General features: G+C 67.3%; 48 protein-coding genes and 1 pseudogene (1 of these 49 only partly in view). 26 read left to right on the top strand and 23 right to left on the bottom strand.

Features of this window, described 5'->3' with window-relative positions:
* Nucleotides 1–1008, top strand: the 3' portion of a protein-coding gene (locus tag FHR94_RS03610; protein ID WP_183324261.1) for a nicotinate phosphoribosyltransferase. Its footprint begins 339 nt before the window's first position; 1008 of the gene's 1347 nt are visible here — the last part of the coding sequence; its start codon lies beyond the left edge, outside the window; its stop codon occupies nt 1006–1008.
* Between the two features lie 253 nt (nt 1009–1261).
* On the opposite strand, the gene FHR94_RS03605 is transcribed toward FHR94_RS03610, so the two are convergent.
* Complete coding sequence (locus FHR94_RS03605) at nt 1262–1822, bottom strand: DJ-1/PfpI family protein (protein WP_183324260.1); 561 nt, start codon at nt 1820–1822, stop codon at nt 1262–1264.
* Nucleotides 1823–1996: 174 nt separating this feature from the next.
* Here FHR94_RS03605 and FHR94_RS03600 point away from each other — a divergent pair, with 174 nt between their 5' ends.
* The 4 genes and pseudogenes from FHR94_RS03600 (at nt 1997) to FHR94_RS03585 (ending at nt 5217) form a co-directional block, all read left to right on the top strand.
* Nucleotides 1997–2674 carry a hypothetical protein gene (locus tag FHR94_RS03600; RefSeq protein ID WP_183324259.1) on the top strand — a complete coding sequence of 226 codons (678 nt, stop codon included), beginning with the start codon at nt 1997–1999 and terminating at the stop codon, nt 2672–2674.
* 57 nt (nt 2675–2731) lie between these two features.
* A pseudogene (locus FHR94_RS03595) lies at nt 2732–2995 on the top strand (LysO family transporter); the annotation flags it as partial.
* Nucleotides 2996–3070: 75 nt separating this feature from the next.
* Nucleotides 3071–4510: an ATP-binding protein gene (locus tag FHR94_RS03590; RefSeq protein ID WP_183324258.1), complete on the top strand. Its 1440-nt coding sequence runs from the start codon at nt 3071–3073 to the stop codon at nt 4508–4510.
* Nucleotides 4507–5217, top strand: coding sequence for a response regulator (locus tag FHR94_RS03585; RefSeq protein ID WP_183324257.1), 711 nt, complete (start codon nt 4507–4509; stop codon nt 5215–5217). The genes FHR94_RS03590 and FHR94_RS03585 overlap by 4 nt, the downstream gene beginning before the upstream one ends.
* A gap of 70 nt (nt 5218–5287) precedes the next feature.
* On the opposite strand, the gene FHR94_RS03580 is transcribed toward FHR94_RS03585, so the two are convergent.
* Nucleotides 5288–6658 (bottom strand): ArgE/DapE family deacylase, encoded by a 1371-nt coding sequence (locus FHR94_RS03580; RefSeq protein ID WP_183324256.1) that lies wholly within the window; start codon nt 6656–6658, stop codon nt 5288–5290.
* A gap of 289 nt (nt 6659–6947) precedes the next feature.
* On the opposite strand from FHR94_RS03580, the gene FHR94_RS03575 reads away from it, so the two are divergent.
* The 4 genes from FHR94_RS03575 to FHR94_RS03560 all read left to right on the top strand — a co-directional run bounded on the left by FHR94_RS03575 (nt 6948) and on the right by FHR94_RS03560 (nt 12708).
* Nucleotides 6948–7580 (top strand): hypothetical protein, encoded by a 633-nt coding sequence (locus tag FHR94_RS03575; protein WP_183324255.1) that lies wholly within the window; start codon nt 6948–6950, stop codon nt 7578–7580.
* 223 nt (nt 7581–7803) lie between these two features.
* A complete protein-coding gene (gene betT / locus FHR94_RS03570; RefSeq protein WP_183324254.1) occupies nt 7804–9855 on the top strand; it encodes a choline BCCT transporter BetT in 2052 nt (683 codons plus the stop codon).
* A gap of 146 nt (nt 9856–10001) precedes the next feature.
* Nucleotides 10002–10943 carry a carbon-nitrogen hydrolase family protein gene (locus FHR94_RS03565; protein WP_183324253.1) on the top strand — a complete coding sequence of 314 codons (942 nt, stop codon included), beginning with the start codon at nt 10002–10004 and terminating at the stop codon, nt 10941–10943.
* 442 nt (nt 10944–11385) lie between these two features.
* A complete protein-coding gene (locus tag FHR94_RS03560) occupies nt 11386–12708 on the top strand; it encodes a tetratricopeptide repeat protein (RefSeq protein WP_183324252.1) in 1323 nt (440 codons plus the stop codon).
* 237 nt (nt 12709–12945) lie between these two features.
* Here the strand turns inward: FHR94_RS03560 and FHR94_RS03555 are convergent, their stop codons facing one another.
* A complete protein-coding gene (locus FHR94_RS03555) occupies nt 12946–14448 on the bottom strand; it encodes a carbohydrate porin (RefSeq protein WP_183324251.1) in 1503 nt (500 codons plus the stop codon).
* 472 nt (nt 14449–14920) lie between these two features.
* Between FHR94_RS03555 and FHR94_RS03550 the strand changes: the two genes are divergently transcribed.
* The 12 genes from FHR94_RS03550 (at nt 14921) to FHR94_RS03495 (ending at nt 28164) form a co-directional block, all read left to right on the top strand.
* Nucleotides 14921–16192 carry an ABC transporter substrate-binding protein gene (locus tag FHR94_RS03550; RefSeq protein WP_183324250.1) on the top strand — a complete coding sequence of 424 codons (1272 nt, stop codon included), beginning with the start codon at nt 14921–14923 and terminating at the stop codon, nt 16190–16192.
* A 15-nt stretch (nt 16193–16207) separates the two neighbouring features.
* Nucleotides 16208–17194, top strand: coding sequence for a carbohydrate ABC transporter permease (locus tag FHR94_RS03545; RefSeq protein WP_183324249.1), 987 nt, complete (start codon nt 16208–16210; stop codon nt 17192–17194).
* A complete protein-coding gene (locus tag FHR94_RS03540) occupies nt 17191–18033 on the top strand; it encodes a carbohydrate ABC transporter permease (protein WP_183324248.1) in 843 nt (280 codons plus the stop codon). Before FHR94_RS03545 ends, FHR94_RS03540 begins: the two co-directional genes overlap by 4 nt.
* 29 nt (nt 18034–18062) lie before the next feature.
* Nucleotides 18063–19685, top strand: coding sequence for an alpha-glucosidase (locus FHR94_RS03535; protein ID WP_183324247.1), 1623 nt, complete (start codon nt 18063–18065; stop codon nt 19683–19685).
* Between the two features lie 46 nt (nt 19686–19731).
* Nucleotides 19732–20838, top strand: a complete 1107-nt coding sequence (locus tag FHR94_RS03530) for an ABC transporter ATP-binding protein (RefSeq protein ID WP_183324246.1) — start codon at nt 19732–19734, stop codon at nt 20836–20838.
* A gap of 83 nt (nt 20839–20921) precedes the next feature.
* Nucleotides 20922–22595, top strand: a complete 1674-nt coding sequence (locus FHR94_RS03525; protein WP_183324245.1) for an alpha-amylase family glycosyl hydrolase — start codon at nt 20922–20924, stop codon at nt 22593–22595.
* Between the two features lie 100 nt (nt 22596–22695).
* Nucleotides 22696–23979 (top strand): ABC transporter substrate-binding protein, encoded by a 1284-nt coding sequence (locus tag FHR94_RS03520; RefSeq protein WP_183324244.1) that lies wholly within the window; start codon nt 22696–22698, stop codon nt 23977–23979.
* 74 nt (nt 23980–24053) lie between these two features.
* Entirely contained in the window at nt 24054–25700 is a 1647-nt protein-coding gene (locus FHR94_RS03515; protein WP_183324243.1) for an alpha-amylase family glycosyl hydrolase, read from the top strand.
* Between the two features lie 146 nt (nt 25701–25846).
* A complete protein-coding gene (locus FHR94_RS03510) occupies nt 25847–26896 on the top strand; it encodes a substrate-binding domain-containing protein (protein ID WP_183324242.1) in 1050 nt (349 codons plus the stop codon).
* Between the two features lie 71 nt (nt 26897–26967).
* Nucleotides 26968–27333, top strand: coding sequence for a DOPA 4,5-dioxygenase family protein (locus tag FHR94_RS03505; protein ID WP_183324241.1), 366 nt, complete (start codon nt 26968–26970; stop codon nt 27331–27333).
* A gap of 20 nt (nt 27334–27353) precedes the next feature.
* Nucleotides 27354–27827, top strand: a complete 474-nt coding sequence (locus tag FHR94_RS03500) for a CreA family protein (RefSeq protein WP_183324240.1) — start codon at nt 27354–27356, stop codon at nt 27825–27827.
* A 97-nt stretch (nt 27828–27924) separates the two neighbouring features.
* On the top strand, nt 27925–28164 hold the full coding sequence (locus FHR94_RS03495) for a hypothetical protein (protein WP_183324239.1): 240 nt from the start codon (nt 27925–27927) through the stop codon (nt 28162–28164).
* Between the two features lie 108 nt (nt 28165–28272).
* On the opposite strand, the gene adhP is transcribed toward FHR94_RS03495, so the two are convergent.
* Together adhP and exaC are read right to left on the bottom strand one after the other, a co-directional pair.
* Nucleotides 28273–29298 (bottom strand): alcohol dehydrogenase AdhP, encoded by a 1026-nt coding sequence (adhP, locus tag FHR94_RS03490; RefSeq protein ID WP_183324238.1) that lies wholly within the window; start codon nt 29296–29298, stop codon nt 28273–28275.
* A gap of 136 nt (nt 29299–29434) precedes the next feature.
* On the bottom strand, nt 29435–30955 hold the full coding sequence (exaC, locus tag FHR94_RS03485) for an acetaldehyde dehydrogenase ExaC (RefSeq protein ID WP_183324237.1): 1521 nt from the start codon (nt 30953–30955) through the stop codon (nt 29435–29437).
* A gap of 140 nt (nt 30956–31095) precedes the next feature.
* Between exaC and FHR94_RS03480 the strand changes: the two genes are divergently transcribed.
* A complete protein-coding gene (locus FHR94_RS03480) occupies nt 31096–31776 on the top strand; it encodes a response regulator (protein ID WP_183324236.1) in 681 nt (226 codons plus the stop codon).
* On the opposite strand, the gene FHR94_RS03475 is transcribed toward FHR94_RS03480, so the two are convergent.
* Both FHR94_RS03475 and nosP read right to left on the bottom strand, forming a co-directional pair.
* On the bottom strand, nt 31768–33132 hold the full coding sequence (locus FHR94_RS03475) for an ATP-binding response regulator (RefSeq protein WP_246389816.1): 1365 nt from the start codon (nt 33130–33132) through the stop codon (nt 31768–31770). The genes FHR94_RS03480 and FHR94_RS03475 overlap by 9 nt on opposite strands.
* Complete coding sequence (gene nosP, locus FHR94_RS03470; RefSeq protein ID WP_246389815.1) at nt 33101–34300, bottom strand: nitric oxide-sensing protein NosP; 1200 nt, start codon at nt 34298–34300, stop codon at nt 33101–33103. The genes FHR94_RS03475 and nosP overlap by 32 nt, the downstream gene beginning before the upstream one ends.
* Before the next feature lie 243 nt (nt 34301–34543).
* Between nosP and FHR94_RS03465 the strand changes: the two genes are divergently transcribed.
* Nucleotides 34544–35041, top strand: a complete 498-nt coding sequence (locus FHR94_RS03465; protein ID WP_183324234.1) for a hypothetical protein — start codon at nt 34544–34546, stop codon at nt 35039–35041.
* Between the two features lie 166 nt (nt 35042–35207).
* On the opposite strand, the gene FHR94_RS03460 is transcribed toward FHR94_RS03465, so the two are convergent.
* From FHR94_RS03460 to ptsP, 3 genes are read right to left on the bottom strand one after another with little or no spacing between them, the layout of a single operon-like run.
* On the bottom strand, nt 35208–36956 hold the full coding sequence (locus FHR94_RS03460; protein WP_183324233.1) for a PTS fructose-like transporter subunit IIB: 1749 nt from the start codon (nt 36954–36956) through the stop codon (nt 35208–35210).
* Nucleotides 36953–37927, bottom strand: a complete 975-nt coding sequence (pfkB, locus tag FHR94_RS03455; protein WP_183324232.1) for a 1-phosphofructokinase — start codon at nt 37925–37927, stop codon at nt 36953–36955. The genes FHR94_RS03460 and pfkB overlap by 4 nt, the downstream gene beginning before the upstream one ends.
* A complete protein-coding gene (gene ptsP / locus FHR94_RS03450; RefSeq protein ID WP_183324231.1) occupies nt 37927–40791 on the bottom strand; it encodes a phosphoenolpyruvate--protein phosphotransferase in 2865 nt (954 codons plus the stop codon). The genes pfkB and ptsP overlap by 1 nt, the downstream gene beginning before the upstream one ends.
* A 215-nt stretch (nt 40792–41006) precedes the next feature.
* Here ptsP and cra point away from each other — a divergent pair, with 215 nt between their 5' ends.
* Nucleotides 41007–42026: a catabolite repressor/activator gene (gene cra, locus FHR94_RS03445; protein WP_183324230.1), complete on the top strand. Its 1020-nt coding sequence runs from the start codon at nt 41007–41009 to the stop codon at nt 42024–42026.
* A gap of 6 nt (nt 42027–42032) precedes the next feature.
* On the opposite strand, the gene FHR94_RS03440 is transcribed toward cra, so the two are convergent.
* The 6 genes from FHR94_RS03440 to FHR94_RS03415 all read right to left on the bottom strand — a co-directional run bounded on the left by FHR94_RS03440 (nt 42033) and on the right by FHR94_RS03415 (nt 50097).
* A complete protein-coding gene (locus FHR94_RS03440; protein ID WP_343064626.1) occupies nt 42033–44198 on the bottom strand; it encodes an ATP-binding protein in 2166 nt (721 codons plus the stop codon).
* Between the two features lie 21 nt (nt 44199–44219).
* Complete coding sequence (locus FHR94_RS03435; RefSeq protein WP_183324229.1) at nt 44220–44735, bottom strand: putative pterin-binding protein; 516 nt, start codon at nt 44733–44735, stop codon at nt 44220–44222.
* A gap of 134 nt (nt 44736–44869) precedes the next feature.
* Entirely contained in the window at nt 44870–45685 is an 816-nt protein-coding gene (locus FHR94_RS03430) for a DUF2189 domain-containing protein (RefSeq protein ID WP_183324228.1), read from the bottom strand.
* 258 nt (nt 45686–45943) lie between these two features.
* Nucleotides 45944–46372: a universal stress protein gene (locus FHR94_RS03425; RefSeq protein ID WP_183324227.1), complete on the bottom strand. Its 429-nt coding sequence runs from the start codon at nt 46370–46372 to the stop codon at nt 45944–45946.
* Between the two features lie 13 nt (nt 46373–46385).
* Entirely contained in the window at nt 46386–48980 is a 2595-nt protein-coding gene (locus FHR94_RS03420) for a TRAP transporter permease (RefSeq protein WP_183324463.1), read from the bottom strand.
* 139 nt (nt 48981–49119) lie between these two features.
* Complete coding sequence (locus tag FHR94_RS03415; RefSeq protein WP_183324226.1) at nt 49120–50097, bottom strand: TAXI family TRAP transporter solute-binding subunit; 978 nt, start codon at nt 50095–50097, stop codon at nt 49120–49122.
* A 385-nt stretch (nt 50098–50482) separates the two neighbouring features.
* Here FHR94_RS03415 and FHR94_RS03410 point away from each other — a divergent pair, with 385 nt between their 5' ends.
* Nucleotides 50483–51343: a carbon-nitrogen hydrolase family protein gene (locus FHR94_RS03410; RefSeq protein WP_183324225.1), complete on the top strand. Its 861-nt coding sequence runs from the start codon at nt 50483–50485 to the stop codon at nt 51341–51343.
* 56 nt (nt 51344–51399) lie between these two features.
* Entirely contained in the window at nt 51400–51945 is a 546-nt protein-coding gene (locus FHR94_RS03405) for a macro domain-containing protein (protein ID WP_183324224.1), read from the top strand.
* A 126-nt stretch (nt 51946–52071) separates the two neighbouring features.
* On the opposite strand, the gene FHR94_RS03400 is transcribed toward FHR94_RS03405, so the two are convergent.
* The 7 genes from FHR94_RS03400 to FHR94_RS19950 all read right to left on the bottom strand — a co-directional run.
* Nucleotides 52072–53082, bottom strand: coding sequence for a DctP family TRAP transporter solute-binding subunit (locus FHR94_RS03400; RefSeq protein WP_183324223.1), 1011 nt, complete (start codon nt 53080–53082; stop codon nt 52072–52074).
* A 173-nt stretch (nt 53083–53255) separates the two neighbouring features.
* Nucleotides 53256–53783: a DUF192 domain-containing protein gene (locus tag FHR94_RS03395; RefSeq protein WP_343064625.1), complete on the bottom strand. Its 528-nt coding sequence runs from the start codon at nt 53781–53783 to the stop codon at nt 53256–53258.
* Nucleotides 53780–54943, bottom strand: a complete 1164-nt coding sequence (locus FHR94_RS03390; RefSeq protein WP_221188366.1) for an ATP-binding cassette domain-containing protein — start codon at nt 54941–54943, stop codon at nt 53780–53782. The genes FHR94_RS03395 and FHR94_RS03390 overlap by 4 nt, the downstream gene beginning before the upstream one ends.
* Complete coding sequence (modB, locus tag FHR94_RS03385) at nt 54933–55604, bottom strand: molybdate ABC transporter permease subunit (protein WP_183324222.1); 672 nt, start codon at nt 55602–55604, stop codon at nt 54933–54935. The genes FHR94_RS03390 and modB overlap by 11 nt, the downstream gene beginning before the upstream one ends.
* The gene (modA, locus tag FHR94_RS03380; protein ID WP_183324221.1) at nt 55604–56404 is read right to left on the bottom strand and encodes a molybdate ABC transporter substrate-binding protein; all 801 of its coding nucleotides are present in this window, start codon (nt 56402–56404) and stop codon (nt 55604–55606) included. The genes modB and modA overlap by 1 nt, the downstream gene beginning before the upstream one ends.
* Nucleotides 56405–56504: 100 nt before the next feature.
* Nucleotides 56505–57248 carry a GntR family transcriptional regulator gene (locus FHR94_RS03375; protein WP_183324220.1) on the bottom strand — a complete coding sequence of 248 codons (744 nt, stop codon included), beginning with the start codon at nt 57246–57248 and terminating at the stop codon, nt 56505–56507.
* A 97-nt stretch (nt 57249–57345) separates the two neighbouring features.
* Nucleotides 57346–57480, bottom strand: a 135-nt coding sequence (locus FHR94_RS19950; RefSeq protein WP_343064633.1) for a pyruvate kinase alpha/beta domain-containing protein, incomplete at its 5' end; no start/stop codon positions are given.

Genomic DNA, 57480 nt, shown 5'->3' with positions numbered 1-57480 from the left:
AACGAGCCGCTGCTGGAAGTGGATGCCCCCATCAGCCAGGCCCAGTTGCTGGAGAGCCTGGTCATGAACTTGGTGCAGGTCGAGACGGTACTTGCCTCCAAGGCGGTGCGTCTGGTGATGGCGGCCCGAGGCCGGCCAGTGGTGGACTTCGGCATGCGCCGCATGCACGGCGTGGATGCCGCGGTACGCGGGGTGCGCGCCTACCGCACCGCCGGCCTCGCCGGCACCAGCAACGTGCTGGGCGGCCTGCGCCACGACTTGGCTCTCAACGGCACCATGGCCCACAGCTACATCCTGGCCCATGATGACGAAGACGACGCCTTCCGCGCCTTTGCCCGTCACTACCCGGGTACCACGCTGCTGGTGGATACCCACGACACCCTGGACGGGGTTCGCAAGGTGATCGACCTGATGCACAAGGCGCCCGAACTCGGCGTCAAGGCCATTCGGCTGGACTCCGGCGACCTCGGCGAGTTGGCGAAGGGGGCCCGCGCCCTGCTCGACGAGGCCGGGCTCGAGGAGATCACGATCGTTGCCAGCAGCGGTCTCGACGAAGTCCAGATCGATGCCCTACTCGAGGACGGTGCGCCCATCGACGCCTTCGGCGTGGGCACCCAGATGGGGGTGTCGGCGGACGCCCCGGTGATCGACCTCTCCTACAAGCTGGTGGAGTACGCCGGCGAGCCGCGGGTCAAGCACTCGCCGGGCAAGATCAACCTGCCCTGCCGCAAGCAGCTCTATCGTCGTCTCGACGACCAGGGCCAGTATGCCGGCGACGTGATCGCCCTGCGCGACGAATCCATCGAGGACGGCGAGGCGCTGCTGCGCCCGCTGGTGCAGGCGGGGCAGCTGAACGACGACGAGATGGCCCGGGCCAGTGAGGCCCGGGAGCGGGTGGCGGACGCACTGGCCCGTTTCCCCGACGATGTCAGACACCTCGAGGAGGGCGAGAGCGACTACCCGGTCGAGCTCGGCCCGGGCCTCGAGCGCCTGCAGTCCTCCTTCTGACTCTTGCCCCGGCCTGTCACCGCTTGTCCTGGGGGCGGGTCTCGAAGTCGCTGGCCGCATGGCGTTCATGCGGCTGATGCGAGGCTGGCTCCCAGGTGCGGCTGACTGTGCGTTCGAGCCTGACCGCCGGACGCCCAGCGTCTAATCGCGGCCCTCGAGAAACGGGTAGTCGGTGTAGCCGTGTTCGTCGCCGCCGTAGCAGGTGGCGTAGTCCGGCGCGTTGAGGGCAGCCCCGCGGCGTAGCCGCTATGGTTCACTCGAGCAGTGCATGGAAGCGCCTGAGCCAGTCGGGATGCGCCGGCCAGGCAGGGGCGGTGACCAGCTTGCCGCTGGCGATGGCCTGGTCGACCTCGATCTCGGCATAGTCCCCACCGGCCAGGTGGACCTCCGGGGCACAGGCGGGGTAGGCCGAGACGCGATACCCTTCCAGGGAGACCGCGGCGGCCAGCAGTTGAGCGCCGTGACAGATGGCGGCCACCGGCTTCTCGTGATCGAAGAAGTGACGCACCAGTTCCAGGACACGCTCGTCGAGGCGCAGATACTCCGGAGCCCGTCCCCCCGGGATCACCAGGCCGTCGTAGTCGGCGACCTCGACCTCGGCGAAGGTGGCGTTCAGGGTGAAATCGTGGCCCGGTTTCTCGCTGTAGGTCTGGTCGCCCTCGAAGTCGTGGATGGCGGTACGGACCTGGTCGCCTTCCCGCTTGTCGGGGCACACGGCCTCGACGACATGGCCCATGGCCTGGAGGGCCTGGAAGGGCACCATGACCTCGTAATCCTCGACATAGTCACCGGCAATCAGCAAGAGTCTCGCCATGGGAACCTCCCAGGTGGTATAGGCAATGGGAGCAGAGACGTCCGCCCCCTGCAGGCCAGCCTAGCCGCTGCCCGGCTGCCCGGCCATGAGCGCGGCGCAAACTGGACCGCTGCGGAACCTGAGCCCTCCCTGAGGCTCCCAGTCCTGTCCACCCCAGTCCCCACGGAGTGCGTCATGCCCTCATCCTGTCGCTACCTGCTCGGCGCCTTCGCGTTGCTCCTGCTGATCGCGGACGGCGTCCAGGCGGCGGAGCCCACGCCGTTCAGCGCCCGCTATCACCTCGAGGTTGCGGGCTGGCCGGATGCCGTGATCACCCACCGCCTGAGCCGGCAGGCCGGACAGTGGCAAAGCGAGATGCGTGCCGACATCAATATCGCCAGCGGCCTTGAGCGGGGGCGGTTCCGCCTCGGCGACCGAGGACTCGTGGCACTACACTATGCCTCACGCTACCAGCTGCTCGGCTTCGGTCGCAGCTACGAGCTGAAGGCCGACGAGCTGGCCCGGTTCCCCGACCGCCAGACCGCCCTGGTCGCGCTCTCGCAACGCGCGACCCAGGCATGCCCCGGGACCTGCCGACTGCACTACGTCGACCACCGTGGACGGCCGAAGGTCGTGGAGTATCGGCTCTTGGCCCGGGAAACGCTGCCCCTGCGCATCGGCGAAGTCGAGGCGTTGCAGGTGGAAGTGCGGGAACCGGACCATCCTGACCGCCGCCTGGAGATCGCCTTTCACTCCCGTGTGCCGGGCCTGCTGCTGGCGATGAGCTACCACCGCGACGGCACCCGCCGCAGTCGTCTGACCCTCATCGACATGGACCTGACCGAGCTGGCCCAAAGCGGCGATCCGCGCTGAGCCTGCCTTTTCCCGGGGAACAGAAATCCCTAGAGTAGGCCGCTTTCGGTCGTCGCCGGCGACCCCCTGGGGCCCGTGCTGGGCGGTATCGCCTTCCTCAATGACCTGACCCGGGAGCTCGTGGCCTTCGTGCTGATCCCGCTGGTGATCCGGCGCCATGCGGCTCTGGCCATCGGCTACGGGGGCGCCACCGCCATGGACTTCACCCTGCCGGTCATCCAGCAGCACGGTGGCGTGGCCTGCGTGCCCATCGCCGTGGTCAGCGGCTTTCTCCTGTCACTGCTGTCACCGCCGCTGATCCTCTTCCTGCTGTCGCTGTGAGCGCCCTGCACACTTCCTGCACGCCCGTCGGCGATCATGGAGGCCCCACCGCCCTCGACCCGGAGCCATCCACCCATGCCCAGGAAGCCCTTCTTTCGCCCGGCCGTCTCGCGACTCGGCATCAAGCTCTTCGCGATCATCCTGGTGGTCAACGTGGCCATCGCCGGCCTGGTGTTCCTGGCCGTGTCACGCAGCCTCGACCAGGGCTTCATCGAGTACCTCGACCAGACCCAGACCCGGCGCGCCGAGACCCTGGCCAAGGGCCTGGCCGAGGAGTGGTCCCGACGCGGCGACTGGCAGTGGCTGCGCTCGTCGCCGCGCGCCTGGCACCGACTGGTGCGCCGGCAGCTGTGGCCCGGCGATACGATGCCGCCGGAAGGCATCGAACGGCGCCTCGGCGACCCGCGGGACTTCGTGCTCCACGATGCCCGCGGCCTGCCGGTGATCGGCCTGCCGCTGGACAACGACCAGGAGGCCGCGGAGCTGCGCTGGCTACCGATCGTCAGCGACGGCACCCGGGTCGGCACCCTGGGCTATCGTCCCCCGCAGCAGCTGATGGCGCGCATGGATCATATTTTCCTCTCCCGCCAGCGTCGCAACCTCGGCATCATCGTCGCCGCCCTGGGACTGGCCTCGCTGCTGCTGGCCGGCGGGCTGTCCTGGTGGCTGGGCCGACGCACCCGGGGCATGGCGCTGGCCACGCGCCGGCTCACCGAGGGCGACTACAGTATCCGTCTCGCCGAGCGCGGCCAGGACGAACTTTCCAGCCTGGCCCGAGACTTCAACGTGCTGGCCGCCACCCTGGAGGCCAGTCGCGAGGCGCGCAGTCGCTGGGTGTCGGACATCGCCCATGAGCTGCGCACCCCACTCGCCGTGCTGCGCGGCGAGATCGAGGCCATGCAGGACGGCATCCGTCCCCTGGACCAGGACAACCTGCACTCGCTGGCCCAGGAGGTGGGGCAACTCGAGCGCCTGGTCGCCGACCTGCGGCTGCTGTCCCAGAGCGATGCCGGCGCCCTGGAGGTCCAGCTGGCGCCGCTGGATCTGGCCGAGAGCCTGGCCGCGCGGCTCGAGGAGGCCGCCGGCTGGCTGGCCGACAGCGGGATCACCCCGACCCAGGAGATCATCGGCCCGGCCATGGTCCGCGGCGATACCCAGCGGTTGCGCCAGCTGTGGAACAATCTGCTCGACAACACCTGCGCCTACACCCGGGCACCGGGCCGGCTGCGGGTCCGTCTGGAGCGCCAGGCCGACGAAGTACGAGTGCGCTGGGAAGACAGCGCCCCCGGCGTGCCCGAGAGTGAGCTGCCCCGGCTCACCGAGCGGCTGTACCGGGTCGAGGGCTCACGCAGCCGGGCCAGCGGCGGCAGTGGCCTGGGGCTGTCCATCGCCACGGCCCTGGCCCGCGCCCACGGCGCCCGCATGGAGGCCAGCCACTCACCGCTCGGCGGGCTATGCTGGACCCTGACCTTTCCCGCCATCGCCGAACCCCCACTCAGGGAGGAGACTGCATGAATCACCGCGACACCGTTCAGGACCAGATCCTGATCGTCGAGGATGAGCCCAAGATCGCCCGCCTGGTCGCGGACTACCTGCAAGGTGGCGGCTTTGCTTCTTACCATCTCGACCACGGCGACGCCGTCATACCCTGGCTGACCCGCCAGGATGCCCTGCCCGAGCTGGTGCTGCTCGACCTGATGCTGCCGGGCACCGACGGTCTGACCCTGTGTCGGGAGATCCGCCAGCGCTGGCCGCGCCTGGCCATCATCATGCTCACCGCTCGGGTCGAGGAGGTGGATCGCCTGCTGGGCCTGGAACTGGGCGCCGACGACTACATCTGCAAGCCCTTCAGCCCCCGCGAAGTCGTCGCGCGCATCCGCGCCGTGCTGCGCCGCAGCCGGGCGGTCGGGCAACCGGAGCATACCGACGGCAGCGACCTGATCCTCGACGAGGAAGGCTGGCGAGCCCTGGCCGACGGCCACGACCTGGGCCTCACGGCGGTCGAGTTCCAGCTGCTGCGGGTGATGATGCACTCGCCCGGGCGCATCTTCACCCGCGAGCAGCTGATGGATCACATGTACCGCGACCACCGCATCGTCTCCGAACGCACCGTGGACAGCCACGTCAAGAAACTGCGCCGCAAGATCGCCGAGGCCTGGCCGGAACGCGAGGTGATCCGTTCGGTCTACGGTGTGGGCTATAAGTACCAGCCTGAGGAGTGAAAGCGTAGGGATACGGGGCCAAGGAGGCGATCAGGGGCGATCCTCGCTCAGGATCGCGGCCCCTTAAGACTCATCGGTCGCCGCCTTGATCCGAAGGGCGACAGTCGGAATCGTCCCGGCCTTCGCCCGAGGTTCCGGCGGACGAGGCCTCGCCGTCAGGGTGCAGCCGAAGTTCAGCCACATCCGTTTCCAGCAGCCGTTCGGTGGCCTTCACCAGGGTGCGTGCCACCCGATACGTCGCCTCCAGCGACACGGATTCGTTGGGGGCATGCGCCAGTTCGATCTCGCCGGGTCCGTACACCACCGTGGGCACCCCCGCCAGCCGCACCCAACCGGCCATGTCGCAGCCATAGGGCATCCCGGTAATGGGGGCCGTCTGCCGGAACTCCTCCTCTGTGGCCTCGGCCAAGGACGTCACCAGCGGATGGTCCTCACGGATCTGGGCGGAGCCGAATCCCGAGGCCAGCAGGTGAACCTCCGGCGGATGCGCCCGAAGCCAGGGGTCATCGCCGATGGCGGCCATGATGCTGCTGCGAAAGCGTGCCTCGGCCTGCTGGATGGTCTCGTCGAGGGTCACGCCGACGCGGACCTGGGCCTCTAGAGAATCCATGACCGACGATGACCACAGACCGCCCTGAATGGTGCCCACGTTGGTGGCATAGGGCAGTCGGTGCCCTGCCATCAACGGATGGGTTTCGCCGGCATTCAAGGCGCGCTCATGCTCGCGCATGGCGTGGTAGACGGTGAGGAAATGATCCAGTGCGCTTTCGCCCTGTAGCCGCTTGCTGGCATGGGCCGACTTGCCGGTGATCCGGATTCTCAGCGACATGGCCCCGGCATGGGCGATGACCAGTTGCGGAATGCCCTCCGGCCCCAGCGTGGGCTCAGGGATAATGGCGGCATCGGCATGCCAGCCACCGCGGATGGCCGCCAAGGTGCCGAGCCCACTGTCCTCTTCGGCCGGTACCGCGGCGAAGATGAGGCGTCCGGGAAAGTTCCGGCCACTCTCGGCGAAGGCCTCGAACACTGCCATGGCCGCCACCAGGCCGGCCTTCATGTCCGAGGCACCGCAGCCGAAGATGCGATCACCGCGCGCCAGTCCGGAAAAGGGCTCATCGTGCCAGTGGTCATAATCGCCGGGGGGCACCACGTCCACATGCCCGGTCAAGAGCACGGAAGGACCGGGTTGCTCCCCGCGTAACACGCCCACCACCACCGGCGCCCAGGCACGCTCTACCTCATGGCCGGGATAGCGGGGATCGCGCTGCAGCGAGGCGATCCCGTCGTTCCAGTAGGCGATCTCGGCATCGAACCGCTGGAGCCAGTTGGCGATGTGAGACACCGCTGCGTCTTCCTGGCCGGTGACAGAGGGAATGCGGATCAGCGAGACGAGATTCTCACGGATACGATCGATGTCGATGAGCGAAGTGCGCCTGACCATGCTCGTGGCCCTCGGGACGGCCTTGCCGGTTTCTCCGAAGTATATAACCCTTGGAGAGAACATCCCGCACCGAGCCGGTCGTCATGATGATGGGCCAGGCAGCCCAAGGTGCCCTCGCCGGTGGTCGGGTGAATCGCCCGCCGGCGAGGCCAGCAGGGTCGGGGGATCGAGCCCGCCCGGCGGCGGGATATCGAACGAGATTGCCCAGTCTTTGCACCCTGGCTCCACGGCTCCTGCACGACGCCGGGCGAGACTGCAGGCATCCACCCAAGGCGCAAGGAGCATCACCATGACCCCGATCCTCTCACGCAAGCGGCTCGTCATCCTCCTGCTGGCCGGCCTGGCCACTCCGCTGTCGCTGACCGCCGGTGCCTCCCCGTCAGACGGACATGACCGGGGACCGCAGACCGCCCCACACCTCCAGGCGCTCTACGACCGGGCCGGCCTGGATGCCGAGACCCGCGAGGCGCTTAACGAGGCCCGGGCCGAGCACCAGGAGGCGCTGAAGGCGCTGCGCGAGGAACATCGCCAGCGCATGGACGAGCTGCTCGACGACGACCAGCGCGAGGCCCTGGAGAAGGCCCGCCGCGAGATGCGCGAGGCGCAGCGTGCCGAACGCCGCGAGGCCATGCAGGAGCGCCTGGCCGCGCTGGTCGACAGCTGGGAACTCTCCGAGGAAAAGCGCCAGGCCCTGCGCGAGACCCGAGAGACCCTCTATACCGACATGCAGACCTTGCGTGAGCGTGAATTCGACTCCCGCGAGGCGCGCCATGAGGCCTGGCAGGCCCTGCGCGAGGAGCATCACGCGGCCCTGGCCGAGATCCTCACCGAGGAGCAGATCGCTGAGATGCGCGAGGCGGTTTCCCCCCGCCACTACCGGGACCAGAAGGGCCACGGCCGGGAAGGCCGCCCGAGCGAATAGCCCTTCGGTTCGCGACATCCACATCCGAACGTGCGCCCGGCCCTGAGCCGGGCGTCTTCGTTTCTCCCACCTCACTCGACTTGGAGAGTCCTGTCGCGACACAGCAGCCGACTTGCAGGCCGCCCGGGATGTGCGTATTTTATTTGAACGTTCATTTAAAAAAGAGTCGCCACAAGACGAAGCGTCACCTCAAGACGCCCCCAGACGAGAGGAGTCTCACCGAATGTCGGATAACCCCGCCCTTCCCCAGCGACGGGATCGGATCAATCGCACGGTCTTCCACGGCAGCGTGGCAGGCATCGTGGTGTTCCTGGTCCTGACCATGACGTTCACCCAGGAGGCCGGCGCCTTCTTCGACGCCGGCCTGGCCTGGGTGAATGACACCTTCGGTTGGTACTACATGCTCGCCGCCGTAGCCTATCTCGCCTTCGTGGTGGTGATCGGCTGCTGCCGGGTCGGCTCGATCCGCCTCGGCCCCGACCATTCGCGACCCGAGTTCTCGCTGGTGTCCTGGGCCTCGATGCTGTTCGCCGCCGGTATCGGCATCGACCTGCTGTTCTTCTGCGTGGCCGAGCCGCTGTCCCACTATCTGGCCCCGCCGGACCTGGCCCCTGAGAGCGCCGCAGCGATGCGCGCCGCCGTGCCCCAGACCTTCCTCCACTGGGGGCTGTCCGGCTGGGGCATGTACGTGCTGATGGGCCTGGCCCTGGCCTACTTCAGCTATCGCCATCGCCTGCCGCTGGCGATCCGCAGCGCCCTCTATCCGTTGCTCGGCCAGCGCATCAATGGCCCCATTGGCAACGCCGTGGACATCACCGCGGTGATCTCCACCGTGTTCGGCATCGCCACCAGCCTCGGCATCGGCGTGATGCAGCTGAACTACGGCCTGACCTTCATGTTCGGCGTGCCCGAGAGCCTCGCCACCCAGGTGGTGCTGATCGTGCTGGTGGTGATACTCGCCACCCTCTCGGTGGTCACCGGCGTCGAGAAGGGCATCCGCCGCCTCTCCGAATTCAACATGGGCCTGGCCGCCACCCTGCTGCTGTTCGTGCTCTTCCAGGGCGATACCCTGCACCTGCTCGACGCCCTGGTGCTCAACGCCGGGGACTACCTCGGCAACTTCGTCGGCGCAAGCTTCGACACCTACGCCTTCGCCGGCGAGGACGCCCAGCAGTGGAAGGGCTGGTGGACCATCTTCTTCTGGGGCTGGTGGATCGCCTGGACGCCCTTCGTGGGCCTGTTCCTGGCGCGCATCTCGCGCGGGCGGACCATCCGCGAATTCGTCATCGGCGCCCTGCTGATCCCGCTGGGCTTCATGATGGCTTGGATGTCGATCTTCGGTAACAGCGGCATCGAGATGGTCGCCAACCAGGGGCTCGCCGAGTTGGGCGAGCAGGCGCTCGTCTCGCCCCAGACCACCATCTACACCTTCCTGGAGCAGTACCCCTACATCGGGATTACCGCCTCCGTGGTCACCATTCTCGGCATCGTGTTCTTCGTCACCTCCGCCGACTCCGGCGCCCTGGTGCTGGCCAACTTCACCTCGATCCTGTCCGACGTGAACCATGACGCGCCGATCCGCCTGCGCATCTTCTGGTCGGTGACCATCGGCCTGGTGACCGTGGCCCTGCTGATGGCCGGTGGCCTGTCGGCGCTGCAGAGCGCCGTGGTGATCACCGCCCTGCCCTTCTCCGTGGTGATCTTCGCCATCATGGTGGGGATGAGCCGGGCGCTGAAGCTGGAGAGCCAGAAGGCCGACGCCCGCCGCCAGGTCAGCGGCACCGCCCCGGGGGGCGACTGGCGCGAGCGTCTCGACCGGGCGCTGGACACCACCACCCGGGCCGGCGCCGCCGCCACTCTCGAGCATGCCATCCGGCCGGCGCTTGCCCAGTTCGCCGAGGAACTCGAGCGCCGCGGCCAGCCGGCCACGGTGACCGAGGAGGACGTCGAGGGTGAGCCGCTGCCGCAACTGACCCTGCAGGCGGACTTCGACGAGGCCGCGAGCTTCGTCTACCGGGTACGCGCCGATCGCTTGGCCACCCCCAGCTTCCTGCCGGCGGACGACGACTACTATGTGCGCCTGGATGTCCACCTCGCCGAAGGCGGCCTGGACAAGGACCTCAACGGCTATACTCGGGGTCAGGTGCTGGGTGACGTGCTCTGTGAATACGAGCGTCACCTGCACTTCCTGGCCCTGGCCGGCGCGGGCGGCGCCAACGTCCAGGCCATGCCGGGCGCGGTGGGCGCACCGTCCCAGGACCTCAACCCGGCCTGACCTCGGTCCATGGCCCGAGCACGCGCGGCGACCCCTCGGGGTCGCCGTTTTCGTGTGCGTCTGGCACGCCGGGCGGCAGACAAAGCGACGGATCGCACCCATAGTGAAAGGATGGGCCACTGCCGGCCTCTTGGGAGGAACCCGCCATGCACACCAGAGTCGCCGTCATCCAGGCCCCACCACGACTGCTCGACCGCAACGGCAGCCTCGAGGCCGCCATCGCCCTGGTCGATGAGGCCGCCGCCTCGGGTGCCGGCCTGCTGGTGTTTCCCGAGGCCTACCTGCCCGGCTATCCCACCTGGATCTGGCGCCTGCGGCCGGGCGGTGACATGGGCCTGTCCGGCGAGCTCCATGCGCGGCTGCGCGAGAACGCCATCGATCTGGATCGGGAGGACCTGCGTCCCCTTCAGAAGGCCGCGGCCCGCAATGCCGTGACGCTGGTGATGGGCCTGCATGAGCGTGACAGCCGCTACAGTGGCACCACCCTGTTCAACACCGTGGTGGTGATCGGCCCGGACGGTGCCCTGCTCAACCGCCACCGCAAGCTGATGCCGACCAACCCGGAGCGCATGGTCTGGGGCCAGGGCGATGCCAGCGGACTGCGGGTGGTGGACACCCCGGCAGGGCGCCTTGGCACCCTGATCTGCTGGGAGTGCTACCTGCCGCTGGCCCGCTTCGCGCTCTACACCCAGGACCTGGAGATCCTCGTCAACCCCACCTGGGACGCCGGCGAGATACGCCTGGCCAGCCTGCGGCATATCGCCAGGGAGGGCGGCTGCTGGGTCATCGCCACCGCCACCGCCATCGAAGGACGCGACGTCCCCGAGGACTTCCCCGAGCGCGACCGGCTGTTCACCGCCGACGAATGGATCAATCCCGGGGACGCCACCGTGGTCGCCCCCAACGGCGAGGTGCTCGCCGGGCCGCTGCACCAGCAGAAGGGTATCCTCTATGCCGACCTCGATATCCAGGCGGCCCGGCGGGCACGGCGCACCCTCGACGTGGCTGGCCACTACGGCCGGCCGGACCTGTTTTCGCTGACCGTGGATCGACGCCCGCTCGCCCCGGTGGCCTTCATCGATAAGTGACCGGTATCCGGGGGTCACCTCTGATGGATCCCCAGGAAATGGACAGTAAAATCAGAAGGATATAATTGAAAAGGCCTGCATGGCTGGCATGTTGCTAATCGCCAAACCAACAGGTCGCCGATCGGTGATCGTGGCCGGCAGTTCCTGCTGCGCGCCGCGGTCCCCTTCGCCGGGCGGTCGCTGCCAATTTTCGAAAAGGTCCACCACAAGGATGGTTGCCAACACTGTGAAGCGTACTGGCTCGCGGCCCTGGCCGAAGTCCTGCCTGAGAGCGCCACGCCGATCCTGGTCACCGATGCCGGCTTCGCAACCCTTGGTTCAAGGCGGTCGAGGCGCGTGGTTGGTACTACGTTGGCCGGGTTCGCAGCCCCACTCGCTGGATAAATGGCAAATCGCCTTCTTGCGCTACAACTTCATGATAATGAATGGAGTTAACCGTACCATGACCTGCCTAGACCGTTATGGCCTGCCTCTCTCGACAAGCTCCGATCGCGCCGCCGAAAAGTACCAGACGGGGCTCGATCTGCTCCTCTCGCTTTGGCCGGGGGCAGCACAAAGCCTGGAGGCGGCGATCGCCGCCGATCCGGACTTTGCCCTGGCATATGCGGCACGCGCGCGGCTGCATGCTATTCAAGCCGAGTTGACGCAGGCGCGCTCTAGAATCGCCACCGCCGAGGAGCTCGTTACCCGGCATGGAACCGAGCGGGAACGGAGTCACATCGGCGTCTTGTCCCTCGCCATCAACGGCCAGTCCGCCAAGGCGCTCGACAGCGTGCTCGCACATGCCGACCGCTGGCCGCAGGATATTTTGATCCTGTCGCTGCCTCTCGGAGCCTTCGGCCTCTTCGCCTTTTCCGGCATGGCGGATCATGACCAGGCACGAGTGGATCTCTGCGAGCGTCACGCCCGGCACTTCGAGGCCGATGACTGGTGGTTCCTGACCTACCGGGGCTGGGCCCATGGCGAGAATGGCAACGTAACGCTTGGCCGGGAGCTGACGCAGCGTGCCCTGGAGGTGCGTCGAAACAACGTGAATGCCGCCCATGCCTTCGCCCATGTGCTCCATGAGTCCGGAGCCAGCGACGAGGCCGAGGCGCATATCACCGACTGGCTGCCGGGATACGATCGAAGCGGAATCCTGCATGGCCATATCGCCTGGCACGGTGCGTTAGTTGCGCTGGAGAAAGGGGATACGCAGCGGGCGCTAGCTATCTACACGGAGCATGTCGCGCCTTCCGCCTCGACGGGGGTGCCGATCAACGTGGTCAGTGACACTTCGTCGTTCCTGTGGCGCCTCCAGGCCTATGGCCATGCCGTGCCGGCGGGACTATGGGATGAGGCGGCGTCGTATGCGTCAAATTACTTCCGTCAGGCGGGCTTCCCCTTCGCCGATTTCCATATGGCGCTTATCGCCGCGGCGACCGGCGACCATGGGGCGCTGGAGGGCCGTGTGGCGGCGCTGACCGATCTGGTCGAGTTCGGCTCACTCCCCGCAGGGCCTGTGGTACCCGCGATCTGTCGAGCGGCGCGGGCCTTCGCCGAGGAGGACTACATCGGCTGCGTACGCCTGCTGGAACCCATGGCTGGTGAGGTCGTGCGGATTGGCGGCAGCGGCGCCCAACGAGAAATCGTCGAAGACACCCTGCTCGTGTCGCTGATGCGAAGCGGCGAGGCAGACAAGGCACGGGCCTTGCTCGACAAGCGATTGCATCGTCGGCCGTCGCCGCGTGACACGCGCTGGCTCAATTCTCTCGTTTCCGGATAGGCCTTCGCCGCAGGCGTTCCCTGTTTCTGTGAGTCGCGCCGAGCCTTGGATTCGCGTCTACAAGGCTCGGCCGGCTCGGTTTGAAGTGGTCCAATTGGAGCGGACACCCCGATGGTCAGTATCCAGGACGAGAATGTCGCACCTCGGTCCCATGCAAAAGGCCCGCGGCAACAGTGCCGCGGGCAAGCATCGGAACAGCAGGCCATCCTCGGCCCGGAGAGCGCCGGGCCGGCAGGATCAGAACCAGATCTCGGTCTGTACGCCGAAGGCCCACTGGCTGCCGGTGAAGCCTTCACTGCCGAAGGCATCGTCATCACGATAGCCGTTGAGTTCCTCGTCCCAGTCGCTGAAGCTGGCGAAGACACGGATCTCCGGACGCTGCCAGAAGCCGCCTACATCCGGCTTGAAGGTCGGGGCGATGGTCAGCTTGGTATAAGCCCCTTCGGCCGCATTGCCGAGCGGCCCCTGGTCGAGGTCCATCCACTGATAGGTCATCTCGTACTGCATCTCGAAGTTCTCGGTGATTTCGTTGGCCAGGCGGGTGTTGAAGGTCGCCCAGGTGAATTCATCGCCCTCGGCGAGGCGGTCCTCGCTGACCTCGGCGAGGATCGCCGGGGCGATCCGCCACTTGGGGGCCAGGTAAGTGGTGCCGTAGAGGCCGACACGGGTCGCCGTCGCATCCTCGGTCAACTGGCCGTTGCCGCCGATCACCTTGACCTCGGCACCCAGGCCCTGGCCATGCATCACCGCCGCCTTGAAGTTGCCCTCGGAAAGGCCGAAGAAGCTGTCACCATGATAGGCGATCATGGTATGGAAGCCATCATCGGCGGCAGTGGAACCGTTCAGGATGTCGCGCTCATCGTTGTCGGCGGCGGACAGGCCGCTGACCATCCACTGCCAGTTGCCGAAGTAGTTGTTGGCGGTCAGCGTCAGGTTGTCGGTGTCGTCGGTAAGCTCCGACTCCTCGGTGGGGAAGTCGCTGTAGCTGCGGCCATACAGCGAGAAGTTGGCCTTCCAGCTGTCGGCGAGTTGGACATCGTAGATACCCGCCCCGGTGCCGGCCAGGAACACGAAGTCGGTGTCCATCCAGTGGATGTCGAAGTTGTCGCGGTCGAAACGCTTGCCGGCCCAGATCGAGGCGTCCTCGAAGGCACCGGTGAAGCTCGGCAACTCGCTGAACTCGACATAGACGTTGCGCACGTTGAGGTTGGATTCCTCGGCGGTCCAGTCGTTGCTGGTGCGCACGCCGTCGGCGAACATCATGCGGTAATCGGCGACGGCGCCATTATCGAAGCGCTGCCGGTAGTTCAGCTTCGCCTCGGCGTAGGTGTCCGGCTCATTGCCCAGGCGACCGACGTTACCGCCCAGAGGCCCTGCCGGCGTCACGCCCGGTCCACCGGGAATACTCTTGCCATCCTCGCCGATCAGCAGCCCCGAGCGGGCATAGGCACCGAAGGCGAAACCTTCGTCGCTGTCGGCCTTCTCCTCGACCTTGGCCAGGCGCGCCTCGACCTCCTCGTCCGTAAGACGGCTGTCGGCCTGCTGCTCGGCCAACTCGGCCCGCCGTTCGGCGACCTCGGCGCGCTGCTCGGCGGCGGTGATGCGTTGCTCCAGTTCGGCGAGGCGCGCCTCGAGATCATCCGGCGCCTGGGCCGTGGCCAGGCCGCTCCCTCCCACACCGGCGGCGGCGATGGCAATGGCAAGCGGAGACTTGAGCTTGTAGAAAGTGGAGGATGTCATCGTAGTAATTCCCCGTTGTTGTTGTCGCGGTAGGCCACGTCATCCTTGACGTGGCCAAGGATCGAGACGACTCGTCACGCTGACTGGCGGTGTGCTCACCGGATAAGCTGTCTGCCATGGAAGGCGCTTGAACCAGTCACGAAGTACGCCCCGAAACTTAATCGATTAAGATATCGAGAACAAAAAAAATTGGTAATGTTACGACCTATGTCTAACAAAGCGGCCATCCAACCACATAATATAAGTAATATAACATATATTTTATCCCTGACCTCTCCTGTTCCTTCCCCTCGACAGTACGCCCTCCCCTATGACCAAAGTCTAGGTTGCAGCCTCACGTCACTAACGCTTAACTGAGCGGCAGCGTGATCTTAAACGTTTAAGATCATCTTCGATGACCTAGCTTTCAGAAGGCCCTTTACCGGCCCAGAGCCCAGGCCCAAGACAACAACGATCGACGAGGAGCCTATCCATGCACAACAAGACCCTGCTCGCCTCCGCCCTCGCCCTGGCCGGTGCCGCAAGCGCCGCCGGCCCGGCCCTGGCTACCGAGCTGACCATCTCCTGTGGCGCCGTGGGCGCCGAGCTGACGCTGTGCCAGCAGGGCGTCGAGGCCTGGGAGGAGAAGACCGGCCACCAGGTGGAGATCGTCTCCACCCCCAACTCCTCCACCGAGCGCCTGTCGCTGTACCAGCAGATCCTCTCCGCCCAGTCCAGCGACATCGACGTGATGCAGATCGACGTGGTCTGGCCGGGGCTGCTCGCCAATCACCTGCTCGATCTCGACGAGACGCTCGGCGAGGACGCCGCTGCGGGGCACTTCGAGACCATCGTCGCCAACAACACCGTCGATGAGCGCCTGGTGGCGATGCCCTGGTTCACCGACGCCGGGGTGCTCTACTACCGCCAGGACCTGCTCGAGCAGCACGGCTTCGAGGCCCCCGAGACCTGGCAGGAGATGACCGACATTGCCACCGAGATCCAGGCCGCCGAGCGCGAGGCCGGCAACGACAAGATGTGGGGCTATGTCTTCCAGGGTCGCGCCTACGAGGGCCTGACCTGCAATGCCCTGGAGTGGGTGGCGAGCCACGGCGGCGGCACCCTGGTCGACGCCGAGGGCGAGATCACCATCGACAACGAGCGCGCCGCCGCGGCGCTGGACCTGGCCGCCACCTGGATCGGCGGGATCTCGCCGAACGGCGTGCTCAACTACACCGAGGAAGAGGCCCGCGGCATCTTCCAGTCCGGCAACGCCGTGTTCATGCGCAACTGGCCCTATGCCTGGTCCCTGGCCCAGAGCGAAGACAGCGACGTGCGCGGCAAGGTCGGCGTGGTCAAGCTGCCCCATGGTCCTGAAGGCGACAGTGCGGCGACGCTGGGCGGCTGGAACCTGGCGGTATCCAAGTACACCCAGCACCCCGAGCTCGCCGCCAACCTGGTGGCCTTTTTGACCAGCGAGGCCGAACAGAAGCGTCGCGCCATCGAGGGCGCCTACAACCCCACCCTCACCGCGCTCTACCAGGACGAGGAGGTCCTCGAGGCCGTGCCCTTCTTCGGCACCCTCTACACCACCTTCACCAACGCCGTGGCCCGCCCCTCCGCCCCCACCGGCGATAACTACGGTCGGGTCAGCAACGGCTTCTTCAACGCCGTGCACAACGTGTTGTCCGGCAACCTGAGCGGTGCCGAGGCCGTGTCCCAGCTGGACAGCGAGCTTGCGCGCATCAAGCGTCGTCGCTGGTAAACCAGGAGGTCTCCCATGTCGACTCCCGCAACCGATCCCACTCCCCAGGCGGTGCACGCTGCCGTGCCCTCTCCCCAGACGGGCTACCGTGGCACCAAGGTGCGCCGCCAACGGGTCCGTGCCGCCTGGACCTTCCTCGCCCCGATGCTGGTCGCGCTGGCGCTGGTGGCCGGCTGGCCGCTGCTGCGCACCTTCTACTTCAGTCTCACCGATGCTTCGCTGTCGGACACCGCCGGCGCGGCGCTGATCGGCTTCGAGAACTACCTGGTCTATGACGACGGCGCCTGGTATGGCCTGCTGACCGATACGGTGTGGTGGAACTCGGTCTGGAACACCGTCTACTTCAGTGTGGTGTCGGTGTCGCTGGAGGTAGTCTTCGGCATCATCGTCGCCCTGCTGCTCAACGCCGAATTCAAGGGCCGCATGCTGGTCCGCGCCGCCGTGCTGATCCCCTGGGCCATCCCCACCATCGTCTCCGCCAAGATGTGGGCCTGGATGCTCAATGATCAGTTCGGGATCATCAACCATATGCTGATGGCCCTGGGGCTGATCGATGCCCCTCTGGCCTGGACCGCCGATGCCGACCTGTCCATGTGGGCGGTGATCATGGTCGATGTATGGAAGACCATTCCCTTCGTCGCCCTGCTGGTGCTGGCCGCCCTGCAGATGTTGCCCAAGGACTGCTACGAGGCCGCCGAGGTCGACGGTATCCACCCGGTCAAGGTGTTCTTCCGCGTCACCCTGCCGCTGATCACCCCGGCGCTGCTGGTGGCGGTGATCTTCCGCCTGCTCGACGCCCTGCGCGTGTTCGACGTCATCTATGTACTGACCTCCAACTCCACCAGCACCATGACCATGTCGATCTACGCCCGCCAGCAACTCGTCGAGTTCCAGGACGTGGGCTACGGCAGCGCCGCCTCGACGATGCTGTTCCTGATCATCGCCCTCGCCGTCGTCATCTACCTCTACCTGGGCCGCCGTCAACTGGGAGTGGATCAATGAACCAGTATCAGCTGATAAAGCTCGCCAAGCGGGTCGGGCTCTACGCTCTGATCGCCGTGGTGATGGTCTACGCCATCTTCCCCTTCTACTACGCCGTGATCACCTCGCTGAAGCCGTCGAGTGAGCTGTTCCGCGTCGATTTCTGGCTGTCGTCGCTGGACTTCGGCAACTACGTGCAGATCTTCACCCAGAAGAGCTTCGTGCGCGCGATCTTCAACTCCATTCTCATCTCGTTCTCGGTGGTGATCATCGCCCTGCTGCTGGGCATCACCGCTTCCTATGCCTTGGGCCGGGTGCGCTTCCGCGGCCGCACCACGGTGATGCTGACGATCCTCGGTGTCTCCATGTTCCCGCAGGTGGCGGTGCTCTCCGGGCTGTTCGAGGTGATCCGCGCGCTCAACCTCTACAACAACCCGGGTGGGCTGATCCTCAGTTACACCATCTTCACCCTGCCCTTCACCGTCTGGGTGCTGACCACCTTCATGCGTCAGCTGCCCATGGAACTCGAGGAGGCGGCGATCATGGACGGCGCCACCCCCTGGGTGACCATCACCAAGGTATTCCTGCCGCTGATGTGGCCGGCCATGGCAACCACCGGGCTGCTGGCCTTCATCGCCGCCTGGAACGAGTTCCTATTCGCCCTGACCTTCACCCTCACCGACGACCAGCGCACCGTGCCGGTGGCGATCGCCCTGATCTCCGGCGGCAGCCAGCACGAACTGCCCTGGGGGCCGATCATGGCCGCCTCGGTCACCGTCACCGTGCCCTTGGTGGTGCTGGTGATGATCTTCCAGCGGCGCATCGTCTCCGGCCTCACCGCCGGCGCAGTGAAAGGATAAATCGTCTCATGACTTTCGTGGAAACTCAGATGCAAGATAACCTGACCTGGTGGCGTGGTGGCGTCATCTACCAGATCTACCCACGCAGCTTCATGGACGCCAACGGCGACGGCATCGGCGATCTCGCGGGCATCACCGACAAGCTCGACTACGTGGCGAGCCTCGGCGTCGACGGCATCTGGCTGTCGCCGTTCTTCACCTCACCGATGCTCGACTTCGGCTATGACGTCAGCGACTACCGCGACGTCGACCCGATGTTCGGCACCCTCGACGACTTCAAGGCCCTGCTGGCCCGTGCCCACGAGCTGGGCCTCAAGGTGATGATCGACCAGGTGATCAGCCACACCGCGGAGGCGCACCCCTGGTTCCAGGAGAGCCGTGCCGACCGCACCAACGCCAAGGCCGACTGGTTCGTGTGGGCCGACCCCAAGCCCGACGGCACGCCGCCCAACAACTGGCTGTCGATCTTCGGCGGTTCGGCCTGGACCTTCGACTCCCGGCGCCGCCAGTACTACCTGCACAACTTCCTGACCAGCCAGCCGGACCTCAACTTCCACAACCCGCAGGTCAGGAAGGCCCAGCTGGACAACATGCGCTTCTGGCTGGAACTGGGCGTCGACGGCTTCCGCCTGGACACCGTCAACTTCTACTTCCACGACCCGGAACTTCGCGACAACCCGCCGGTACCCAAGGGCGAGGCCAAGACCCTGGGCGCGCCGGACGCCAACCCCTACACCTGGCAGCGCCACGTCTATGACCTGAGCCGCCCGGAGAACCTCGACTTCCTTCGCGAGCTGCGTGCGCTGATGGACGAGTTCCCCGGCACCACCACGGTGGGCGAGATCGGCGACGACGAACCGCTGGCGCGCATGGCCGAATACACCGCCGGCGGCGACAAGCTGCACATGGCCTATGGCTTCGATCTGCTCAACGACCCGCACTCCCCGGCCTATATCCGCAAGGTGATCGAACGCTTCCAGCGCCTAGCCGGCGATGCCTGGCCGTGCTGGGCGCTGTCCAACCACGACGTGGTGAGAAGTGCCACCCGCTGGGGAGCCGGCGAGGACCCGGTGGCCTATCCCAAGGTGGCCCTGGCAATGGTGCTGTCGCTGCGCGGCAGCGTCTGCCTCTACCAGGGCGAGGAGTTGGGCCTGCCCGAGGCCGAGGTACCCTTCGAGCGCCTCCAGGACCCCTACGGCAAGGTGCTGTGGCCGGAGTTCAAGGGCCGTGATGGCTGCCGTACGCCGATGCCCTGGACCGATGCGCCCCAGGGCGGCTTCACCGCCGAGAACGTGGAGCCTTGGCTGCCGGTCGACCAGCGCCAGCTGCCGCTGGCCGTGGCGCGCCAGCAGGACCAGGCCGACTCGGTGCTCAACGCCACCCGCCGCCTGCTGGCCTTCCGCCGGACGCATCCGGCGCTGATCGACGGCGAGCTTTCGCTGGTTGACGTCGGCGAGGACCTGCTCGGCTTTATCCGCGAGAAGAGCGAGGAGAAGCTCCTCTGTGTGTTCAACCTCGGCGACGATACGCGCAGCACCGCCTTGCCGCAGGCCGGCATCCCGCTCCAGGGCCATGGCTTTGAGGCCTCGCTCGACGGCGACACCCTGACGTTGCCGGCCTACCAGGCCGCCTACCTCAAGCTCGACAGTTAACCCCCTACAAGAATGCCGGCCCGAGAGGCCGGCAAGGAGTCGCAAGATGGCAAGCGTGACCCTGGAAAAGATCAACAAGGTCTTCGGCCATACCCATATCATCAAGGACGTCGACCTCAAGGTCGGCGATGGCGAGTTCGTGGTCTTCGTCGGCCCCTCGGGCTGCGGCAAGTCGACCCTGCTGCGCCTGATCGCCGGCCTGGAGTCGATCACCGGCGGCGAGCTGAAGATCGCCGATGGCGTGGTCAACGACCTGCCGCCCCGTGAGCGCGGCGTGGGCATGGTATTCCAGTCCTACGCCCTCTATCCGCACATGTCGGTCTACGAGAATATGGCCTTCGGTCTCAAGCTGGCCAAGATGGCCAACGAGACGGTGGATGACCGGGTCATGGCCACCGCCCGCATCCTGCAGCTCGAGGACCTGCTGCACCGCAAGCCCAAGGAGCTCTCCGGCGGCCAGCGCCAGCGGGTGGCGATGGGTCGGGCCATGGCCCGGGAGCCACGCATCCTGCTGTTCGACGAGCCGCTTTCCAACCTGGATGCCTCGCTGCGGGTGCAGATGCGCAACGAGATTGCCCGCCTGCACCATCGCCTGGGCTCGACCATGATCTACGTTACCCACGACCAGGTCGAGGCCATGACGCTGGCCGACAAGATCGTGGTACTGCGCGAAGGCCGCATCGAGCAGGTCGGCAGCCCCCAGACCCTCTATCAACAGCCGGCCACCAAGTTCGTCGCCGGCTTTATTGGCTCGCCGACCATGAACTTCATGCCGGCCGAATTGCTCGGCAGCGATGACAAGGGATGCAAGGTCAAGGCGCCGGGGCTAGGCGAACTGGCCCTGCCCCAGGATGCCAGCGGCGAAACCCGCGGCGCCGTCCTGACCCTGGGCGTGCGTCCCGAGCACCTGCGTCTGGCTGAGGCCGAAGGCGAGAACAGCTTCGAGATCGTCAACGTTGAGTACCTGGGCAACGAGGTCTACGTCTATCTCGAGCCCAAGGCTGGCGACACCCTGTTGATCCATCGCAGCGAGGCGCCCAGCCGCTGGGACATCGGCCAGCGGGTGGCGCTGGTCCCCGACCTCGAGCACGTGCACCTGTTCGATACCCATGACCGGGCCTTGGACCTTATCAAGCGTCGCCAGGCCGCCTGATTCCGTCGTCACGGCCATTTCCTGGTCCATGCCAGCATGCATCACCACAACGAGAGCCTTGGCTCCCGTTCCAGGAGACGCGTATGACGCTTACCCGACTTCAACATGACGACCAACTGGACTGGTGGCGTGGCGCGGTGATCTACCAGGTCTATCCGCGCAGCTTCCAGGACACCGACGGCGACGGCATCGGCGACCTGCAGGGCGTGATCGACCGCCTCGACTACATCGCCTCATTGAATGTCGATGCCATCTGGCTGTCACCCTTCTTCACTTCGCCGATGAAGGACTTCGGCTACGACGTCAGCGACTACCGCGGCGTCGACCCGATGTTCGGCACCCTCGAGGACTTCGACCGCCTGGTGGAAGCCGCCCATGCCCGCGGCCTCAAGGTCACCATCGACCAGGTGCTCTCGCACTCCTCCGATCAACACCCCTGGTTCGCCGAGAGCCGGTCGAGCCGCGATAACCCCAAGGCCGACTGGTACGTGTGGGCCGACCCCAGGCCCGACGGCGCCCCGCCCACCAACTGGCAGGCGATCTTCGGCGGGTCTGCCTGGCAATGGGATACCCGCCGCTGCCAGTACTACCTGCACAACTTCCTGGTCGAGCAGCCGGACCTCAACTTCCGTAACCCCGAGGTGGTCGAGGCAATCCTCGGCGAAGTGCGCTTCTGGCTGGAGCGCGGTGTCGACGGCTTCCGCCTGGATGCGGTCAACTTCTGCACCCACGGCGAGCTGAAGGACAATCCGCCTCGGGAGGAGATCGCCGAAGGCTTTATCGGGGTGCGCCCGGACAACCCCTACGGCTATCAACAGCATATTTATGACAAGACCCAGCCGGAGAACCTGTTCTTCCTCGAGCGGCTGCGGGCGCTGCTCGACGAATACCCCGGCACCACCAGCGTCGGCGAGGTCGGCGACGACGACTCGCTGGGGGTGATGGCCGCCTACACCCAGGGCGGCAACCGCCTGCACATGGCCTACTCCTTCAACCTCTTGACCGACAATGCCGATCCCCGGCACCTGCTTGAAACGCTGGAGGAGATGGAAGCGCGAATCGGCGACGGCTGGCCCTGCTGGGCGCTGGGCAACCACGACATCACCCGCCTGGCCACCCGCTGGGGCGCCGAGGGCCATGCGGCCAGGCTGCGCCTCTACCTGGCCTTCCTGCTCACCCAGCGCGGCAGCGTCTGCCTCTACCAGGGCGAGGAGTTGGGCCTGACCGAGGCCGAGCTTGCCTTCGAACAGCTGGTCGACCCCGCCGGCATCACCTTCTGGCCGAGCTACAAGGGCCGCGACGGCTGCCGCTCCCCCATGCCCTGGCAGGCCGACGCCCCCCACGGTGGCTTCTCCCGGGCCACCCCCTGGCTGCCGGTGCCCGACGACCATCGGGGCCTGGCCGTGGACCGGCAGGACGGCGATCCCGACTCGCTGCTCAACGCCACCCGCGACTTCCTGGCCTTCCGCCGTCGGCATCCGGCGCTGGTCAAGGGCGAGATCCGCTACCACCCGCTGCGCGACGAGGTCATGTGTCTCGAGCGCTACCACCGGGGTGAACGGCTGCTGGTGGCACTGAACTTCAGTGAGACGCCCCGCGAACTGGGCGCACCCCGGGACGTCCGCGCCCTCGACGATGCCCCGGCGATGGTCAACGGCACCTGGCAGACAGGCCGATTTCAGCTTCCACCCTGGGGGATCGCCATCGCCCACTGTCCGGATAATAGCCAGCCGGGGCATGCGATCTGGCATCCCTGATCCCAAGCCTCGGCCAGCGAGGCAAGCGGGGGATCACCCGCCTTGGTGCCCCCCGCGCTCCATAACGACAACAGCAACGACAACATCAGGAGTCCACTCCATGATCCTCGACAACGCCAAGCAGCAACACCGCGCTCTGATCGGCTCCTTGATCCTGGGCGGCTCGGCTCTGGCTACCCAGAACGCCATGGCGGCGGAGATCACCATCGCCTGTGGACCCGGCGATGCCGCCGACTACTGCCCGGTGCTTGTCGAGCGCTGGGCCGAGGAGACCGGCCACGAGGTGGATATCGTCTCCACCCCCAACGACGCCACCGAGAAGCTATCGCTCTATCAGCAGCTGCTGGGCAGCCAGTCCAGCGACGTCGACGTGATCATGATCGACATCGTCTGGCCGGGCCTGCTCGCCAACCACCTGGTGGATCTCTCCGCCTACCTGCCCGAGGACGCCACCGAGGGCTTCTTCCCGACGCTAGTCGACAACAACACCGTCGACGGCAAGCTGGTGGCCATGCCCTGGTTCACCGATGCCGGTCTGCTCTACTACCGCCGGGACCTGCTGGAAAAATATGGCCACGAGGTACCGGAGACCTGGCAGGAACTCACCGAGACCGCCCGCGAGGTGCAGGCCGCCGAGCGCGCGGCGGGCAACGACGACTTCTGGGGATTCAGCTTCCAGGGCCGCGCCTACGAGGGGCTGACCACCAACGCGCTGGAGTGGGTGGCCAGCCACGGCGGCGGTACCATCGTCGACGATGAAGGCAATGTCACCATCAACAACGAGCGTGCCGCCGCCGCCCTGGACCTGGCCGCCAGTTGGATCGACGACATCTCCCCCGAGGGCACCCTCAACCACACCGAAGAAGAGACCCGCGGCATCTTCCAGTCCGGCAACGCGCTCTTCCTGCGCAACTGGCCCTACGTCTGGGCGCTGGCCAACGGCGAGGACAGCGAGGTGGCCGGCAAGGTCGGCATGGCCCCGCTGCCCCACGGCCCGAAGGGCGACTCGGTGGCCACCCTGGGGGGCTGGAACTGGGCCGTGTCGCGCTACTCCGAGCACCCGGAGATCGCCGCCGACCTGGTCGCCTACCTGACCGCCCCCGAGCAACAGAAGGCCCACGCCATCGAGGTGGGCATGAACCCCACCATCGAGGCACTCTACGAGGACGAGGAGGTGCTGGCCAGCAACCCCTCCATGGGCGAGCTCTACGAGACCCTGACCAACGGCGTGCCGCGCCCCGCCACGGTGACCGGCAGCGACTACCCGCGGGTCTCCAACGCCTTCTTCAACCGCGTCCACTCGGTGCTCTCCGGCGACCTCGACGGAGCCAGCGCCGTGCAGCAACTCCAGGGCGAGCTGCGCCGGCTCAGCCGCCGCTGGTAATCCCGCCCCGGCATCCACTCGACCATCACGACGCTCGGAGGGCCACCAGGCCCTCCGCCATTTGCGAGGCCTTCATGACCCTGTCCCAGCAACGCCCGAACGACCGCATCGACTGGTGGCGCGGCGCCGTCATCTATCAGATCTACCCGCGCAGCTTTATGGACGCCAACGGCGACGGCATCGGTGACCTGCCCGGCATCACCTCACAGCTCGAGCATGTGGCGAGCCTCGGCGTCGACGCCATCTGGCTGTCGCCCTTCTTCACCTCGCCGATGGACGACTTCGGCTACGACGTCGCCGACTATCGGGACGTCGACCCCATGTTCGGCACCCTCGACGACGTCCGCGCCCTGGTCGACCGCGCCCACGCCCTGGGCCTGCGGGTGATCATCGACCAGGTGCTGTCGCACAGCTCCGACCGGCATGCCTGGTTCCAGGAGAGCCGCCAGGACCTCACCAATCCCAAGGCCGACTGGTACGTCTGGGCCGACCCCAGGCCCGACGGCACGCCGCCCAACAACTGGATGGCGGCCTTCGGCGGTCGCGCCTGGACCTTCGACGCCCGGCGCCGCCAGTACTACCTGCACAACTTCCTGGAAAGCCAGCCGGACCTCAACTTCCACCACCCCGACGTCCAGCAGGCGCAGCTCGACAACCTGCGCTTCTGGCTGGAACTCGGCGTCGACGGCTTCCGCTTCGACGTGGTCAATTACTACTTCCACGACCGCGAGCTCACCGACAACCCGCCGATGCCCTGCGAGCGGATCCAGCCCGGCAACCCCCAGAGCTACCAGCTCCAGCGCCACAACATCGAGCAGCCCGAGAACCTGGCCTATCTGGAGCGCATCCGCGCCTTGCTCGACGAGTACCCGGGCTCCACCACCGTGGGCGAGATCGCCGGCAACGATCCGCTGCCGACCATGGCCGCCTACACCCAGGGCGACATCCGCCTGCACATGGCCTACACCTTCGACCTGCTGGACTCCACCGGTGATGCTCGCGAGCTTCACGGCGTGCTGGCACGCTTCGCCGAACTTGGCGACGACACCTGGCCCTGCTGGGCGCTGTCCAACCACGATGTCGTGCGCAGCGCCACCAGTTGGGGCGAGGATCGCGCCCTGCTGGCGCTGACCGTGCTCTGCGCGCTGCGCGGCAGCCTGTGCCTCTACCAGGGCGAGGAGCTCGGCCTGCCCGAGGCCGAGCTGGCCTTTGAAGACCTGCGGGACCCGTTCGGCATCAACCTGTGGCCGGAGGTCAAGGGCCGCGACGGCTGCCGCACGCCGATGGCCTGGGACGCGACCGCCAACGGCGGCTTCTGTGCCGAGGACGTCACGCCTTGGCTGCCGGTCGACGCGCGCCATCGGCCACTGGCGGTGGCACGCCAGGAGGCCGACCCCGACAGCCTGCTGGCCCGGGTCCGCGAGCTGCTCCGGCTGCGCGGCGCGAGCGAGGTGCTGCGCCAGGGCGACCAGCAATTGATCGCCCCCAGCGAACTGCCCAAGGACGTCTTCGGTGTGATCCGCAGCCACGGCGAACGGCGCCTGCTGTGCCTGGCCCACCTGGGTCGCGGCGAGGCGCCGGTCACGATCGCCCCCGATGCCCTGGTGGACGGTATCGAGGGATGGAGCAGCCTCGCGCTACCCGGCATGCCGGCTCCCGCCATGGAGGGCCGCGCCTTGACACTGGCGCCGGGCAGTGCCATCTGGCTGCAACTGGGCTAAGGCCAGGGTGGGCAAGGATGCTTCCTCGCTATCCTGGGGCGTCCTTGCCCACGCTGGCTAGGCACTGCGACCATTCGCGGCTACGATAGAAGACTAACTAAATCGATACAGAACCGTCCCCCTACCCTCGAGAGTCGAGTCATCACGTGTCTTCGCCGCGCCGCATCACCTTGAAGGAACTGGCTGCCGAGCTCGGCGTCTCCACCGCCAGCGTCTCCAATGCCTTCAATCGCCCCGACCAGCTCTCGCCCCGGCTGCGAGAGCGCATCCTCAGCGAGGCCAGACGCCTTGGATACCAGGGCCCGGATGCCAAGGCCCGTAGCCTGCGCACCGGCCGCTCGCAGATCGTCGCCGTGATCCTCGCCGAAAGCCTGACCTACAGCCTTAACGATGCCGTGGCCAGCGAGCTGCTGTCCGGGATCGCCGAGGTACTCGACGCCCACGGCCACACCCTGCTGCTGCTGTCGGGCCGGCAGACGCCCGCCAAGGTGCCGGGCTCGGCGAGCATCGCCGATGGCTTCATCGTCTACGGCCTGATGCCGAGCCTGCGGCTATTTGCCGACCTGCCCTCCCAGCGTCCCCTGGTGGCGGTAGACTTCGATATCGAGGACCATGCCAGCGTCCATGTGGACAACGAACCGGCGGCCTACGCCATCGCCCGCCATGCCTTGGCCACGCCCCCGGCTCGCCCAGCCGTGATCAACCTGCGCCTCACCGAACAGCCCTGCAACGGGCGCATCACCTCCGAGCATGCCTTGTTGTCGGCGAGCCGGACCATCACCCGTGCCCGCCTCGACGGCTTCCAACACGCCTTCGTCGAGGCCGGCATCGCCCCGGAAGCGGTACCGATGTGGAACATCGAGGAAAACACGCACGAGGTCTGCACCCCGGTGATCGCCGAGATCCTCGACCTGCCCGACGACGAGCGCCCCGACCTGCTGCTGTGCATGTCCGACCGCATCGCCCTCACCGCCCTGACCCTGGCCGAGCAGCGCGGCCTGTGCATCCCTGAGGACCTGCGCATCACCGGCTTCGATGGCATCGCCGAGGGCCAGTACCGGGCGCCTCGGTTGACCACCGTACGCCAGGACAGCACCGAGAAGGGTCGCATCGCCGCGCGCATGGTCCTCGGACTGGACCCCACCGAGCCTCGACAGCTCTCCACCGCGCTGATCATCGGTGACAGCTGCCCATGACCGGCCCGGCGGCATGGCCAAGGGGATTGGCATAGAATGGCCCCATCGACGACGGCTTCCGGGAGACCGACATGCCTGATATTCCCCATGGCGATCCCAGCACCATCCGCTACTACCACGCCCACCTCTATTACGCGGACGCGGCGGGGCTGGCCGAGGCCCGCCGGGTGGCCGAGGCCGCCGCCGCGCGCTTCGAGCTCAAGGTGGGCCGCTTCCACGAACGGCCGGTGGGTCCCCACCCCCTGTGGAGCTGCCAGCTTTCCTTCGCCGCCGACCGGTTCGGCGAGATCGTGCCCTGGCTCGCCCTCAATCGTGGCGAACTGGACGTGTTCGTGCATGTCGGCACCGGTGACGACCTGTTCGATCACACCCAGGGCGCGATGTGGCTGGGCCACTCCCATGCCCTGAACCTCGACGCCTTTTCCGACGCCACCTGACGCCGCAAGGACTCCGCCATATGCGCTTCCGCTTCTGTGTTGGCCTGACGGCCCTGCTCGTGCTCACCGGCTGCAACGACAACGAGGTCGGCGATGTCTCGCTGGGCCTGTTCACCACCAAGGACATCAAGATCGAGAGCCTGACCGACCCGGTGGTCACCGGGGTGACCTGCCATTTGAGCAATGTCGAGGCCGACCTCGACCTGGCCGATCCCTCCGACATGAGTCTGGCCTGCCGCCAGACCGGTTCTATCAGCGCCGCCATGCTCAGCGACATCGACCGCTCCAAGGAGGGCGAGCTGCTCTATCGCAAGTCGAAGAGCGTGCTGTTCAAGAGCCTCAAGATCCGCCGTATCTACGATGCCGACAGCCAGAGCCTGCTCTATCTGGCCTACAGCACAAAGGAGACCCGCGGCAGCTTCAAACATGCCCTGAGCAGCGTACCGCTATGGGGAACCGAGGCTTGGCGGGAGGCGGGAAGCGACGAGCAGTGATCCCGGGACACGGGAGCACGAAGCGCGGTACGGGAGACGAGGCCGGTCTCTACTACACTGGGGGGCGACCATCCCTCATGCGTATCGAGGAGGCCCCATGAGCCAGCGATTCATCGAGGTCATCACCCACTATCCCACCACCGAGGAAGAGTACGTCCTGCTGCTGCATATCGACCAGATCGCGCAGATTCGTCCCGAGAAGGAAGCGGAGAACGAGCCGCGTCACGAGCCGGTGGCCGTGGTCACCATGACCAACGGCGAGATGCTGATCCTCAAGAACAGCTTCCAGAGCGTAATCCAGCGACTCGACGACGTGAAGATGGTGCTGCGGCCGTGAGGTTCGCCTGGGCGCCGTGGCGCCCGGGTGAGCCAGCCGACAACACGCCCCCACAGAAAGATCGGGGCGCGACTCACACCGCGCCCCGTCTCGCCTGACTGACCTTGATCAGGTCATGTCGAGCACCACGCGCCCTTCGATCTTGCCATCGATCATGCGCTGGAAGACATCGTTGATGTTCTCCAGCGAGTCGCTTTCCACCGTGGCCTTGACCTTGCCTTCACCGGCGAAGTCCAGTGCCTCCTGCAGGTCGTTTCGCGTACCCACGATGGAACCGCGCACCGTGATGCCGTTGAGCACGGTGTCGAAGATCGGCAGCGGGAAATCCCCCGGCGGCAGACCGTTGAGCACCAGGGTACCGCCGCGACGTAGCATGCGCTGTCCCTGATCGAACGCTTGGGGCGAGACCGCGGTGACCAGCACCCCATGGGCCCCACCCATCTGCTGCTTGAGATAGCTCGCCGGGTCGGTCTTCAGGGCATTGACGGTGACCGTGGCGCCGAGACGTTCGGCCAGCGCCAGCTTGCCATCGTCGATGTCCACCGCCGCCACGTTGAGCCCCATGGCCCTGGCGTACTGCACCGCCATATGGCCCAGGCCCCCGATGCCCGAGATCACCACCCACTGCCCCGGGCGAGTGTCGGTCATCTTCAGCCCCTTGTAGACGGTCACCCCGGCACACAGCACCGGCGCAATCTCGAGGAAGTCGACATTGTCGGGCAGCCGGCCCACGTAGCCGGCATCGGCCAGGGTGTAGTCGGCGAAGCCGCCGTTGACCGAATAGCCGGTGTTCTGCTGCGACTCGCACAGGGTCTCCCAGCCCCCCAGGCAATGCTCGCAAAGGCCGCAAGACGAGTAGAGCCAGGGCACCCCGACCCGATCGCCCTCCTTGAGATGGGAGACCCCCTCGCCGATGGCGACGATGTGGCCGACACCCTCGTGACCGGGGATAAAGGGCGGCTCGGGCTTGACGGGCCAGTCGCCGTGGGCCGCGTGCAGGTCGGTATGACAGACGCCGGAAGCGGCGACCTTGACCAGGATCTCACCCCGTCGGGGACGGGGAGTCTCCACTTCCTCGATGGTCAGGGGCTCACCGAACTTGCGCACCACGGCGGCTTTCATTGTATTGTCCATGATCTATCTCCTGAAGGTATGGCACTCGTTACCCGTCACAGGCACGAGCGGGATCGCCCGGGGGTCGGGAGGTGGTATTCACCTTCTTGTGATGGAGCGCGCCGCCCGGCAGGACCGTGCCGGACGGCAAGCAGGCTTAGAAGAACCCCAGCGGGTTGGTGTCGTAGCTCACCAGCAGGTTCTTGGTCTGCTGATAGTGCTCGAGGGCCACCTTGTGGGTCTCGCGACCGACGCCGGACTTCTTGTAGCCGCCGAAGGCGGCGTGGGCTGGGTACTGGTGGTAGCAGTTGGTCCACACGCGGCCGGCCTGGATGCCACGCCCCATGCGGAAGGCCACGTTCATGTCACGGCTCCAGACGCCGGCGCCGAGCCCGAACTCGGTATCGTTGGCGATGGCCAGCGCCTCGGCTTCGTCCTTGAAAGTGGTCACCGCCACCACCGGGCCGAAGATCTCCTCCTGGAAGACGCGCATCTTGTTGTGGCCCTTAAGCAGGGTCGGCTGAATGTAATAGCCGTTGTTGATGGCCGGCTCCAGGGTTTCCCGCTGGCCGCCGGTGAGAAACTCGGCGCCTTCCTCGCGGGCGATCTCCATGTAGGCCATGATCTTGTCGAACTGCTCCTGGGAGGCCTGGGCGCCGACCTGGACGTCGGTATCCAGCGGGTTGCCGCGTTTGATCGACAGGGTGCGTTCCATGACCTTGGCCATGAAGGTGTCGTACATGCTCTCCTGGATCAGCGCCCGGGACGGACAGGTGCAGACCTCGCCCTGATTGAAGAAGGCCAGCACCAGCCCCTCCGCGGCCTTGTCGAGAAATTCCGGCTCGGCGTTCAGGATGTCGGCGAAGTAGATGTTCGGCGACTTGCCCCCCAGTTCCACGGTGGAAGGGATGATGTTGTCGGCGGCGCACTTGAGGATGTGCGCGCCCACCGGGGTGGACCCGGTGAAGGCGATCTTAGCGATGCGCTTGCTGGTGGCCAGCGCCTGACCGGCCTCGGCGCCGTAGCCGTTGACGATATTGACCACCCCCGGCGGCAGCAGGTCGCCGACCAGCTTCATCAGTTCGAGGATGGAGGCCGGGGTCTGCTCGGCGGGCTTCAGGACCACGCAGTTGCCGGCCGCCAGCGCCGGGGCCAGCTTCCACACGGCCATCAGCAGCGGGAAGTTCCAGGGGATGATCTGGCCCACCACGCCCAGCGGCTCATGGAAGTGATACGAGACGGTGTGGGCGTCGATGTCCGCCGCGGTCCCCTCCTGGGCGCGGATGCAGCCGGCGAAGTAGCGGAAGTGATCCACCGCCAGCGGCAGGTCGGCATTGAGCGTCTCGCGCACCGCCTTGCCATTGTCCCAGGTCTCGGCCACGGCGAGCCTCTCGAGGTTCTGCTCGATGCGCTCGGCGATCCTGAGCAGCACATTGGCGCGCTCGGCGGCGGCGGTCCTGCCCCAGGCCGGGGCGGCCTGGTGGGCGGCATCCAGCGCCCTGTCGATGTCCTCGGCGGTGGAGCGGGGAATCTCGCAGAACACCTCGCCGTTGACCGGACTGACGTTATCGAAGTACCGGCCCTTCACCGGCGGCACGAACTCGCCGCCGATGAAGTTGCCGTAGCGTGTCTCGAAGCTGATCAGCGAATCGGCCTGGCCGGGATTGGCATAGATCATGACGTGACTCCTGAGGTGTTGTCGTTATCGGTGAACACCTCTCCAGTCTTGGTCAGGAAGACCTTCTGCGACATACTCCGGTGGCAGGAGACGGCCTCCTCCTTCGGAAGGAGGCGAGAGGATTCCACGAGGGATTGCCCATGCATACCCTGATGGTCGCCGATGACCATCCGTTGTTCCGCGAGGCCATCGCGGCGGTGATCGAGGCCGGCCTGCCCGCCTGCCGACTGCTGGAGGCGGAAAGCCTGGCCGAGGCCCTTCACCGCGCCGAGGCCTGCGAGGAACTCGACCTGGTGCTGCTCGACCTCGACCTGCCGGATGCCGAGGGACTGGCGGGGCTGCGGGCACTGCGCGCGGCCCATCCCTGGCTGCCGATAGCGATTCTCTCCGCCGATCAGGAGCGGCGGACCATCCTCGATGCCATCGACCTGGGGGCAGTCGGCTACATCCCCAAGTCGACGCCACGCCGAGAGCTGCTCACGGCGCTGGCCCGCCTGCTGGAAGGCCAGCTCTATCTGCCCTCGGATATCATCCGCCGCCCCCCGGCCGCGGCCCGCCGGGCGCCGCCCGCCGATGATGACGTTCGCCAGCACCTGGCGCAGCTCACCGACAAGCAGCTTGAAGTGTTGATCTGCCTGACCCGCGGCGCCTCCAACAAGGTAATTGCCCGGGAACTGGACATTGCCGAGACCACGGTGAAGACCCATGTCTCGGCGATCCTGCGCAAGCTCGGCGTGGCGGGCCGGGTCCAGGCGATCCTCGCCGCTGGCGAGGTCGATCTCGAGGCCCTGCTGGCCGACCGTCGCGAACCCTCACGCTGAGTCACCGGCCAGCAGGTCGACCAGGGCCATGCGCAGGCGCAGCGGCTTCAGGGGCTTGAGCAGGCAGCCGTACCCCAGCTGCCGGCTCAGGCTCTTGATCGACGCCTCATGGTTGGCGGTGACCACCACGACCGGCAGCCCTGGTTGGCGCTCCCGAAGCCGCGCCGCCGCCGCGAGGCCATCGGGGGCTTCCTCCCCCAGGTGATAATCGACCAGCAGCACATCCGCGGTCTCATCCTCCGCACCACTCTCCAGGGCCGCCAGCGAGGTCGCGGTCCGCACCCAACACCCCCAGCCTTCGAGCAGCGCCGCCATGCCCTTACAGATCCCGGGATCGTCGTCGAGGACCCAGACCCGAGTTCCCTCCAGGACGCTCCCCTCCTCCGGCGACGCCGAGACAGCCGGCGAACGCGGCGACGCTGTCGGCTGTCGGCCATAGGGGACCCGCACCGAGAACAGCGATCCGCGGCCCGGCTCGGAGACCAGCCGCAGGGGATGGCCGAGCATGCCCGCGATGCGGTCGACGATGGCCAGGCCCAGGCCCAGGCCGCGATCCTCGGCATCGCGGTTGCCGCCAAGGCGCTGGAACTCTCGGAAGATCGCCTCGCGCTGCGCCTCGGGAATGCCCGGGCCGGTGTCCCCCACCAGGATCTCGAGCCCGTCGGGACGACGGCGACAGCCCAGCAGGATCCTGCCGCGCCCGGTGTAACGGATGGCATTGGTCAGGAAGTTGCGCACCACCCGAGCCAGCAGCGCCAGGTCCGAGGCGATCAGTCCCTTACTCGGCACGTAGTGGAAGTCGAGCCCGCGGGTCGCCGCCTGCTGGCGGTATTCCTCGGCCAGCACGTCGAGCAGTCGATCGACCGGGAAGGGGGCGATGTCCGGCTCGAGCACCCCGGCATCGAGCCGAGAGATGTCCACCAGGGTGCCGAGCAGTGCCTCCACGTCCTTGAGCGAGCGGCCGATATGCCCCACCAGGCGGGTCGAGGACGCGGGCAGGTCATGATCCTCCAGGGCGCTGGTGAACAGCCTGGCCGCATTCAGCGGCTGCAGCAGGTCGTGGCTCACCGCGGCCAGGAAGCGGGTCTTGGAGAGGTTGGCGGTCTCGGCATCGGCCTTGGCGGCATGCAGTTCGGCCAGGGCCCGCTGCAGGGCCTCGGTGCGCTCGCGCACCTGCTCGGCAAGCAGTACCGAGTGCTCGAAGGCCGCGTAGGGGGCACCGCCGGCCACGCCGGCCGACTCCACGCGCTCCATCAGCGCCGCGCAGATCCGTCGCAGCCGGGCGTTCTCCTCCAGCAGCTCCCCCTCCCGCGGCGTGGCGAGCTCAGGCGTCTCCTGCGGCCGGGTGAGATCCAATGGCCACCCCGGTGAAGGTCTGGTTGATGTGCATGCCATGGTGCTGCTCCCCGTAGGTGTTGAAGCCCACCACCCGCGAGCGGGCCAGCAGCCGCGAGGCGGCGCCGGCCTGGCCCTGGGCCTCCAGTTCCAGGCGACGCAGGAAGCAGTCGCAACCGATCACCAGCGCCGGCTCGCCGAGGCGACCGGCGAGCCCCGCCAGCGTCGCCTCCAGATCCTCGAGCAGCGGCGCCGGCTGCATGGCGGTAAGCACGATGCCGTTCTCCACCGCACAGTAGAAGCTGAGGCTGCCATCCGGATTGACCCGCTGGATGGAGCGTACGTAGTGCGCCTCGCCGAGGCGTACCGACAGGGGGTGGCGAGCGAACACGGTGGCATCCAGCGCCGCGACGGGCAGCCCCACCAGGCGAGCATACTCCTCGGCGGCGGGGGCCGCGTTAAGCTCGATAACGCGCCGCCGCTCGCGATCGACACGGGTAACCACCAGCTTCTCCTGCCGCGGGCGCAGGTGGTGGGTGGTGAAGACCTCGAAGGGCAGACGGGTGTTAATCATCACCACCACGGCGGCCTGGTCATGGAAGCGTCCCTCGGCATGGACATAGGTATGGGCCAGGCGGTTGTCATCGCCGGCGCTACCGCCGAAGCTCGGGATGCGTCCCAAGGCGGCGTCCAGGGTCGCCAGCACCTGTTCCTCGCTGCTGGAGAGGCCATCGAGCAGGGTCAGGGCGAAGCTGTGCTCCCCCACTGGGGCCGGAGCCCGGCCGCGGCAGTCATCGAGCAGGCCGTCGACCAGTCGCTGGGCACGCAGCAGGTCGAAGCCCCCAAGGTCCTCTACCAGGGTGCAGGAGACGGCGAAGTGGCGGCGGTCCAGGCCGATGGCCACGATAGTGCCGCGTTCGTAGCCGTCCGGCGTGATCTCGCCGGCGGTGGTGCAACCTGCCACCGGTATGTCGCTGAAGGCATTCACCAGCGCCTCGGAGAGCGTCTCCAGCGGATACTCGGCGCTACAGAAGAAGAGCACGAAGCCCAGATGGTCGTGGCGAAGGGCACGGGCCAGCTCACAGGCGGCGACATGCGGATCGCGCTGGCGGCTCACCGCGCTGTGTAGCGGCGGGGTGCCCCACGGGGTCTCGAGGGCGAGGGGCATGGTGGACGAGAGGTCGAGCATGGCGATCCCCTGATGACGGTCTCGGCCAGTGTAGGCCGCCGGCGGGTCATCCCACAACGGCGAGCCCCACCCCCAAAACCTTAAAAAAATAATGCTATTTCAGATGAAAAACCCTAGTACTTTGGTAGGGACCTGGAGCGAAATTGACTGATGTCAAGTAACGGTCGACGACAGGGTGACTATCCTGTTATCTGGTGCCCGGAAGGGATCCGGACGACGACAACCAACAATAAGGAGATGCCCGTGCCACCACTCGCCTCCGCGCCCCTCGATACCTGCTCCACGGAGGAACAGCTCATCCTGACCCACGACCACGAACGCCGCGAGATGGAACGTTACCGTGGCCTGGCCCTGAGCTTCCTCCCCACCCGGCCTGACGTCAGCCGCCTGATGGCCGTCCTCGGCATCAAGTGCGAGATCCGCCTCGCCTCGCTGAGCTTGGTTGCCAGGCATCTGCAGTTGCAGCACTGCCTGCCCGCCCCAGACACCTGCCGGCTACGACCGCCCTCTGCCTTCGACCGCCAGTTGTTCATCGCCGGCGACACCATGACCTGCCAGACATTGAACCACGCCCTCACCGCCAGCCATCAATCACGCCAGTTCACCGAGCTGATGGCAAGACTCTGCCATGCCGCCGAGCTCGACACCCTGCTGGGTCATTTCATCGAACAGAAGCAACACGAGTGCCGCCTGCTCGAGGCGGCGCAGCAAATCGCCTGTCCCGCGACACCCCGGGAGTGATCCCAGAGCGCAGGGTCATGCCTTGCGCCGACACCACCCGGCTGCCGGGATCGGACAGCACCTATCGGATGACCGAACGCAGGACCTTCGTCCCGGTGCCCGCCACCACACAAAACGCCCCGGTGTCCTCTCGGATCACCGGGGCGGACAGCCGCCGCGTGAACGGTCAGGCGCTGGCCTCGATGGCCACCGCCTGGCCGCCGCGCTTGATCGCCGCGTAGCCCAGGCCCGTGATCAGCGAACCGGTGAGGATCGCCACGAGATAGAGCAGTGCCGGGGTGATGGCATTGGGAATCAGCAACACGAAGATGCCACCATGGGGCGCCATCAGCTTGGCCCCGACCAGCATGGACAGTGCCCCGGTGACGGCACCGCCGATCATGCTCACCGGAATCACCCGTAGCGGGTCCTTGGCGGCGAAGGGAATGGCCCCTTCACTGATGAAGCAGAACCCCAGCACCAAGGAGGCCTTGCCGGCCTCGCGCTCCGGTTCGGAGAACTTCGCCTTGGCGACGAAGCTGGCGATGCCCATGCCGATGGCCGGCACCATGCCGGCGGCCATGATCGCGGCCATGGGCGCGTAGGTCTCGGAGGCGAGCAGCCCCACACCGAAGGTATAGGCGGCCTTGTTGACCGGCCCGCCGAGGTCGAAGCACATCATTGAGCCGAGCAGGATGCCCAGCAGTACGGCGTTGGCGGACCCCATGTTCTCGAGGAAGGTGGTCAGGGCGGCGAGGATGCCTGCCACCGGCTCGCCGACCACGTAGATCATGGTCAGGCCGGTGACCAGGCTCGCGACCAGCGGGATGATCAGGATCGGCTTGAGCGACTCGACGCTGGCCGGCAGCTTGACATACTGGGCCACCGCCTTGGCCACGTAGCCGGCCAGGAAGCCGGCCAGGATGCCACCGATGAAACCAGCGCCGATGTTCGCGGCCAGCATGCCACCGATCATGCCCGGGGCGATGCCCGGCCGGTCGGCGATGGAATAGGCAATATAGCCGGCCAGCACCGGTACCATCAGGGCGAAGGCGGTGCCACCGCCGATCTGCATCAGCGCCGCGGCCAGCGTGCCCTCCTCCTCGAAGGCCTCGATGCCGAACACGAACGACAATGCGATCAGCAGGCCCCCCGCGACCACCATGGGCAGCATGAAGGACACCCCGGTCAGCAGGTGCTTGTAGACCCCCTTCTCCTTGACACTCTTCTTGCGCTCCCCCCCACCGGACGAGGCCGCCACGGCGTCCTCCACCTCGGCATTGGCCAGCGCTTCCTCGATGGTGGGACGCGGCTTCTTCAGCGCGTTACCGGTCGAGGTGCGCCAGATGCGCTTGCCGACGAAGCGGGTGGGGTCGACCTCGATGTCGCAGGCCAGAATCACCACGTCGGCGGCGGCGATCTCCTCGTCGGTGAGCTGGTCCTGGGCGCCCACCGAGCCCTGGGTCTCGACGCGGATCGTGTGGCCGAGGCTCTTGCCGGCCTCGGCGAGCGCCTCGGCGGCCATGAAGGTGTGGGCGACGCCTGTCGGGCAGGCCGTCACGGCGACGATCTTGCTGGCACCGCTGCGCTTGGCCGGGGAGGCGGCCGGCGCCGCGGACCGCGGCGTGTAGGGCTGGGCCTCGCGCTCGGCCCGCTCGAGAAAGGCCTTGGGGTCAGGCAGGGCCTGGGCAATCGGCGCCTGGTAGAGGCGCTTGCCTTTGAGGCGTTGCGGATCGGGCACGTGATCCGCGGCGACCACCACCAGGTTGGCGGCGTCGATGGCCTCCGCCGAGGCCGGCGTCGGCGTCTCGAGTTCACCGTGCATCTCGACCGTGGCCTGCCAGCCGAGGCGACCGGCGGCCTGCTCGAGGCGGCGGGCGGCGAGGAAGGTGGTGGCCATGCCGCTCGGGCAGGCCGTGATCAGGATGACATTCATGCAAACGCTCCTCCTGCGTCGACGTCATTGAGGCGACGCACGCGGGTCTGTTGTTGGAGTTGAGGAAAGTCGTCGGCATCGAGGGCGCCGACCCCCACATGGCGCACCGATTCGGCGGACAGGGCCGTGGCGAAGCGCAGGACCTGCTCGGCACCCTGGCCCTCCAGCACGCCGTGCAGCATCGCCGCCACCAGGGTGTCACCGGCGCCCACCGTGCTGACCACCCGGGTAGCCGGGGGCACGGCTTGCCAGGCGCCGCGCTGGCTGACCCACAGCACGCCCTGCCCCCCTGCCGAGATCAGGGCCTCCTCGATGCCGGCGGCATACAGCCGCAGGGCCACCGCCAGGCGTGATGCCATATCGGGCAGCGGGGCGCCGGCCCAGGCGGCGAGTTCGTGCTCGTTGGGCTTGACCGCCGTGGGCCGGGCGTCGATGGCCGCGGTCAGGGCCTCCCCGCTGGTGTCGATCCACACCGGCAGGTCATGAGCCTTCAGCCGGGCCACCAGCGCGGCCTGATCGGCGGCCGACACGCCCGGGGGCAGGCTGCCGCCGATGACCACCGCCTGGGGACGCTGGGCCGGATCATCGGCCAGGCCATCCAGTGCCTCGAGCAGCCGCTGCCAGGCGGCGGCATCGATGGCGGCACCAGGCCCGTTGATGTCGGTGACCCGACCGTCGTGTTCGGCGAGCTTGGCGTTGATACGGGTCTCCCCAGGCACCCGCACGAAGGCATCGGTGACCCCCAGCGCCTCGAAGGCACGCAGGAAGGGGCCGTCGTTGTCACGCCCCAGGAAGCCGGAGACCGTCACCTCGTGGCCCAGCGCCACCAGCACCCGGGCGACGTTGACCCCCTTGCCGGCGGCCTCCAGGTGGGTGGACTCGGTGCGGTTGACCTCGCCCGGCACCAGCCGGGGCAGGCCGATCGACAGGTCCAGGGCGGGGTTGAGGCTAAGCGTCAGGACACGGGCCATCAGCGAGCCTCCAGCGCTTCGCGCACGTCATCGCTGGTGGCCTGGGCTAGCGCCAGTGCGGCCTGGGCGCGGGCCTCCTTGAGGTCGAACTCGCGCAGACGGGCCTTGACCATGGGCACCTGCCGGGCACTGACAGAGAGTTCATCGACACCGAGCCCCACCAACACCGGCACCGCCTGGGCGTCGCTGCCCAGCTCGCCACACACGCCGACCCACTTGCCCTGGGCATGGGCGGCGTCGACGGTCATCTGGATCAACCGCAGCACCGCCGGGTGCAGGCCATCGGACTGGGCCGATAGCTCGGGATGGCCGCGGTCGATGGCCAGGGTGTACTGGGTCAGATCGTTGGTGCCGATGGAGAAGAAGTCGACCTCCCGGGCCAGGCTCGGCGCCAGCAGCGCGCAGGACGGTACCTCGATCATCACCCCGAGCTGTACGTCGGTAGCCCGTTCGGTTTCGGGGAGGCGCTCGAGCAGGCGGTCGAAGATGGCCTTGGCGGCGCGGAACTCGGCGACGTCCTTGACCATCGGCAGCATGATGCGCAGCGGTCGGCCCTTCCCCGCCACCAGCAGCGCATGGAACTGGGTCTCCAGCACCTCCGGCTGGGTCAGCGCCAGGCGAATGCCGCGCAGGCCGAGGAACGGATTGTCCTCCTGGGGCACCGGCCAGTAGGGCAACGGCTTGTCGCCCCCCACGTCCAGGGTACGCGCCACCAGCGGGCGGCCGTCGAGGGCGTCGACGGCCTCGCGGTACTCCTCGATCTGGGTGGCAAGATCCGGGGCCTCGGCATGGGCCATGAAGAGGAACTCGGTACGCAGCAGGCCCACCCCCTCGGCGCCGCGCGCCACGGCGTCCGCGGCATGGGCGGTATTGCCCAGGTTGGCGGCCACCTCGACGCGATGACCATCCCGGGTACGGCCTTGCTCGAAGCGCGTCGACCAGGCCTCGCGCTCACGCCGCCGATGCTCCTCGAGGCTGAGCTCGGCGCGGTCCCGCCGTTCCTGCGAGGGCGCCGGGGTGACGCGACCGCGGTCGCCGTCGAGGATCAGCTCGGTGCCGTTGTCCAGGGTCAGCACCCGTGCACCGGCCCCGACCACCGCGGGTATCCCCAGGGCGCGGGCGAGGATGGCGCTGTGGGCGGTGGCCCCGCCCCGGGCGGTGAGGATCCCGCGGACGCGCTGGGTGTCGAGGCGCGCCACGTCGGAGGGCCCGATGTCGTCCATCACCAGGATATAGGGATGCTCGGGCGGGTCGGGCTGTTCGACGTGGCACAGGACGCCCAGCACGCGGCGACCCACGTCACGCAGGTCGGCGGCACGCTCGGCCAGCAGCCGGTCGGCGAGCATCTCCTGAGCACGGGCGGCGGTCTCGATGGCCTGCCACCACGCAGCCTCGGCGGACTGCCCTTCCTGGATGCCCTCACGGGCCGCCTGGTGCAGCTCGGGGTCGTCGAGCATCTCCTCGTGCATCGACAGGATCTGGGCGACCTCGCCACCGCGGGCGCTCTGCACCAGCACCTCGAGCTGCTCGGCGCCTCGGCGGATGGCATCGTCCAGGCGACGAATCTCGCCGGCGCTGTCGCCGGCGTGCTCGGGGTACTCGAAGCGCGGGGCACGCATCACGAATACCGGGGCGATGGCCAGGCCCGGCGAGGCGGCCACGCCCGGGTGCGGCTGGTCGGCCGGAAGAGGTTCCGGAGCCGGAGCATCGTGCACCTGCGCCACATGCTCGCGGCCCTCCTCGAAGGGCATCACCTTCTCGCCCAGGCCGCCCAGGACGGCGTCACAGAGGGCCTGTAATGATGCCTCGGCGCCCTCCCCCTCGGCGGAAAACACCAATTGCTGGCCACGCCGGGCGCCGAGACCGATGACCTTGGTGAGGCTGGCGGCGGATACCGCCTCGCTCCCACCTTCGGCCAGGCGAACCTTGATCTTGGTGCGCTGCTCCCGGGCCACTTGGATCAGCTGCTTGGCGGGACGCGCGTGCAGGCCATGGGCGTTGAGGACACGGACACGGGCCGTCTGGGCACTGGCTGACTCCCCGGACAGGCGGGCCAGCACGGTGGCGGCATCGGCGTCGAGGAGGACCTCGCTGCCGCCGCTGTCCAGCAGGCCGGCGATACGCTCAAGCAGCCCCCGATGCGCATCGCCCTGGGCCGCCAGGCAGAACACCCCGTTGACCTCACCGGACGCATCATTGATAGCCAGTTCCGGGGTAGCCAGTGACAACGCCGGGGTCGTGACGCCCCGGTGACTGGTGGTCAGCCACAGGCCCTGGCCAAGCGACAGCGGTTCCTGGCCGGCCACGGTGGCGATGAAGTCGCTTTCCACGCACCCGACCTGACGCAGGCGGGCGGCCGCCGCCAGGGCGAGCTCGAAACGGTCACGGGCGGGAAACTTCAGGCACAGCGTGTCGGCGTCCAGGCGGGCCTCGACGACGGCCTTGGACAACAGCGCGGCGATCGCGTCCGGCGAGGCGGCGGCGGCCAGCCGCTCGGCAACCCCCTCGCGATCCAGCACATGGGTCAGCTGGCGCAGGATATCCAGATGCTCGTCACTCTGGGCGGCGATGGTCACCAGCACGTGCACGCGGTTGCCATCGTGCCAGGTCACGCCGTGCGGGAACTGCAGCACCCTCACCCCGGTGGCGCGCACATGCCGACGGCTTTCGGGGGTCCCGTGAGGGATCGCGATGGCATTGCCGAGCCAGGTCGAGGACTGCGCCTCGCGGGCATGCAGTCCATCCCGGTAGTCGGGATCGACCAGTCCCGCCTGGTGAAGCAGTTCGGCCGCCTGGTCCAGGGCGGCCTGCCAGTCATCGGCATGGCGATCGAGCCGGATGTCGTCCGGGCGTAGTGTCAGCATCAGGACCTCCTGTATCTCGTGGCGACCCGGGCAGTGGCCCGTGACGATGGCTGGATGACGCCTTGACTCGCTCCAGCTGAATCGTGTCACCTTGCGTAAGGTGAATGCTGGATCGATTCTTCTTTTCTAGCAAGCCGAATCGACTACAACTTTAGGGGTACGGGAAGACACCACAGTCAGCGTAGACTGTTAAAGAAACATCGAGGGAGACCTGCATGACACTCGCCGAAATCGCCCAGTTGGCCGGCGTCTCGCGGACCACCGCCAGCTATGTCATTAATGGCAAGGCACGTCAGCACCGTATCAGCCAGGACACCGTCGACCGAGTGATGGCCGTGGTCGAGCGCCACGGCTATCGCGTCGATGCCCAGGCCGCCGCCCTACGGCGCGGGTCGAGCCGCATCCTGGGGTTGATCGTGCCCGACCTGGAGAACCTCAGCTATGCCCGGCTGGCCAAGCTGCTGGAACGGGGGGCGAGGGAGCAGGGCTATCAGCTGCTGATCGTGGCCTCCGACGATCGAGCGGAGACCGAGCGGGAATTGGCCCTGGCGCTGCGGGCCCAGCGCTGCGAGGTGCTGATCACCGCCAGCTGCCTGGCCATGGAAGACCCCTTTTATACCGACCTGATGGCCGGCGGCCTGCCGGTGATCGGCGTGGACCGCGGCTTGCCGGCCGAACGCTTCGCCAGCGTGGTCGGCGACGACCGGCAAGCCGCCGAGCGCCTGACCCGCTCGGTGTTGCGCCCCGGCGTGCGACGCATCGCCTGGCTGGATGCGGTGCCGCAGCTGTCGATCAGCACCGAGCGGCGCGCCGGCTTTGAGGCCGCCCTGGCCGGGCAGACACTGGACAGGGTGACGTGCAGCGGCGCACGTTACGAACGGGCCGAAGGCGCTCGCCTGATGCGTGATCTGCTCGATAAACAGGGGCTGCCCGATGCCTTGGTGACCGCCTCCTACGCCCTGCTGGACGGCGTCTTCGATGTGCTGCTGGAAGATGGCGGCCTGCCCCAGGGACTGACCCTGGCCACCTTCGGCGACAATCGCCTGCTCGACTTCCTGCCGCTACCCGTCAACTCCGCGGTCCAGGATCACGCGGTGATCGCCCGGGAAACGCTGGCGCTGGCGCTGGCGGCCTCCCGAGGTGACTACCGGCCCGGGTGCGTGACCGTGCCCCGGCACCTCCGATGGCGGCTGCCCTCACGCACCGCGACGGCCTCCGCCCCGGCCACGGGATAATACCGCTCACTCTGCCGGCAGAGCGGCGGCCAGGGCCGCCAGGGTCGTCGTGACCCGCTCTTTCAGGCTCGCCAGGACCATCTCGGCCTCCGCCAGCCGGTCCGCCATGGCCGTGTCTTCCAGGCGGGCCGCCAGCCCTGCCACTGCGACCGCGCCCAGGCTCGCCGACTCTCCCTTGAGCTGATGAGCCAGGCGTCCTGCCTCCCCGCCCTCGCGACGCACGAGCGCTTGGGTAAGCTGCTCGAGCCGCTCCTCCACCTGTTCGCCGAACAGCCGGATCAGCGCCGCCAGCCCCGCATCATCGAGAGTCGCATGAAGCCCCGCGAGAACTTCATCGTCCAGGACGTCGCCGGCGGTGCCTGGCGCGCCTGGCGGTTCAGGCGGGGCAGTCGCTGGAAGCAGGTGACGCTGCAGCACGTTCCCAAGGGTCGCCTGGAGCAGTGGCTTAGCCAGGTAACCGTTCATGCCGGCGGCCAGGCAGCGCGCCCGGTCCCCGTTGCCGCCCCCGGCGGTCATCGCCACCACGGGGACCTCGGCCAGCCAGCCCCCCCGGGCCCGCAGGGCGCGTGTGACCGCCAGGCCATCCTGGTCGGGCATCTGCACGTCCATGAAGATCAGATCGAAGCGCTCCCGAGCGACCTGCGACAGCGCCTCGCCACCCGAGGCGGCCACGCGGACCCGACAGCCCAGCCTTTCCAGCATGGCCACCGCCACCTGCTGGTTCACGGGGTTATCCTCCACCACCAGCAACCGGACCGCCTCCGGGTGACGCCAGGTCACCGGGGGGATCGCCTCCTCGGTATCGGCTGGCCCGGCGACCACCAGCGGCAACACGCACCAGAAGCGGCTTCCCGCCCCCGGTTCGCTGGCCAGGCCGATGCGACCGCCCAAGGCCTCCACCAGCTGCTTGCTGATGGCCAGTCCCAGCCCGGTGCCACCGAAGCGACGCGAGGTGGAGGGGTCGCCCTGCTGGAAAGGCTCGAACAGTGACGCCTGCTGGCTGGCCGGAATGCCACAGCCAGTATCGGTCACCTCGAAGCGCAGCTCGTTCGCCGGCGTCGCCCCTACGGTGAGCCGCACCTCGCCCTGCTCGGTGAACTTGACGGCATTGGACAGCAGATTCAGCAGCACCTGACGCAACCGGCCGGGATCGCTAACGACCCTGCTGGGCAAGGCCGGATCGAGACGCGACACCAGGCGAATCTCACGTACCCGCGCCTGCGGCGTGAACAGCGTGACCGCCCCTTCCACCAAGGGCGCCAGGCAGAATGCACGCGTCTCCAGGTCGAGACGGCCGGCTTCGATCTTCGAGAAGTCCAGGAGGTCGTTGATCAGTTCCAGCAGGCGTCGGGCACTGTCATGGATGGTATCGACATAGCGGCACGTGGGCCCGGGAAGCGGCTGGCCCACCAGCAGCTCGCTCATGCCGATCACCCCGTTGAGCGGGGTGCGGATCTCGTGGCTGACGGTGGCCAAAAACGCCGACTTGGCCTGGCTCGCCGACTGGGCGCGACGCGCCGTCATCTCGAGTTCGCCGCTCAGGGTTTCCAGTGCCCGCCTGGCGGTGGCGTGGTCACGCACCTCGCGGAACAGGAAAGTGACGACCAGCATCGCGGCCAGGCTCATGCCCAGGATCAGTGCCATCAAGAGCGCATAGAGCCCCTGCAGGTGCTCACGCTCGCGGGTCGCGGCCTCCGCCAGCCGCCCATTGATAGCGATGAGCAGGCGCTCCGTGACCGCACTCAGGGCGCTCAGGCGACTCACCAGCGTTATCTTGTCCCCCCCACTCAAGCCCTCGAGGTCGCTCAGCAGCTCGTCCAGTTCGGTGAGCTGCTGTCGAATGTTCTCGACCAGGGAGGCCGCCCCAGCGATCGTCGCGAGCAGTTCCCGGATGTCGCTCTGCTCGAGCAGGGTAAGGCGGCTGTACAGCAGCTCGAAGCGCAGCCTCAGGGCCTCGAGAGCATTTTCGGGAAGGTCCGGGCGCGCCAGGTAGATACGCATCTCGACGGCATCCCGGTCGAGCTTGTAGGCGTGCCAGGCGGCATCACCGCCGACACTCTCGGCCAGGCTGTCATGGCGCCAGGCCACCAGGCCCACCACCACGAGCGCGGCGGTCAACAGCAGCAGGGCGGCGACGGCACCCAGCTTGAGACGCAGGGGGTAGCGCAGCACGGCTCTCGGCTCCCGGGAGGGTCAGGGGACGTGGATGTGATTCACCTGCCAGACCGAGCGGAAACGGATGGCCTCGGTGTGCAGCTCGGGATGCTCACTGAAGGGATAGAGCACGAATAGCGGCCCGAAGTCACGAATCGCCATGGGCTCGCCGTTGCGGGTCATGGCCAGGATGACCCCATAACGCCGGAAGTCGGACACCGGGACTCTGGCCTCGAAGCCGTTCAGGGCCCGGATCCTCACCACGTCGCCACGAGCGCCCACGGCCTCGAGGAGGGCCTCGGCCAGAGGCCCCTCGAAGCGCCCTACCTCACGATGCCAGGGCGTGTTGGTCTCGATGCCACGCCCCGGAAGGGCCTCGAGCATGGCTCGGTCGAAGCGAGCCTGGTCCCCCACGTTGGTGCGCGTGATGTGACCGCTGACCGTAAGCAGGGTCGGACCAGTGGGCGCCGGGAGTGGCGCCGCTTCGGGCCTCATGGTGGGCAGGCAGGTCAACAACAGGATGAGTGTCAGGCGATGACAGACTCTGGTCAGCATGGGTAGCACTTCCGCATCAGGCACAACATCCGGAGAAGCCTACGCGATTCATGGCTCCAGGTCAGGCGTTGCCGGTACGAGAATGCCGAGGGGCGCCGATGGCGCCCCTCGTCGCTCCTGGCGGCAGGCTCGGCTCAGCCCCGCATCTCCTCGCGAGGCTCGATGCGAACCAAGTCCTCGTAGGCATGCCAGCTGGCATGGCCCAGTACCGGCAGGATCAGCGCCAGCCCGATGTAGAAGGTCATCACGCCGACCAGTACACAGCCGGTAAGGATCGCTGCCCACAGCAGCATGGGACGGAAATTCCTGGCCACCGAACGGACACTGGCCTCGATGCCTTCCATGAAGGTCAGGTCCTGGTCCATCAGGGTCGGAATCGCCACCACACTGATGGTGAAGGCACCGAAGGCGAGCAGGCCACCGATCCCGGTCCCCACCACGAGCATGCCCAGCCCCTGGGGCGTGGTCAGCAGTGCCGCATAGAGACTCTCGGGACTGGGCACCTCGAAGCCGAAGAACAGGGCAAACAGCAGCATCGCCATGTTGAACCAGGCCAGCAGGAGCAGTACCAGCATCACGCCGATCATCGCCAGTTGTCCGGCATGGCCCCTCCAGCCACCGAAGGCATCGCCCAAGGTAGGCGACCGGCCGGCCTCCAGCGCCCGACTGATGCCGTAGGACCCCACCGCCACCAGGGGGCCCATGAACATGAAGCCGGCGATCAGGGGCAGCAGCCAGTGCCACAGGCCCAGGGTGAAGGCCCCGGCCGTGATCGCGATACTCAGGCCGACCCAGAACAGCCCGTAGGCCAGGCTCACCGCCATGGCATGCCGGAAGTCCTCGAAACCGGCTGCCAACCAGGCCTTGGGCTTGTCCATTCCCACGGGTCGGATGGTGATCTTGACATTGGGCGTGGCCGACTTGTCACGTGATTTGATTGCCGCACTCATGGTTGGTGTCACCCCTGTTGCCACCGATGGAGTCCCGGCACCGCCGGGCCAGACTGAGGCCGCATCCACCAAGGATGCGCACTCTGTAATCCCTCTTCAATGTAGACGACCACCGTCGACCCCGCCGACACGCCAAGCGTTGGTGTACCAACGCAGTCATCCACCGGCGTCTCCCTCTCATCCCGGCAGCACGGCCAGACAAGCGAGCGCCCCCGCCATGGCGGGGGCGCACGTCCGTGAACAACGGTGGGCGAAGGCTCACCGCACGATCATCACCGAGATCTTGGTGTGATGCACCACGTGCTCGGCGTTGGGCCCCAGTACGTAATCCGCAAACTTGCGCTTGTTATGGGACGCCATGACGATCAGGTCAACCTCGAGCTTCTTGGCCGCCTTGATGATCGCCTCCCAGGGGGAGCCATCGACGATCACGCTCTGGACGGTGATGTCCTCGGGCACGTGGTCCTTGATGAAGGCATGCTGAGCATCCGACACCGCCTGGTGGGCCTTCTCGGCGAAGTCCGCGGGGAAGTAGGCTCCTACCAGCGGCATACGGTAGTCCGGCAGTACCGTCACCACATGCAACGAGGCGCCGAAGCTGCGACACAGCGCCAACGCCGTGGGCAATGCCTTATCCCAGGAAGCCTCCTCGTTGAGGTCCACCGGCAACAGGATCTTGCTGTACATGGTCGTGTCTCCTTCAGGCTCGAGCCGGGGCAGCGCTACGATCACGCCGCCGCCGTTGCAGCATCACCACCAGCCCGAATACCACAAAGGCCGGTATCCACATCCATTCCTTGGTCCAGCGATCCACCGGGGCCTGGACCTGGATGATCTCCTGGTCGAAGTCGAAGCCCATGTCCGCCGCCTGGCTGCCGAAGGCAACCATATCGACCACGGCACGCTCCTCCTCGATGATCAGCTCCAGCCCCAGGTTCTCCAGGCGTTCCTGCCCCGTCTCGCCCTCCGGCACCGGCAGGGTCATGTAGGTGGTCATGGGATCGCCATAGGCATCCAGGCCACTGACCTGCAGCCTCAGGGTGGTGTCCTCCTCGGCGTTGCCCAGGGCCTCGACGAACTGCGCCGGGGGCACCTCCCGGTAGGGGTCGTGGATCATGTCCATCCAGAACCCCGGCCGGAACAGGGTGAAGGCCACCAGCAGCAGCAGGATCGACTCGTACCAGCGGCTGCGTGCGATCATGAATCCCTGGGTGGCCGCAGCGAAGATCAGCATGGCGATGGTCGATACCACGAAGATCAGGATGCCCTGCAGGAAGGTCACATCGATCAGCAGCAGGTCGGTGTTGAAGATGAACAAAAACGGCAGCGCCGCGGTCCGCAGGCTGTAGTAGAAGGCCTGGAAGCCGGTACGGATCGGGTCCCCGCCGGAGACGGCCGCGGCGGCGAAGGAGGCCAGGCCCACCGGCGGTGTCACGTCGGCCATGATGCCGAAATAGAACACGAACAGGTGGACCGCGATCAGCGGCACCAGCAGGCCGCTCTGCTCGCCGAGTTGCACGATCACCGGAGCCAACAGCGCCGAGACCACGATGTAGTTGGCCGTGGTGGGCAGACCCATGCCGAGGATCAGACTGAGCACCGCGGTGAGCAGCAGGATCAGCATCAGGTTGCCCATGGAGAGGATCTCCACCACGTCGGCCAGCACCAGGCCCACCCCGGTCTGGGAGACGGCGCCGACGATGATGCCGGCGGTGGCCGTGGCGATGCCGATGCCGATCATATTGCGGGCACCGGTCACCAGTCCGTCCCACAGGTCCAGGATCCCCTCGTGAATATCCGCGGTCATGTTGCTGCGCCCCCGGAAGATCGAGGTGATGGGACGCTGCGTCAGCATGATGAAGACCATGAAGACCGTGGCCCAGAAGGCCGAGAGTCCCGGCGAGAGGCGCTCCACCATCAGACACCAGATCAGCACGATCACCGGCAGGATGTACTGCAGCCCGACCATCACCGTGGGGCGTGTCTGGGGCAGCGTATAGACCGGCTCATTGGGGTCGTCGAGCTCGAGCTCCGGATAGCCGGCCGCCAGCTTGAGCAGGCCCACGTAGATCGCCGCCAGCACCACGGCGACCACCCAGGGGGTGGCGTCCCCTAGCACCGGCTTGAGCCAACCCAGGCCGTAGTAGACCACCAGGGCGGTGATCATCATCAGCAGCAGACCGCCGAGGAAGCCGATCACCTTGCGCACCAGGGGCTTGGGAGGATTGCTGCTCTCCAGGCCTTGCATGTTGGCCTTGAGGGCTTCCAGGTGGACGATGTAGATCAAGGCAATATACGAGATCAGGGCCGGCAGGAAGGCGTGCTTGATCACTTCCACGTAGGAGATGCCCACGTACTCGACCATCAGGAAGGCGGCGGCCCCCATGACCGGCGGCATGATCTGGCCATTGACCGAGGAGGCCACCTCCACGGCACCGGCCTTCTCGGCGGGGAAGCCGACGCGCTTCATCATCGGCACGGTGAAGGTGCCGGTGGTCACCACGTTGGCGATCGAGGAGCCTGAGATTAGGCCGGTCATGCCGGAGGCCACCACGGCGGCCTTGGCCGGTCCGCCCTTGTAGTGGCCCAGCAGCGAGAAGGCGACCTTGATGAAGTAGTTGCCGGCCCCGGCCTTGTCGAGCAGGGCGCCGAACAGCACGAAAAGGAAGACGAAGCTGGTCGACACGCCGAGCGCGATGCCGAACACGCCCTGAGTGGTCAACCACTGGTGGTTGATCAGGCCATACAGGCTGACCCCGCCATGGGCCAGGATCCCCGGCATCCAGGGACCGGCCAGGCTGTAAATGAGGAACACCAGCGCCACGATCATCAGCGGTGGCCCCAGGGCGCGCCGCGTGGCCTCGAGCAGCAGCAGGATGCCGATGATGCCGACGATCACGTCCTGCAGGATGGGCGCGCCGGGACGCTGGGCCAGCTGCTCGTAGAATATGAACATGTAGGCGCCGCAGAAGGCCGCCGCCGCCGCCAGCACCCAGTCCTGGATCGGGATGCGGTCACGAGGGGAGCGTTGCAGGGCCGGATAGGCCATGTAGGCCAGGAAGAGGGCGAAGGCCAGGTGGATGGAGCGGGCCTCGGTGGCGTTGAAGACCCCGAAGCCCAGCATGAAGGGAATGGGGGAGGCGATCCACAGCTGGAACAGGGACCACGCCGCGGCAATGCTGACCAGCAGCTTGCCCGGTACCCCGGCCGGTTTCCTGGCCCCCGAGTCGGTGGAGGCGACCATATCCTCCAGGTCGACCTCGGTGCCGGAAGCCCTCTTGTTGTCCTCAGTCATAAGCATGCCCTGCTCTGAGTCGGTTGATTCTTGAATCCATGGAAAGCGCCGGTGCATCAGACGCAGAGTGCGCGGCCCCCGCTGTGGATGGCCGCGCACTCTCGCTGCTGGCTGATGAGCTGGGCTCAGGCGCCGCAGATCACTCGATCCAGCCCTGCTCGCGGTAGTAGCGCGCCGCCCCCTCGTGCAGGGGCGCGGAGATGCCGGAGGTCACCATCTCCTGGGGGTCGAGGTTCTCGAAGGCCGGGTGCAGGCGCTTGAAGCGGTCGAAGTTGTCGAAGATCGCCTTGACCGTCTGATAGACCACTTCCTCGTCGGTATCGGCATCGGTCACGAAGGTGGCGGCCACCCCGAAGGTGGGCACGTCGTCCGGGTTGCCCTTGTAGAGGCCACCGGGGATGACCGACTTGGAGTAGTAGGAATGCTCCTCGACGATCTCGTCGATCACCGGGCCGTCCAGCGGGACGAGGCGAGAATCGACGGTGGTGGTGGCTTCCTGCAGGGAGCCGTTGGGATGGCCGACCACATAGACCATGGCATCGATGTTGTTGTCGGCCAGCGCCGCGGCCTGCTCGGCGGCGTCCAGCTGGGAGGCCAGGGAGAAGGTATCCATGGTCCAGCCCTTGGCCTCCATGACCACTTCCATGGTGTTGCGCTGCCCGGAGCCCGGGTTGCCGATATTGACCCGCTTGCCCTCCAGGTCATCGAGACCTTCGATGCCGGAATCGGCGCGTGCCAGCATGGTCAGCGGCTCGCCGTGGACACGGAAGACGGCACGCAGCTCCTCGTAGGCATCCCCCTCGAAGTTGCCGGTACCGTTGTAGGCTTGGTACTGGACATCGGACTGCACCACGCCCATGTCGAGCTCACCGGACTTGATGCCGTTGATGTTGGCCACGGAGCCGCCGGTGGAGGGGGCATTGCACTTGATGTTGGCGTCGTCGAGGCGATTGACGAGACGACACACGGACTGGCCGACCACGTAGTACACGCCGGTCTGGCCACCGGTGCCGATGGTGATGAACTTCTGCTCCTGTGCCATGGCCGGCGATGCGAACATCGCGGCACCGAGCAACGCACCCGAGAAGGCGGCGGCGGAGAAAGCATGGCGTTTCATTGACACACCTCTTTGACGTTGTGGGCAAAGCTTCAGTTGGCAGTCCTGCGGTAGCGACCGCCGGCGGCTAAACCGCCTCTTCCTACTTTAGCGAAAAAAACGACTGCTTGATGAGGCTTTTTTCGAGGCTCCTGAAGTCTAGTGCCGGTCAACGTTTAGTGTGCGTTAATTTTGGGCCCTCCTCGGCGCCCATGCCCTGTACCGGCCGCCTGTCACGACCCCCTTCTCCCGCCGCCTGCAGCGTCTCCTTGAGCCAGCGTGGGACGAAACGCCTGCGACCCCCGCAGGCTGAAACGGCTATATGCAAAAAAGCGATACGGTGTACGCTGCCGGGAACCGGGTATCCGACCCGGTCCTCTCGCCATGCCCACCGGGAGCCCGAGCCATGAAGCTACTCGCCGGCCAGATCCGCATCCCCCGCACCCGCTGCCGCGGTGACCAGCTTGCCCACCTGCAGTCGCTAGGACGGCGCCTGCGCGAGGCCTGTCGGGAGGCGACACCAGACCTGGTCGTGTTGCCGGAGCTCGCGGCCCAGGAGTACGGCGATGCCGCTTTCGCCTGCCTGCGCGACCTGGACGACAACCTTGAGGGACCGGTGTTTGAGACCTTCGCCGGCCTGGCCCGGGAACTGGGCTGCCATGTCGCCTACGGGGCGGCGCGGCGGCACGAGCCCCGACGCAACGGCGCCCGACGCAACGGCGCCCGACACGTCATCAGCCAGGTGCTGGTCTCCCCGGAGGGCCGCGTGGCGGGTATCTATGACAAGCTGCACTGTGCCCAGTTCGGGGCTTCCGGCGAGGCGGCGTACTTCGCTCCCGGCGAGCACCTGCTCGTCGCCGACATCGCCGGCTGGCGAGTGGGCGTGATGATCTGCTACGACCTGCGCTTCCCCGAGCTGGCCCGGCGCCTCGCCGATGAAGGCGTCGAGCTGGTGCTGCACCCGGTCGCCTTTACCCCGGACTTCTCCTTCGCCAGTTGGCACGCCTTCGTCACCGCTCGTGCCATGGAGCGCCAGGTCTACTGGTTGAGCCTCAACCGGGCCGGCGATGCCTGGGGCCACTCGCTGCTCTGCCCGCCGCTGGTGGATGAGACCCATCTGCCGCAAACGTTCGGCAATGAGGAGGCCCTGCGCTGGTTCACGCTGGACCGAGGCGCCCTGACGGCGGCCCGGGAACGGCTGCCGCTGTCCCGGGATCGCCGCGATGACATTGATGCCCTGCCACTTTGGCGACCAGACTGGGAGTAGTGAACCGACAGGACATCGCAACGAGACGGAACATCGCAACGAGAGGAGGGTATGCCATGAACGCGACCATCGAGTGTCGCCAAGGCGACATCGCCCGCCAGGACGATATCGATACCGTGGTCAATGCCGCCAACGCGCAGCTGCGCAGCGGCGGGGGGGTGGCCGGCGCGCTGCATCGCGCCGCCGGGCCGGCGCTCGCCGAGGCAGGTCGCCCGCTGGCGCCTATCAAGCCCGGCCAGGCGGTACTGACCGACGCCTTCGACCTGCCCAACCGCCATGTCATCCACTGTCTGGGGCCGGTGTATGGCGTCGACGAGCCCTCCGATGAGTTGCTCGCCGCCTGCTACCGCAATGCCTTGCAGCTGGCCGAGCGCCATGGCATCGAGAGCCTGGCCTTTCCGGCGCTGTCTACCGGCGCTTTTGGTTACCCGGCCGCCGAGGCGGCCCGCGTCGCGCTGTCGACGGTGCTCGACACCCTGCCCGACTGCCCGGGTATCCGGCGGGTGCGCTTCGTGCTGTTCGACGCCACCAGCGCCGAGCTCTACCAGCGCACCCTGGCCGAGCTGCAGGGCGAGGAAGGGGCACAAGAAGGCAAGGAGTGAGGGACCACAGCGCGCCATGCCGCGAGCCGATCAGCGCCTGGGCGAAGTGCACCAGCCGAGCCACCACCCCGGCCTTCTCGAAGATCAGTCCGGGCCGATGGCGACCGCCGACGGGAGGAACAGGGGTCACTCGCCCTGCATGTCGGCCCGGGCCGCCTCGACGAGCGCCTCGCCGATGCGCGGCCCCCACTCGTCGTGGACCGGCTCGGTGGCCTCGACGAAGGCCTCGTGCTGCGCCTCGTCGAGTTCGGTGACGGTGACACCGCGCGCCTTGATCGCCGCCAGGCGTTCGGGCTCTTGCTCGCGGGTCATCGCGATCTCCCAGGCCCCGGCCTCCTCGGCGGCCTCCCTCAGCAGGGTGCGCTCTTCATCGGAGAGCGAGCCCCAGACCTGCGGGTTGACGGCGAAGATCAGCGGATCATTCATGTAGTTCCACAGGGTCAGGTGGTCCTGGCCCGCCTGGTCGATGCGCGCCACGTCGAACACCGACAGCGGGTTCTCCTGGCCGTCCACGGCCCCGGTGGTCAGCGCCGGCTTGGTATCGGCCCAGCTCATCTGGATGGGGTTGGCACCGAGCGCGGTGAAGGTGTCCTGGAACAGCGGCGAGCCCACCACGCGGATCTTGAGGCCCTCGAGGTCATCCGGCTCGTCGATGGGCCGCCGGGAGTTGGACAGCTGGCGGAAGCCGTTCTCGCCCCAGGCCAGCGGCATCACGCCGCGAGACTCGATGGCGTCGAAGACCATCGTGCCGGCCGCGCCGCCGGTGACCGCATCCACGGCCTCGACATCGGGCATGAAGAAGGGCAGCGAGAAGAGATTGAGCTCCGGCACCTGGGGCGACCAGTTGATGGTCGAGCCCACCGCCGCATCGATCAGTCCCGAGCGCATGGCAGAGAACTCGCGGGTCTGGTCGCCGTTGACCAGTTGGGCGTTGGGATAGACGCGCAGGGTCAGCTCACCGCCGGAACGTTCCTTTACCAGGTCGGCCCACTTCTCGGCGGCCTGCCCCCAGGGGAAGGCGTCGGAGAGCACGGTGGAAACGGAAAGTTCACGGGCCTGGGCGAAGAGCGAGACGGTCATGATGGCGGTAGTGACCAGCACCACGGCAGGACGAAGAAGAGAACGGGTCGTGGTCATGGCGTGTCCTTGCAGGATCGGCACGGGATCGGCCACGGGCGACTACATCCCGGATCGCTGGGGTCGGAATCGAGATAACGATGATGGCGAGGCCCAAGATGCCCTGTCATCGAAGGGTCATGCAAGCGACATCGACCGGCAGGCACGGGATGCGGCAGGGCCTCTGTGTCGGCTCAGCCGGCGCCGTCATCGACACACAGCCCGCCGTCGCCGGGCCAGCTGACGCAGTCACCGGGGACGATGCCATGCGCCGCGAACCAGCCGGCATTCACCTCCAGCGCCGCCCGATAGGGCGCCGCCGGCCGGGTGATCGGGCAATCGCTCGACGATTTCGCGGTGCAAGGCGTCATGCGATGGATCTCGAGGATGCGTCCGGTCGCGTCGATGAAGGCGATGTCCAGGGGAATCCGGGTGCGGTACATCCAGAAACCATGGCGCATGGGCCACGGCCCGTCATAGAGGAAGAGCATGCCGGCATCCGGGGCGAGGCGGTCACGGTCCATCAGGCCCCGGCTGCGTTCGGCGTTACGCCGCGCCACCTCCACGGTCAAGCGCTGCGGCCCTCGTTCGCCGTGGACGACCAGGGGCACGGTCTCGAGCCCTTCACTGGCTTGGGTGACCAGCACCGAGGGCCCCCACAGGGCGGTGGCGGGCAGCAGGGCCAGGCCCAGCAGCAGCTGGCGACGGGTGGGACGCATCATGAACTTCCTCTTGACAAAGGGCCGAGTCGGTCGGGCATCAGGTGGATGCCAGCGGCCAGCAGCGAGACCCGGACGGCCTCGCCCCGACCCAGGCCGTTGCGACGGGCGGCGTGGGTGGCGATCTCGAAGCGCAGGGTATCGTCGGTGTGGGCCACGCCCAGGGTGACGGAGGTGATGCCGCCGAGCACGGCCATCTCGCGCACCACGCCCGCCACCGGATTCTCGCGTTCGCCGCGGGAGGGGCGGCCGCGACGATGCAGCACCACGTCGGAGTGCGGCAGGTACCAGGCGACCTCGGTCCCCACCGGCAGGTGGGCGAGGCCATGGGCCACTTCCAGCCGATAGTGGCCCCAGCGCAGGCGCCGCAGGCCATCGCGCTCCTCCACGACGCCGCGAAAGACGTTATGGCGGTCGAGCAGCCGCGCCACCTCGGGACTGGCCGGATGACGGAACAGGGTCTCGGCCGGCGCCTGCTGCAGGCTGCGCCCGGCATGCAGCACGCAGAGGCGATCCGCCAAGGCGGCGGCCTCGTCCAGGTCGTGGGTGACGAGAAGCACCGGGACATGGATCTCCTCGCGCAGCAGGGCCAGCTCGCGCTGTAGGCGGCGCCGGGTAACCTGATCCACCGCCGAGAAGGGCTCATCGAGCAACAGCACCCGGGGGCTTCGGGCCAGGGCCCGGGCCAGGGCGACCCGCTGGCGCTGGCCGCCCGAGAGCTCCGCCGGCAGGCGGCGAGCCAGACCCTCCAGGCGCACCCGAGCCAGCCAGGCCTCAGCGGTGGTGCGCCGTTCGGTCGCCGGCAGATGGTCCAGGGCCACCATCACGTTGGCCCGGGCATCGAGGTGAGGGAAGAGCGCATAATCCTGGAACACCAGGCCGACACGACGCTGCTGGGGACGCAGTGCACGCCCCGTGGCGGCCTCGAACCAGGTTTCCTCGGCACAGCGGATCACTCCCTGGGCCGGGCGATAGAGCCCGGCGATAGCGCGCAGCAGCGTGGTCTTGCCGCTGCCCGAGGGGCCCACCAGGGCCAGCAGCTCGCCGGGGTCGCAGTGGAAATCGGCTGCCAGGGGGATGGGCCCCGCCTGGCGAACCGCTACGCTCAGCCGGCCGGATGGAATCGTGGCGTCGGTCGTGGGGGAGAGCGGCTCATCCGACACGTGGTCGCCTCCCGCGTCCGCCGAGCCCGTAGACCACGCCGATGGTCGCGAACGAGACCAGCAGCAGCATCGCCGACATGAGGGCCGCCCCCTGCTCGTCGAAGGCTTGTACCCGGTCATAGATGGCGATGGCCAGCGTCCGGGTCTCGCCATCGATGGCACCGCCCACCATCAGGATCACACCGAACTCCCCCAGGGTATGGGCGAAGGTCAGCGCCAGCGCCGAGACGACCCCCGGCCAGACCAGCGGCAGCTCGATGCGCCGGAAGGTCTGCCAGGGCGTCAGGCCGCAGCACCAGGCCGCTTCGCGCAGGTTGCTCGGCACCGCCTCGAAGGCCCGCTGGACCGGCTGAACGGCGAAGGGCAGGTTGGCCACCAACGAGGCCAGCAGGATGCCGCTGAAGGAGAAGTTCAGCGAGCCGCCGGTGAGCGACTGCCAGGTGCCACCCAAGAGGGCGTCGGTGCCAAACGACTGCATCAGGTAGAAACCGAGGACTGTGGGCGGCATCACCAGCGGCAGCGCCACCAGCGCTTCACACAGCGGCCGGCCACGGAAGCGTGACAGGGCCAGGGTACGCCCCAGCCAAAGGCCGGGCGGCAGCAACAGCAGGCAGGTCAGACTCGCCAGCTGCAGCGAGACGCTCAGCGCCGTCCAGTCCATCAGCGTGCGGCCGCTGCGCCGGGCGCCTGGAAGCCGAAGCGGGCCAGTATCGCCCGGGCCTCCTCGCCCTGCAGCCAGGCATGGAAGGCTCGGGCAGTGTCACCGGCCTGGGGCAGCAGGACCATGCGCTGACGCAGTGGCGCATGCCAGTCGGCAGGAATCCGCACGTACTCGGCTTGTTCGACCAGCGTCGGCGCCAAGGCCAAGGAATAGGCCACCAGCCCCCCCCGGGCCTCGTCCGTCAGGGCGAAGCGGGCCGCCTGAGAGACATTCTCGCCCATCACCCGCAGCGGCGCCGAAGCTTCCCAGAGGCCGGCATGCTCGAGGGCCTGGCGTGCCGCCACGCCGTAGGGCGCGTGCTCGGGATTGGCCAGCGCCACTCGCGGGCGCCCCTCCCCCGCCTGGTACGTCGCGATCGCCTGCTCGACGGCGGCGAGGGGGGCCGTGGCAGGGGGCAGCGTGCCCTGCCCGGCCGGCTGCAACCAGACCAGGTGGCCGATGGCATAGACCACCCCCGCGTCCTGGGTAACGCCCGCCTCATATAGCGCCAGTACGCTTGCTTCGTCCGCCGAGAGAAACAGCTCGAAGGGGGCCTGCTGGGCGATCTGGCGACGGAAGGTTCCCGAAGCCCCGTAGTTGACGCGTACCCTCTCACCGGTCGTAGCGTGGAACCGCTCGATCAGCTCCGGGAAGGCGAACTGCAGTGACGAGGCGACGGCCACCGTGGGCACATCGGCGACGGCCAGGGGGGGAGTCAGCGCCAGCCAGACGACGGCGACCCAGCGAAGGAGTGATGCCATGCGGTAATCCCGAACCCGAAAACCAAGGTGCCGGCATTGTCGGCCAGCCACCGCGGCGGGACAAGCCGAGAGAGGCGTTTGCCCACCGTCGCGGGCCCCTTCAGCCCGGGGTCTGCCCCGCCGCATCGGACGAGCCCAGGATGGCCATCAGGTCGATGGGGGTTTCCCGGGAACGGAGGTCCAGCAGAGCTTCCAGGCCATGGAGGTGGTCATGGATGCAGCGGCGTGCCGCCTCCGGCTCACCGCCCTCGAGCGCCGCCAACAGGGCCGTGTGATCCCCCTCCAGGTAGCAGGACGCCAGCCCTCGCCGCTTGTAGAGGGCGATGACGATGGAGGTCCGCAGCACCAGGTCGGTGAGCATCGCACCGAGCACCCGGTTGGGTGAGTGTTCGGCCAGCAGGTGATGAATGGCCAGGGAGTGCTCGATGCGCGCCGGCTCGTCACTCCGGGCATGGGCCCGGGCTTCCCCCTCGACCTCTGCCCCGAGAGCGGTCAGGGCATCGGCCGCGAGCTGTCCGGCCAGCAAGCTAGCCACCTCCCCCTCTACCAGGCGACGGGCATGGAAGGTCTCGCGGGTTTCCGCGATGCTCGGGGCCCGGACCCTCGCCACCTGGTTGGGTCGCTGGTCGACCACGTGCTCGGAGGCCAGCCTCGTCAGCGCCTTGCGCACCACCGAGCGGCTGACCCCGAAGACGTCCCCGAGGGTCACCTCGGGTAGCTTGGTGCCCGGTGGCAGGCGCTGCATCAGCACTGCCCGACGCACCTTGTCGACGATGTCACGGTCGCCAATGCGCCCCCCCGTTCGGGTCCCGGCCAGTACCACCTCCTGCCAGGCGTTGCTCATGGTGATCCCTCCGCTTGATTCTGTCGCAAGCTTCGCATGTCCGCTCCCGTTTGCCTACAGGCGAGCGGAATTATTGTATACAAAGATTGGCAAGGAATCAGGCGCCGCGGTGTCGCTCGTCCACGTCGAGGATCTTAAGGGTGTTGGTGCCGCCGTGGGCGTTCATGTGGTCGCCGCGGGTGAGGATCACGTGATCGCCCGGCTCGGCGATGCCCTTCTCCACCAGCAGCGC

This window comes from Halomonas cerina, from assembly GCF_014192215.1.
Lineage (GTDB): Bacteria > Pseudomonadota > Gammaproteobacteria > Pseudomonadales > Halomonadaceae > Halomonas > Halomonas cerina.
Note: the sequence above shows the minus strand (reverse complement) of the source record. Positions and strands in the feature narration are given on the sequence as shown.

What these genes read in the sequence shown, in the direction of transcription:
- FHR94_RS03375 (WP_183324220.1), bottom strand. Translation starts at nt 57,248, where the DNA reads ATGAGCAACGCCTGGCAGGAGGTGGTACTGGCCGGGACCCGAACGGGG.
- FHR94_RS03515 (WP_183324243.1), top strand. Translation starts at nt 24,054, where the DNA reads ATGACCCTGTCCCAGCAACGCCCGAACGACCGCATCGACTGGTGGCGC.
- FHR94_RS03590 (WP_183324258.1), top strand. Translation starts at nt 3,071, where the DNA reads ATGCCCAGGAAGCCCTTCTTTCGCCCGGCCGTCTCGCGACTCGGCATC.
- FHR94_RS03520 (WP_183324244.1), top strand. Translation starts at nt 22,696, where the DNA reads ATGATCCTCGACAACGCCAAGCAGCAACACCGCGCTCTGATCGGCTCC.
- FHR94_RS03560 (WP_183324252.1), top strand. Translation starts at nt 11,386, where the DNA reads ATGACCTGCCTAGACCGTTATGGCCTGCCTCTCTCGACAAGCTCCGAT.
- FHR94_RS03585 (WP_183324257.1), top strand. Translation starts at nt 4,507, where the DNA reads ATGAATCACCGCGACACCGTTCAGGACCAGATCCTGATCGTCGAGGAT.
- FHR94_RS03420 (WP_183324463.1), bottom strand. Translation starts at nt 48,980, where the DNA reads ATGACTGAGGACAACAAGAGGGCTTCCGGCACCGAGGTCGACCTGGAG.
- pfkB (WP_183324232.1), bottom strand. Translation starts at nt 37,927, where the DNA reads ATGGCCCGTGTCCTGACGCTTAGCCTCAACCCCGCCCTGGACCTGTCG.
- FHR94_RS03430 (WP_183324228.1), bottom strand. Translation starts at nt 45,685, where the DNA reads ATGAGTGCGGCAATCAAATCACGTGACAAGTCGGCCACGCCCAATGTC.
- FHR94_RS03410 (WP_183324225.1), top strand. Translation starts at nt 50,483, where the DNA reads ATGAAGCTACTCGCCGGCCAGATCCGCATCCCCCGCACCCGCTGCCGC.
- exaC (WP_183324237.1), bottom strand. Translation starts at nt 30,955, where the DNA reads ATGATCTATGCCAATCCCGGCCAGGCCGATTCGCTGATCAGCTTCGAG.
- FHR94_RS03580 (WP_183324256.1), bottom strand. Translation starts at nt 6,658, where the DNA reads ATGGTCAGGCGCACTTCGCTCATCGACATCGATCGTATCCGTGAGAAT.
- adhP (WP_183324238.1), bottom strand. Translation starts at nt 29,298, where the DNA reads ATGGACAATACAATGAAAGCCGCCGTGGTGCGCAAGTTCGGTGAGCCC.
- FHR94_RS03395 (WP_343064625.1), bottom strand. Translation starts at nt 53,783, where the DNA reads ATGATGCGTCCCACCCGTCGCCAGCTGCTGCTGGGCCTGGCCCTGCTG.
- modA (WP_183324221.1), bottom strand. Translation starts at nt 56,404, where the DNA reads ATGGCATCACTCCTTCGCTGGGTCGCCGTCGTCTGGCTGGCGCTGACT.
- FHR94_RS03575 (WP_183324255.1), top strand. Translation starts at nt 6,948, where the DNA reads ATGACCCCGATCCTCTCACGCAAGCGGCTCGTCATCCTCCTGCTGGCC.
- FHR94_RS03405 (WP_183324224.1), top strand. Translation starts at nt 51,400, where the DNA reads ATGAACGCGACCATCGAGTGTCGCCAAGGCGACATCGCCCGCCAGGAC.
- FHR94_RS03460 (WP_183324233.1), bottom strand. Translation starts at nt 36,956, where the DNA reads ATGAATGTCATCCTGATCACGGCCTGCCCGAGCGGCATGGCCACCACC.
- FHR94_RS03600 (WP_183324259.1), top strand. Translation starts at nt 1,997, where the DNA reads ATGCCCTCATCCTGTCGCTACCTGCTCGGCGCCTTCGCGTTGCTCCTG.
- nosP (WP_246389815.1), bottom strand. Translation starts at nt 34,300, where the DNA reads ATGCTCGACCTCTCGTCCACCATGCCCCTCGCCCTCGAGACCCCGTGG.
- FHR94_RS03425 (WP_183324227.1), bottom strand. Translation starts at nt 46,372, where the DNA reads ATGTACAGCAAGATCCTGTTGCCGGTGGACCTCAACGAGGAGGCTTCC.
- FHR94_RS03525 (WP_183324245.1), top strand. Translation starts at nt 20,922, where the DNA reads ATGACGCTTACCCGACTTCAACATGACGACCAACTGGACTGGTGGCGT.
- FHR94_RS03505 (WP_183324241.1), top strand. Translation starts at nt 26,968, where the DNA reads ATGCCTGATATTCCCCATGGCGATCCCAGCACCATCCGCTACTACCAC.
- betT (WP_183324254.1), top strand. Translation starts at nt 7,804, where the DNA reads ATGTCGGATAACCCCGCCCTTCCCCAGCGACGGGATCGGATCAATCGC.
- FHR94_RS03555 (WP_183324251.1), bottom strand. Translation starts at nt 14,448, where the DNA reads ATGACATCCTCCACTTTCTACAAGCTCAAGTCTCCGCTTGCCATTGCC.
- FHR94_RS03550 (WP_183324250.1), top strand. Translation starts at nt 14,921, where the DNA reads ATGCACAACAAGACCCTGCTCGCCTCCGCCCTCGCCCTGGCCGGTGCC.
- cra (WP_183324230.1), top strand. Translation starts at nt 41,007, where the DNA reads ATGACACTCGCCGAAATCGCCCAGTTGGCCGGCGTCTCGCGGACCACC.
- FHR94_RS03435 (WP_183324229.1), bottom strand. Translation starts at nt 44,735, where the DNA reads ATGCTGACCAGAGTCTGTCATCGCCTGACACTCATCCTGTTGTTGACC.
- FHR94_RS03500 (WP_183324240.1), top strand. Translation starts at nt 27,354, where the DNA reads ATGCGCTTCCGCTTCTGTGTTGGCCTGACGGCCCTGCTCGTGCTCACC.
- modB (WP_183324222.1), bottom strand. Translation starts at nt 55,604, where the DNA reads ATGGACTGGACGGCGCTGAGCGTCTCGCTGCAGCTGGCGAGTCTGACC.
- FHR94_RS03400 (WP_183324223.1), bottom strand. Translation starts at nt 53,082, where the DNA reads ATGACCACGACCCGTTCTCTTCTTCGTCCTGCCGTGGTGCTGGTCACT.
- FHR94_RS03495 (WP_183324239.1), top strand. Translation starts at nt 27,925, where the DNA reads ATGAGCCAGCGATTCATCGAGGTCATCACCCACTATCCCACCACCGAG.
- ptsP (WP_183324231.1), bottom strand. Translation starts at nt 40,791, where the DNA reads ATGCTGACACTACGCCCGGACGACATCCGGCTCGATCGCCATGCCGAT.
- FHR94_RS03530 (WP_183324246.1), top strand. Translation starts at nt 19,732, where the DNA reads ATGGCAAGCGTGACCCTGGAAAAGATCAACAAGGTCTTCGGCCATACC.
- FHR94_RS03540 (WP_183324248.1), top strand. Translation starts at nt 17,191, where the DNA reads ATGAACCAGTATCAGCTGATAAAGCTCGCCAAGCGGGTCGGGCTCTAC.
- FHR94_RS03565 (WP_183324253.1), top strand. Translation starts at nt 10,002, where the DNA reads ATGCACACCAGAGTCGCCGTCATCCAGGCCCCACCACGACTGCTCGAC.
- FHR94_RS03545 (WP_183324249.1), top strand. Translation starts at nt 16,208, where the DNA reads ATGTCGACTCCCGCAACCGATCCCACTCCCCAGGCGGTGCACGCTGCC.
- FHR94_RS03535 (WP_183324247.1), top strand. Translation starts at nt 18,063, where the DNA reads ATGCAAGATAACCTGACCTGGTGGCGTGGTGGCGTCATCTACCAGATC.
- FHR94_RS03480 (WP_183324236.1), top strand. Translation starts at nt 31,096, where the DNA reads ATGCATACCCTGATGGTCGCCGATGACCATCCGTTGTTCCGCGAGGCC.
- FHR94_RS03605 (WP_183324260.1), bottom strand. Translation starts at nt 1,822, where the DNA reads ATGGCGAGACTCTTGCTGATTGCCGGTGACTATGTCGAGGATTACGAG.
- FHR94_RS03415 (WP_183324226.1), bottom strand. Translation starts at nt 50,097, where the DNA reads ATGAAACGCCATGCTTTCTCCGCCGCCGCCTTCTCGGGTGCGTTGCTC.